Below are 57,671 nucleotides of genomic sequence, written 5' to 3'. Positions count from 1 at the left end.
ACGTTCGCTATCTAACGCTTCAAAGTCGAATAACTCACGGTCTGCCAGCTGCGATGGCGAAACATTCTGCAAGGCGCCAAAAATACTGTGTAGACGCTTTGGATGTGCTTTATCCCACTCACGCAACATGTCATTTAACATGGCACGTTGCAGATTTTCCTGAGAACCGCACAAGTTACACGGAATAATCGGGAACTGACGCATTTCAGCATATTTAATGATGTCTTTTTCTTCCACATAAGCCAGTGGGCGAATCAAGATGTTCTTTTTATCTGACGATAACAATTTAGGAGGCATCGCCTTTAAGCTGCCGCCATGGAATAAATTTAAGAAGAAAGTCGCCAAGATATCATCACGATGATGCCCCAATGCTACTTTGGTCGCGCCAATTTCTTGCGCAAAGCCGTATAAAGAGCCACGGCGTAAGCGTGAACAAACTGCACAGTAGGTTTTGCCTTCAGGCGTTAAACGTTTGGTGATGCTGTAGGTGTCTTTTTCTAAGATATAGTAGGGAATATTATTCTCTTCTAAATAACGTGGTAACACGTCCTCAGGGAAACCGGGTTGCTTCTGGTCCAAATTCACAGCCACCACATCAAAATTGATCGGTGCAATGCGTTTAAACTGCAACATAATATCGAGCAAGGTATAACTGTCCTTACCACCGGAAATGCAGACCATCACTTTATCGCCTTCTTCGATCATTTTAAAATCGCGAATGGCATGACCTACCTGACGGCGTAACTTTTTCAACAGACGATAATACGCAGAGCTAGTGGGTAGTTCTGGTTTAAAATTAAATCCCTGATTGGACTCAACTGGCGAGAACATAGACGAGTTAAACCTTAAAAAAAATACCGCGCAATTTTATCCGATTCACAGCCATCTCGCACCTAAAGAATGTAAATTCTCATGAATTGTCATTGCTGTCATATTCATGTATTGAAATCGGTTTAACTTTGAACGATTGCGTTCATATTTTAGCTGAACTGCTTATGTTTTGGACTTTTCCACATTTTTCCACAAAAGCTGGGGATAACTTTGTGGATTCTAATCGACTTGACAGGGTGTTCCCCCCACTCTTTAAGGCTTCTATTTAAATTGATTATTTTTTAATCAATTTATTTACCATTAAATTTCAATAACTTAACCCAGTCAAGCAATCCTCATTAAAAATAAATTAATTATTTTTTTGATTACTTGCTCAACAATTTGACTTGATTTTTACAAAGACATGGATTTTTTAAACTTAAAATAGTTTCAGACGGTTCTTTTTTTGCTAAACTCATTTCTAGTCACTGAAATCGATTTTTTTACGATTAATAATAGATAATGAAAAATAAGCTGCTTTTGAGTCGTTTTTACGTTTTGGGGTGTATGACGATTTCGTTCATGGCACTAGATTGTCACGCGGGTCAAACTATCTACCAATTGAAAGATTCCAACGGCACGACCTTGTTAACCAATAAACAAAGTCGTTATAGCAACTTAAAAGTCGAAAAGAAAACCTATTATCCAGACAGTAATATCCACAGTTATAGTAACTGGGGGGCTTCTGAATCTTCCGTGTTGCCCAGTTATAGTCGTAACAAAAATGCTTTTGACCACATTATTCGCCAAGCGGCTCAAACTCACGGCATTTCTGAAGGCTTAATTAAAGCGGTTATGCATACCGAATCAGGCTTTAATGTCAACGCACGCTCACCTGTTGGAGCTCAGGGTCTTATGCAACTCATGCCTGCGACAGCACGGCGCTTTAATGTTTCTAATGCATATGATCCACAGCAGAATATAAATGCAGGTGCCAAGTATTTGGCTTGGCTGATGAAACGCTTTAACGGCAACACCAGTCTTGCGCTTGCAGGCTACAATGCTGGCGAAGGCAATGTACAAAAGTACGGCGGTATTCCACCCTTCCGTGAAACTCAAGACTATGTTCGCCGGGTGAGTAGCCGCTATAGCAATCTATATGCGGGCGGGATCAACATCTCTGCAGGCTCAAATAACACACTAGCCAATGCTCAAGTCATTGCCCAATCTGCACATTACGATACAGACTCCTCCCCAAGCACGCAACTCAGTGTGAGTCGTAGCGCACCTTCACGCCAAATTATCCTCGCAGCTGATGGCAGTTTTACTGATGCGCCGGGTTCCTATGCCACAGGCAATGCAACCGCCTCTGCCCGCATTCAAATTTCAGAATAATTTTTATAGCAGTTTTATTATTTTTTCTTGAATTTTGAAGAGTTTCACCTCATATTGAGATCAATGATTTTCGATTTATAAATCAGATTATTTTTTTATTATAAGAGGATTTTCTCAATGATGCGGATTGGTTTGTTCTTGCTAACCAACCTCGCGGTACTGGTTGTAGCTGGCATTATCTTGTCACTCTTCGGTGTCGGTAGTTACCATGGCGCGGGTGGCTTAAATCTAGGTAACCTACTGGTTATCTGTTTTGTCTTTGGTATGGTTGGCTCAATGATTTCTCTATTCATGTCAAAATGGATGGCGAAAAAAACAACTGGTACAGAGTTAATTGACCCAAATGCCCCGCGCAACCAAGCTGAAGCATGGTTGTTACAAGAAGTCGCTCAATTGGCGCAACGTTCTGGTATTAAAATGCCAGAAGTCGGTATTTTCCCGTCTTACCAATCTAATGCTTTTGCTACAGGTTGGAACAAGAACGATGCATTAGTTGCCGTTTCTACCGGCTTACTTGAGCGTATGAATAAAGACGAGCTTCGTGCAGTCTTGGCTCACGAAATTGGTCACGTGGCCAATGGTGACATGGTGACTTTGGCGCTCGTTCAAGGTGTCGTGAACGCCTTTGTGATGTTCTTTGCACGTGTCGCAGGTGATTTCATTGACCGTAATGTCTTTGGTCGTGAAGACGGAGAAGCTCCAGGTTTAGCTTATTTTGCCATTACCATCGTGCTGGATATTGTCTTTGGTATTTTAGCTTCTGCAATCGTAATGTGGTTCTCCCGCTACCGCGAATATCGTGCAGATGAAGCAGGTGCACGTCTTGCAGGCAAACAAGCAATGATTTCTGCCTTGTTGCGTTTACAAGCCGAGTCACAACTTCCAGATGCGATGCCTAAAGAAATGAAAGCGTTTGCGATCGCGGCAGGTCAAGAGCAAGGCTTTAGTTTAGCTGCTTTGTTCCAAACCCACCCAACGATTGAACAACGTGTTGCTGCTTTACAACAGCTCGATTGTCCATAAACAATTCGTTCACTAGATTTGAAAAAGCCTCCGCATGGAGGCTTTTTTGTGACTCGGCATAAGAACATTTTTATTTAATCGTCACTTCGATACAGCGTAATAAACTGCCATTTGGGTCAACAATACAAAACTGGCGGATCTCATCAAAATCCTGAATATCGGTCATACGAGCGCTTTCCCACAACGACCAATTCACTTTAGACCAGTATTCATAATAGGGTTGAATTTCCGCTACGCGAATACAGGCACTATGCCATGAACTATTTGGGTCTAAATGCGGATGATGGAAAAACTCCAGTGTCATCTCGCCCAAACGCATAATCATCCACTCGGGGGACTGATACACCAGATCAAAGCCCAAGCTTTGATAAAATGAAGCAGTGCACGCCAACTCAATCGCTGGCAAATTTGCCGTAATCTGACCTTCAAATTTCATCAGTGGCTATCCTAAGTTTAGTCCCTGTAACCAATGCCACATCACACTGCCACCCCACCACAATAAGCCCATAAAACACACCAAAAAGATCAGGCCAAATAAATCGGGGATGTGTAGCCAAAGCCATGCCACTACTGGATTTCGCCAAAATGCGGATTGTTGCTGTTTCTTTTCCAATTTTTCATGAAGAAAAGGATGAGTCACATGATGCTCTGAATGGATTTGGTATTCTTCCCGAATATGGTCATGAACCACATCCAGTGCTTTACGACTCGGACGTATAAAAATATCAAACAGTGTCCCTAGAACAGGGATAAAACCGACGACGGCATCAATCATAGCCAGCTTCAATACTGGACTCAATTTCTCTTGCGGTACACCAATTTGCTTGGCTTTATAAATGGCATAACACGTTAGGGCAAAACCAGCGATATCCCCAGCAATCGGAACAGTACTCAATGCGGCATCGGCACCGACTCCCTGCTTGGTGAATGGGATACGCACCACAGAATCCATCATATTGGCATATTTGGCCAAATCACGCTCTAAACGAATGACATATTGCTGGCTCATTTTTTTTTGTTCTAAGGGTTCAGGCATGGTGTTACTGACCTCCATCATTTCAACCACATTAACATCATAAAACCACTGAATTATGCTGGTTTTTATGACTTTTTTCTGTGCTAACTTTGTGTTGAAACAATTACTTATTAGCTTAAGACAAGGTCAGAATTTGCGACGCAATCAGCAGGTATACCACCACGCCTGACGCATCACAAATTGAGGTGACCAAAGGTGCGGATGCACTGGCTGGGTCGAGTTTCATGCGGTTTAAGATAAACGGCAGACTCATACCAATCAAACAACCCATCAACACAATGCCCATCATACTCAGTGCCAATACTACGGCGACCAGAATGTCCCCACGGAAATAGCCCAAAATGGAGACTGCCGTTGCCATGGTTCCGCCTAGACACAGCGCAACCAGACCTTCACGTCCGAGCAAATAAAACCAGTCTTTAAAATGTACGTCGCCAGTTGCCAGTGCACGTACCATTAAAGTGGCGGACTGTGACCCCGCATTTCCCCCACTTCCCACCAGTAAAGGAAGGAAAAATACCAAAACGATATGTGCCGCAATCAAGTCTTCAAAGTGGGCAATTCCTAACCCTGAAAGTAAACTTCCAAAGACCAGAAACACCAGCCAAAATACCCGTTTCTTATACAGTAAGAAGATTGGAGCTGTTTTAATACTCATCTGCGGACTGGCCGCAACCGCACTACTTTTTAGAATATCTTCTGTGGTTTCTTGTTGTACCACATCCATTGCATCGTCATAAGTCACAATCCCCAATAGACGCTGCTGCTCATCGACAATGGGCAAAGCCATAAAATCATAATGGGCCAGTTTCTGTGCAATACTTTCCTGGTCCTCACTGACTAAACCCGTGATGACATGGCTGGTCATAACCTGTCCAATCAATTGCTCAGGCGGAGACTGGATAATTTGCCGCAGCGAAATCACCCCGTGTAAATAACGCGAGGCATCGGTCACATAGATGAGATATAAAGTTTCACTTTCCGCTGCATGCTGCCGTATATGTTGAATCGCCTGTTGCATGGTCATTTCGGCATGTACCGTAATGACCTCGGTACTCATAATTGCACCTGCAGACTCGGCTGGATAATCCATCAAGGTCTTCAGTTGAGCTTGAACATGCGCATCTAGCTGCGGAAAAATCTGACCTTGAACGTCCTGCGCTAAGCTTTGAAATAAATCGGTGCGGTCATCCGAATGCATATGAGCCAGTAGCTTCAGCAACAAAGCCTGAGGCAATTTCGCTGCTAGTTGTTGCTGCTCGGTTAATGCTAAAAACTCAAAGACATAACTGGCTTGTGGTAATTGTTCCAATAGCCGAATTTGGTCATTTATAGGCAGGGCCATTAAAATATCAGCCAAATCCGCAGTGCTGTACTGTTTCAGACTTTGGATAAAAGCATGGTTATCGGGCTGATTTAATTGCTCTTCGAAATCTTGCTGTGAAAAGGACGGATTTGGCATACACCACTCAAATATTGTTCTTCTTTATCTGTGCGAGTATAGCAAGGATCTTTAAATGTCAGGACCTTTCGGCCTACATGGCTTAAAGATTCGCTTTGCCGATTCGCTGCACACGAATGTTTCAGATTCGATCTTAGACTTCGTCCTGAGGTGTTCGTCCATGAAACACACGGCGAACCAAGACATACATTAAAGGAATAAATAGCAATACCAACACCGTGCCAAAAATCACGCCACCGAGTACACTCACCCCAATTTCCTGACGACTTGCCGCCCCTGCACCAAAGGCAAAGACCAGAGGTGTGACGCCCGCGCCAAAAGCCAAAGACGTCATTAAAATCGGGCGTAGACGTAAGCTTGCTCCTTCCAAGGCAGCTTCAATTGCAGTCTGGCCTTTTTGCTGAGCCAATGAAGCAAATTCCACAATTAAAATCGCATTTTTACAGGACAGACCAATTGTGGTCAGCAAGGCAATTTGGAAGTAAATATCATTCGGAAAACCCGTCAGATAACTGAACAAAATATTGCCACCAATACCGAGTGGAATCGCACTCATGACTGCCGTTGGAATACTCCAACTTTCATAAAGTGCAGCAAGGCATAAAAAGATAAAGCCTATGGAGACCAAATACAGCAGCAATGCTTGGTTATTGGAATGGTTTTCCTCGAAAGATAATCCGCTCCATGCCAGATCAATACCATCATGCCCTCGTACCATATCTTGTACGTCTTGCATGGCTTGTCCAGAACTGACATTTTGTGCTGTATCCGCCTCCATTTCTAACGCGGTATAGCCCATAAAGCGATTCACTACCTCAGGGCCTCCACTCCAAGACACTTGAGCAAAATTTGTAAAAGGAATCATTTGGTTCAGATCATTACGTACGGTCCACGCTTGAAGATCATCAGGTTTTGAACGAAACTCGGCATCCGCTTGCATAATTACCCGCTTAATCCGACCACGGTCAATAAAGTCATTGATATAACTTCCGCCCCAAGCACTGGATAAAGTGCTATTAATGGCGGTCTGGCTGAGTCCATTCGCCAAAGCTTGCTTTTGGTTCACATCCACTTTGAGTTCAGCTTTATCTGGGTTATAACGTTTATCTAAATTGCTAAAACTAGAGTACTGCTTGGATGCGTCCTGCAAAGTTTTGAACTGTGCTTCTAAATAGGCACGACCTTCGCCATTGATATCACGTATCCAAAACTCCATGCCATCGGTTTGCCCTAAGCCACTGACTGAAGACGGCATATTTACATTAATTTGTGCATTTCGATGCGATCTAAAATGAGCAATCGCCCGTTCTCGAATCGCTTGTGCGGAGTTCTCTTTCCCCTTACGTTCATCCCAATGTTTCAGCGCAATAAAACCTTGACCTAAATTTTGTCCCGTCCCCGAGAAATTACGACCATAACGGATCATCACCAAATTGATATTGGCCTGTTCTTGGTCTAAAAAGTATTGGCGAATTTCTTCTCCAACCACACGGCTTTGACTCAGTGGTGCGCCATCGGCCAGTTTAAACTGCACACTTAAAATACCCTGATCTTCACTGGGAATAAAACTGGTCGGTAATGCTCGATAAAACAGCGCAAAGACAGCAATTAACCCCACAAAAACCACCAGCATGATTTTACTGTGCTGAATGGTCTGGCTACTCAGCTTTAAATAACGCTGTTTTAGCTGATCTAACTTCAGATTAAACCAAGTTGCCCATCGTGCCGATTTATCATTGGGTTTTAAAATTAAGGCACATAGTGCAGGTGTCAGAATCAGTGCAACCAGCAGCGATAGCGCCATGGCAGCAACTAAGGTCATTGAAAACTGACGGTAGATCACTCCTGTCGAACCACCGAAAAATGCCATGGGAATAAACACTGCGGTTAACACCAACGTAATCCCAATCAATGCCCCACTGATTTCCTGCATCGATGCAATTGAGGCTTGTTGAGCACTCATCTGCTGTTCATGCATCAGCCGCTCAACATTTTCCACCACCACAATCGCATCATCCACCAGAAGCCCGATGGCTAAGACCAATGCAAATAGGGTTAAGGTGTTGATACTCATCCCGAGTACATACAGAATGGCGAGCGTGCCTAAAATTACAACAGGTACTGTAATGGTCGGAATCAGTGTCGCGCGCCAGTTTTGCAAAAAGACAAACATGACCACAATCACCAAAAGCACTGCTTCAAACAGTGTTTTGACCACTTCCTTAATCGACTCTTGCACAAAAGGCGTGTTATCACGTGGATAAACAATTTGATAGCCTTCAGGCAGTTTAGAAGATAAACGGGCAACCTCTTGCTTAATCAATGCAGACGTCGCTAAGGCATTAGCCCCTGAAGAAAGTGAAATGCCCATCCCCGCTGAAGGAAAACCATTAATGGTATTAAATGACTGGTAATTTTCCGCACCCAATTCCACCCGTGCGACGTCTTTTAAATAAATAAAACTGCCATCGCGGGTCGATTTGACAATGATGTTCTCAAATTCTTCAACGGTTTTTAAACGTGTACCGGAGGTGACTTTGGCATTTAAATATTGATCTGACAGGCTGGGTAACTCGCCAATTGCTCCTGCGGCCACTTGAGTGTTTTGCGCTTCAACCGCCGCACGAATATCACTCGGCATCAGTCCATATTGACGCAGTTTATGCGGATTCAGCCATAAGCGCATGGCATACTGCGCACCAAAAACATCAACCTCGCCAACCCCATCAATACGGGCTAAATCTTGCTCCAAATGCGTCATCATATAATCAGAGAGTGCAATATTGCTGCTTTTGCCTGTTTGGTCATATAGGCCAATCACCATATGCGTATCGCCAAGCGATTTATAGACATTGACCCCTTGACGCTGCACATCTTCTGGTAAGCGGTTAATCACCCCATTGATGGCATTTTGAACTTGAACCTGAGCGGTATCTGGGTCAGTTCCATTTTCAAAACTAATGCTGATTCGACTACGGCCATTCGAGTCACTGCTCGAACTAAAATACAGTAAATGATCAATCCCTTTAATTTGCTGTTCTAAAACCTGAGTAACGCTCTCCTCCACCGTCTCTGCCGACGCGCCTGTATATGTTGCACTCACCGTAATTCGCGGAGGTGCAATATCGGGGTAGCGCTCTACAGGCAACTGAAAGGTGGCAAATAAACCAAATGCCATCACGATAATCGCCAGCACACCAGCAAAAATTGGACGATGAATAAAAAATTTAGACAGCATGGGTCTGCGGTACTCTTGGGTCTGAGGCTAGATCTAGAAACTGGTATCACTTTATGCTTGATCTTCTATGACGAATCATTAAAAAACAAGACTTAACAACATGAAATAGAACATTAGAGCTAAATATGAAGAAACTATGAAGAAAGCTTTTTGACCAATTGATGACATCCTGTAATTTTTCGCAATTTGTCATTAATCTGAGATATTAAAATTGAACACTGAGTCCGCAACACCACAATAAAATGTTGAGGAACACATGTTAAAAAGAACATTATTGAGTTTTATTTTTTTAAGTTTATTGGGCTGTCATCATGATGAGAAAGACAATGCAGCATCCCAGCCACCATCAAACAACACCGAATACATTGAGCCTGCATTGCTTATTATTGGACATCGCGGCGCCAGCGCGCTACGCCCTGAACATACCTTAGCCGCTTACCAAAAAGCAATTGATGATGGTGCAGATTTTATTGAGCCTGATTTGGTGCCAACTCTAGACGGTTATTTAATCGCTCGCCATGAAAATGAAATCGGAGGAACCACCAATGTCAGCAGCTTGCCGCAGTTTGCAGAACGGAAGACCAGTAAAGTCGTTGATGGCGTGACTTACACAGGTTGGTTTACTGAAGACTTTACTTTAAACGAGCTGAAGCAACTGAAGGCACGAGAACGTATTCCAGAGATTCGTCCAGCAAATGCCCAATATAATGATCAATTTGATCTGCCCACTTTAGATGAAATTATTGAACTCGTAGATGCGCACTATAAAAAGACAGGAAAAATTGTGGGCCTGTATATCGAAACCAAACATCCCAGCTATTTCCAAGGTCTCAATTTGGCCATGGAGCAACGCCTATTAACCACGCTGGCCAAACACAGCTATAGTCGTGACATTGCACCAGTCTATATCCAGTCATTTGAAGTCAGCAACTTAAAACAGATGCGTCAACAGTTAGATCAATTAAAATCGATTCAACATGCCAAAATTATTCAACTCTATGGCGGTAACTCCGAACAACCTGCCGATGCTGTGCTTGCCAAATCAACACTCCGCTATAGTGATATGGCAACACCTCAAGGACTGAAAGACGTCGCAAGTTATGCACATGGTGTTGGGCCAAGTAAAACCTATATCGTGCCCAATACTCAGCCGGCGACCCCGACCAGTTTTGTAAACGATGCACACGCAGTGGGCTTAAAAGTACATCCTTATACCCTACGCCCAGAAAATAATTTCTTAGCAGACTATTTAGACTGTAGCGCGATAGCCGCTGAAAAGTGCGAAAAAGGCGCGCTGGCAGAGTTTGAAATTTTCTTTAAAGCTGGAGTGGATGGTATCTTTACCGATGACCCTGCTTTGGGACGTCAAGCAGCGGATGCTTTTTTGAAAAAAATAGAATAAGTCACACAAAGAAAACCAAACAACTGAGCATCTCGTTTACTTTCAACCAATATCCATCCTTTAACTATAGAGATTAAAAAGTAGGCTTTTTTAATCTCTTTCTCCTTATTTTAGGTGTACATAGATTAAGCACTTTTTGAATACTATAATTAAGTGACTTTTAATATAGATCATGTATTGTGGCTGAAATTTTAAAATGGTTGATGGTATGAGCCAATATTCCCCACTCAAAGGCAAGTCAGGTTTTAAGCGTATTTTTAATGCAACTCATTATTCCATTTCAGGTTTCAAGGCCGCATTTGCACACGAAGCTGCTTTTCGCCAAATCCTGTTGATTAACCTGATTCTGATTCCAACAAGCTTTTTCTGTGATGTCAGTCGCTTAGAACAAGCCCTCATGGTAGCAGTGTGCTTACTTGCAATTATTGTTGAATTGTTCAATTCAGCCATTGAGGCGATTGTGGATCGTATTTCACTAGAGCGCCATGAGCTTTCAAAAAATGCCAAAGACATGGGTAGTGCTGCACAGTTTGTTTCTTTAAGTATTATCTTTATTGTTTGGCTACTGATTCTGATGCCTTAACCTCTTTGTTCAATATTTCACGTTCAATCTGTTCAAAAAGCTCAAAATTAATTCATAAAAAAACCCTGCTTTCGCAGGGTTTTTTTATGAATCAGTTCAGTGCTTAGTGAGCAGCGAATTGGTTCATTGTGTTTTTAGCATCATCGTGCGCTTTAAGAGCGTTGTCACCAGAGAAGATTTCTTTGTGATCATCACCGATGTCAGAACCCGCCATTGCTTGGTGTTTAACACAAGCGATACCACCACGGATTTCTTTACGTTGTACGCCAGCAACATAAGCCAACATACCTTCAGAACCGAAGTAACCTTGTGCAAGCTCATGAGTAGAAAGAGCAGCAGTGTGGTAAGTCGGAAGTGTGATCAAGTGATGGAACACACCCGCTTCACGAGCAGCATCTGCTTGGAATGTACGGATCTTAGCGTCTGCATCAGCAGCTAATTCAGTAGCATCGTACTCAGCGCTCATTAATTTAGCACGGTCGTAAGCAGAAACGTCTTTACCTTCAGCAACCCAACGGTCGTAAGCTTGTTGACGGAAGTTCAACGTCCAGTTGAATGATGGAGAGTTGTTGTAAACAAGTTTCGCATTTGGAACTGTTTCTTTAACACGGTTAACCATGTGCGCGATTTCGTCAACGTTTGGAGTCGCAGTTTCGATCCAAAGAAGGTCAGCACCATTTTGAAGGCTAGATACACAGTCAAGAACAACACGGTCAATTTGTGTGTCTGGACGGAATTGGTATAAACCAGAAGCCAAACGTTTTGGACGGTGAAGTTTACCATCACGCTTGATTAAGATTTCGTCTTCTTGAGCATCAGCAATGTCAATTTCAACAGTGTCTAGGAAACCGATGTATTGAGAAGCGATGTCGCCTGGCTCTTTAACCACTGGGATTTTTTGAGTCAAGTCAGCGCCTTCAGAGTCAGTACGCGCAACGATGATACCGTCGTCAAGACCCATTTCTAAGAATGCATAACGTAATGCATGGATTTTAGAGATGAAGTCTTCGTGAGGAACAGTTACTTTACCAGCTTGGTGACCACATTGTTTCGCGTCAGATACTTGGTTTTCGATTTGTAGTGCACAAGCACCCGCTTCGATCATTTTCTTAGCAAGTAAGTAAGTCGCTTCTTCGTTACCGAAGCCAGCATCGATGTCTGCAATAATTGGCACAACGTGAGTTTGGAAACCGTCGATTTGTGCAGTGATTTCAGCAGCTTTAGCAGTATCGCCTGCTTCGTTTGCTTTTTTAAGCGCACGGAAAAGGTCGTTTAATTCTTTCGCATCAGCTTGGCGTAAGAACGTGTAGATTTCTTCGATCAACGCAGGTACTGAAGTTTTTTCATGCATAGATTGGTCAGGAAGTGGACCAAATTCTGAACGAAGCGCAGCAACCATCCAACCAGAAAGGTAGATGTAACGACGTTCAGTCGTACCGAAGTATTTTTTGTTCGCAATCATTTTTTGTTGTGCGATGAAACCGTGCCAGCAACCCAAAGACTGAGTGTATTTGCTAGAGTCAGCATCATAAGCAGCCATATCACGACGCATAATTGCAGCTGTGTATTTAGCGATATCTAAACCAGTTTTGAAACGGTTTTGGATTTGCATACGCGCAGCATCTTCAGGACTGATGTCTGCCCAAGTGCTACCGAATTTTGCTTTTAATTCGCGGATTGCATCAATCGCTGTTTGATATGTAGTCATGATATTTCCTGTAATAATATTAGGATTTTCTTCAACGAAAAGCTAAAATCAGACCCTCAAGCTTTTGCTTAGATTTAGAGCGCTTCGTTGCGATGAATACAGATTAGATTGACAGAAAAAATTAATCCAATATTCTGCATTAATTTTCAGTATTTATTTAAAAAATACATAGATAAAAGTCTAATTATATTTCGACAAATTAAAACCAAGTATTTGTTATTATTAAACTTAAACAAAATAAGAAAACCGTAAAAAATACATACTTTGTCGAATATTTCTTCATTAGACTTAAGTCTCGGCCGTTGAAAAAAAGAGTCCCAACCGAAAATCAATACTTAATGTGACCGAAATGACAAAAGTTCAATATTCAGCAAAAAGAGTATTTATCACGCTTTTATTCCATCAATAACAGGCCAGCTTAAGCCATTTTCTAAGCAATAATCTGAGCCTCAATTTACGCATATTGAGACATTGCTTAGGACTAATATGCTCTCCGTTTTTAAGCATAAAAACCCATTTTCTGAGAAAATGAAGGGGGTATTCTTTGTACAACCCAATGCTTTTTTTTTTCGTCAGTTTATTACACAAGCCCGATGGCTTATGGCATAATGCAAACAATTTCATGATTTTATTCTCGGTATTTATTTTATGAATCTGGAGCGGGTTGATCTAAACCTCTTAATTTACTTGGACGTACTTTTACGCGAAAAAAATGTAACCCGAGCAGCTGAACAATTGGGTGTCACCCAACCAGCAATGAGTAATATTCTACGTCGTCTTCGTAACTTATTTAATGATCCCCTGCTAATTCGCTCTTCTGAAGGTATGACACCGACCGAACGGGCTTTAGAGTTACAACCCCGCATACGTGACGCTCTTTCTGATCTCTCCATGATTTTGGAACCTCGTACCGAGTTCCGTCCTTACACTTCAAACCGTGTTTTCCGTATTATGACTTCGGACTATGCCGAAGCAACCTTAGTTCCCCGCCTCGTTAAAGCATTACGTTCTGAAGCACCCAATGTGGTTTTAGACTTCTTAACCCCAAGTGATGTGTCATATCGTGATATGGAACAAGGTAAAGTTGATCTAGCCATTAACCGATTCAATGAAATTCCACAAAGCTTCCACCAAGTTTTGGTCTGGCGTGACAGTTTTTCATGTTTGCTCAATGGTAAACACCCTGCTGCCAGCAACTTAAACCTAAAAAGTTACCTCGATGCACAGCATATTTGGGTCTCTAAAACAGGTATGGGCGTTGGTTTCGGCGTTAACCCTGAAAAACAAGCAGGTCTAGGTTGGATTGATCAAGCTTTAGAACGGATTGGCCAAAAACGTAAAATTTCGGTCTTCACCCGACATTATCAAATGCCTGCACTATTGGCTTCAAATGTAGATTTGATCGCGACTTTACCGACCCGTATTGCACGCTTACAAGCCAAAAGTCAAAACCTCCTGATTAAAGACCCACCTTTTTATATTCCAGAACTTGAGTTGAAAATGGCATGGTGTCCACTGTTACATCACCATCCTGCACATCGCTGGCTCAGACAGCTGATTTTGTATGTGGCACGTCAAATGATTGAGGAAGAAAATCGAGAGTTTTTAGGCAATAACTCGCAATTCTCACATTATTAAGCATTCAAGCTCTAAATAATTCATTTTCATACCAATAACTCAGGTATGATAGAAGACAGTAAGTGATTACTGTCTTTATTTTTTTGTGTTAAAAATATTCATAATAACGATGAATCACAGGTGGATTCCGTGAGCCTTTTTCAAAACATAGTTATCATTCTAGTCCTGATTGCTGGGGCGGGTTTCTTGTCTCTGACAGAAATTGCACTGGCAGGAGCACGTAAGGTCAAGCTGAAAATCTTGGCTGAGTCGGGCGATGATCGCGCACAGAAAGTTTTGAATTTACAAGAAAATTCTGCTGACTTCTTTGCCGCTTCACAAATTGGCTTAAACGCAGTGGCAATATTGGGCGGTATTTTAGGTGAAGGGGCTTTTCGTCCTTACTTCATGAGCTTTGTTGCTCGTTTTTATACTGGTCCTTGGTCTGAAACCATTAGCTTTGCTCTATCTTTCACTTTAGTCACCTCGCTATTTATTTTGTTTGCCGACCTCATGCCGAAACGTTTGGCCATGATTGCCCCAGAGAAAATCTCTATTGCTGTGATTAACCCCATTCAGGTGTTTATTAAGGTCTGCAAACCTTTGGCTTGGATTATTAATGCTCTTGCCAACTTGTTATTCCGCCTGTTTAAAGTGAATACCACCCGTGATGACAACATTACCTTTGATGACATTTCTGCAGTGATGGATGCGGGTGCGCAAGCAGGCGTCCTGCAAAAGCAAGAACATCACTTCATTGAGAACGTATTTGAACTTGAAGAGCGGAACGTACCTTCAAGTATGACCACGCGTGAAAACGTGGTGTATTTTACTTTAAATGAATCCGAAGCCAGCATCCGTCAAAAATTGGCCGAATATCCTTATTCAAAATTCTTGGTGTGTAGTGAAAATATTGACGATGTAATTGGCTATGTCGATGCCAAAGACATTCTGGTCCGTATTCTGAATAATCAATCTTTACTCCAACTCAATGAAAGTACCATCCGTAATGTTCTCACCATTCCAGACACATTGACCTTGTCTGAGTTATTAGACCGTTTCCGCTCCACCAAAGAAAAGTTTGCTGTTGTGATTAACGAATATGCTTTGGTCGTGGGCGTCATCACCCTGTCAGACATTATGATTACGGTCATGGGCGACTGGGTTACTCCAATTGAAGCCGAACAACAGATCATTAAACGTGATAATAATTCATGGCTGATTGATGGCAGCACGCCGATTGAAGACATGAAGCATGCACTGGCCATTGATGAAATGCCAGATGAAGAAAATTATGAAACCTTGGCTGGTTTTATGATGTACCGTCTACGCAAAATTCCACGCCCTGCCGATACCGTAGAATACGCAGGCTTTAAATTTGAAGTGGTTGATGTCGATCATTTTAAGATTGACCAACTTTTAGTGACGCGCTTACTTGAAGAAACACTACAGCCTGCAACCCAAACAGTCGAGGAATAGAAACATCGCCTTGAATTAAAACCTTGCAACTGCAAGGTTTTTTTTGCTTCAGATTTAACCATATGAAGTTATACAAAATAAGTATCTTAACCATACTTTACAGATATATATTATTTATTAGAAAAATAGAATGAAAAATCACATATGTTTAAGAGCATTTAAAAATCATGCTGAATTGCATACTATCGCTGTCACTTGATGAATAAACAGACTTAACACGTTCAAAGGATTGATCCATGCTGACCATTTTAGGTTTAGGCATGATTATGTGCTTCATGTACTTAATCATGTCCAAACGACTGAGCGCTCTTGTTGCTTTAACTTTAATCCCTATCATTTTTGCATTACTTACTTATGTTTTAAGTCTCTTTGTTGACAACCTTGCTGGATTTGATATTGCTGAACTTGGCAATATGATGATGGAAGGCATTAAAAAGCTCGCTCCTACGGGCGTAATGCTCCTTTTCGCAATCCTTTATTTTGCAATTATGATCGATACGGGTCTATTCGACCCTTCTGTGAAGTGGATTTTAAAGCAGGTTAAAGGCGATCCTTTAAAAGTGACCCTTGGCACCATTACGCTGACTTTAATTGTTTCCCTGGATGGTGACGGTTCAACCACTTATATGATCTGTGTTGCCGCAATGCTACCGCTGTATAAGCGTATTGGTATGAGCCCTTTAATTATGGCTTGTCTAATGATGCTTGCGAGCGGAATCATGAACCTAACGCCATGGGGTGGACCAACAGCACGTGCTGCAACGGCATTGCATGTCGATCCAAACGATGTCTTTGTTCCGATGATTTTACCAATGCTCGTTGCAATTGGGTGGTTATACTTCCTCGGCTTTATGTATGGCCGTATGGAGCGTAAACGCATTGGTATTGTGGAATTAGATATTAGCCATGGTGACAGTATTCAGATTTCGCAAGAACCTGAAGCCAACCGTGCCCACTTAAGATGGTTTAACGCTCTACTAACTTTGGTCTTGATGGTCTGCTTAGTAATGGGCATTTTACCTGCGGCGATTCTGTTCATGGTTGCCCTGTGTATTGCCTTGGTGGTGAACTATCCAGATCTAGACATGCAAAAGCGTTTGGTTGGTAACCACTCTGCTAGTGCCTTAGCTGTAGTCGGGATTATCTTTGCGGCAGGTATTTTTACCGGTATTTTATCGGGTACAGGTATGGTTGAAGCCATGTCTCAAGAACTGGTTGCCATTATTCCAGAAAGTATGGGGCCGTATTTAGCACCTATCACGGCTGTGATTAGTATGCCACTGACCTTCTTCATGTCGAATGATGCCTTCTACTTTGGTGTACTGCCTGTACTCTCTGAAGCCGCTGGACACTATGGTATCACTCCTGTGGAAATGGCTCGTGCATCGATTGTTGGTCAACCTGTACACTTACTGTCCCCATTGGTTCCATCGACTTACTTACTCTGTGGATTGGCTGGAATTAACTTTGGTGAACACCAAGAATTTACCATCAGGTGGGCGGTGATTACTTGTTTAGTGATGCTGGTTACAGCGATGATCTTTGGTATTTTCCCACTTTACTCAACACTGGGTTAATCAAATACTCATACTGAGTTATAACGAACCTTAAGCTCAACAACCGATAAATACCCGATGTGATACATCGGGTATTTTCATTTATAATGCCTTGATATAACAATATAATAGAGTCAAGCTTATGTCTTTTTCATTGCCTGCTATTTTGGCGTGTACTTTCTTTTATTCTGCGCTTTATCTGATTTACTATTATTTTTCCCAATACAGCCACACACTTCTGATCGTAAGTGCGATTGTTTTGCTGATTTTAGCATGGCGGATTACACCTTATGCTTATGAACGTGGGCAACGCAGCTTTAACGATACTCTGTCTTTTGGACAATATTTCTGGAATCCACTCATTACATGGTGGCGACTGTTCATTTGGCCCATCAGCTTATTACTGTCTTGGATTTTCCATAGCTAATATAGCCCCATAAAAAAAGCACCCGAAGGTGCTTTGATACTGCGATCTTAACGACCATACAATTCTAGCAATTTATCTAAAGTTGCTTGATAGTGAATGGTAATATCTTCAGATAAAATTTTATATGCACTGTCAAACTGAACCATTGGCCAGCCTTCTTTCCAAAATGGGAAGATGTTGTGCAAATCATGAGTCACGGTCGCATCTTCCCGTACAATTGCTTGTGCAACTTGTGACAAGACTTGTGCTGTTTCCGCACCATCAATCGCCATGTATTCAATCCCACGTACTTTTAAAATACGGATGCGGTCTTTCTTATAGCGAATTTTTTTGGCTTGACCTTCATTCAGGCCCAACGCCAAAGCTACAGCTTCAACAAACTTACTTTCAAAAGATTGGTTCAAAGCCACAATCGCAAGTTTATGAGCTTCTTGACGACCCGCTTTACCACCCTTAAGAATCTCTTCTTTTGCCTCTGTATCAAGCTCATCGTCTTTCATAGACTGCAAAATGTCTAAAATTTCGATATCACTTAAAGATTCAGGAGAATGATCAGTCATGAACTGCCCTTAGACAAAAAAATTGAATCCGACATTTTCGCATAATTCAGAGCGAAAAAGCGAAATTGTTGTGCTTTTCTCTGTGAATATTCTGTTTCACGTATTTTTTTGAGCCATCCCCCTTCCAAATCTACTATAGTAAAGGCTATTTTTCTCATACGCTCTTTTTTGACGATGCAATCCAAACAAGTTCAACTGTTACTGCAACAATTAGAGACCCGCTACCCTGCCGCATTTAAACGTAATTACTTGCTTTATAGTCAAATCAAAACACGCGGTATTTTAGATGACCAACGTGAAATTATTCCGTGGGTTTTGGCGGTGATGATTTTTATTCCAATCAGCTTAATTCTGAAAGATTTTTACTTAACTCACTTGGAGAATCTCGATCCGCTCCAAAGTCACAGTTATGCCATTATCAGTATTTTATTGGTGCTGATGTGGATCTTACCTTTTGTCATTAAACAAATTAAACATTCATCAAACTCCTTGTATCAACTGCAACGCCATGCGCCCATCAAACTCGCTGCCGTGATTCTTTTAAGTGGACTAAATCTGATGTTCATTGAAAGCAGTTTGCTGATGTGGATCTTGTTTTATTTTGGTGTGAACTTTGGTTTTGTGCGCTTCTATAAAGAAAATTTATTTCGAGACCACAGCCAATCGGTTGAACATCATCAGTTACAACAACTCAGACGCGTTTGTTTTTGGGCCTATAAGCAAACGGTCAAATCACGACTCCAATTACGCTTTAGTTCCCATCAATCTGAAGATTATCAGGCACGGAAAACCCAGCTGGGGCATGAAGCAGATTTGTATGTGCAACTTCTGAAGTATGAGCATGCTTACTGTAAGCAGATTAAGCACATCGATCTCGACAGTTATATCGATGAGAAATTATAAAAAAACCGAGCAATGATGCTCGGTTTTTTCTAAGGCCATTTTAATTTTATGCCGTTTGCTTTAACGCACTGACTGGCGATAATGTCGGGTCTAATATCACTTGATGCGAGCGAGTTTCATCAACGATGTATTCTTTGTGCTTAATGCTATCCACAAAAATCCAATCCGCTTGCACCTGCTCTGCGGTAAAACGGACTTTCAAATAACCACGCTGATTTAAATTGCAATAATTCAGCTCATCAATCAAGGTTGTAAAAGCAAACTCAAACTCTTTGAGTTGTTGCATTGAAATAGACAAATACTTTTCCATACCTGGCGAGGAAACTGAACTTGTCGCTAACTCCACACCCACAAACTGCCCTGTTAAATCGTGTAAGTCCGATGCCCATGCATTATGGGTATCACCAGCCAAGACCATGACTTTTTTATTTAAATACTGCAGTGTGCCGTACAGCGTCTCCCTTTCAACCGCATAACCATCCCATGCATCTAAATTGTAAGGAACCACAGTTTTAATACGAGACAACTGCTCTACTGTTAAAGATGGATCATGATTTAAGTAACGAAGTTTTATTTCTACCAATTCTTTAATGAGTTGATTCACCTGCGCCAAAACCTCTGGAGTTACCGCGCCGCTACTGATTGCACTGAGCACTTGTAACATCTCGGCTGGAACAAGCATTTTGCTCATCAACACCTGCTGACCCAAAACTTGCCATGTGGCTTTAGAGCTCGCAAGTTGCTGTGTTAACCATGCGCGTTGATTCAACCCCAGTAACGTTCGATTTGGATCTTGCATATCTGTAGTAAAGCGCACAGCATCCAAACTCGATGCGGTTAAATAATCCGCATAATCTAGCTGTTTACTCCGCGCTAGAATACGCGTATCCAACATATTCAACTGCACTAAATTACCAAAGTTAAACTGGCGATAAATATTCAAATGATCTTTTTCAGAAAGCGGACGGATTGGCATCCACTCAAAATAGGCCGCCAGTGCCGCAAGTTTACGTTCAAGGAAATCGCCTTCAGTATCTGACTGATGATTTTCAGCACCCTTTTCCCATGTATCATTTGCGAGTTCATGGTCATCCCAAATCACAATAAAAGGATGACGTTGATGCGCAGCCTGCAAATCTGCATCTAGTCGGTATAAGGCATAACGTTTGCGATAGTCATCTAAGCGAATAATTTCTGTATTATTATCATCCGCCAGTGCGCGCCCCATCGCTACAGCCTCTTCTGTTGCATATCCGCCCATGCCATATTCGTAAATGTAATCCCCCAAATGAATGACGACATCGACATCTTGTTTGGCCATTTCTTTATAAACATGGAAATAACCCGCTGGATAATTTGAACATGAGCATACGGCAAACTGTACCGACTGTACTTGCGTTGCCAAAGTTTTGGTTTGCCCTGTGATTGAATACTTCGACGCCGATTTAAAACGGTAGAAATACACTTGCCCAGCAGCAAGTCCCGTCACATCCACTTTCACAGTAAAATCTTGTGCAGCTGTAATCAGCACCTTTCCTGTTGCTGTAATGTGTTTAAAGTCCGCATCTTTTGCCACCTCCCACTGCACTTCTAAACGCGCACTGCTATCCGATGGTGTTACGCGTGTCCAAATGATGACTTGAGTTTGTAAAGGATCACCACTGGCAACCCCATGCAAAAATTGCACTTGCGTGTTGGGCTGTGTGTTTGAGTCGGCATCATCACCACAAGCGGTCAGTGAAATAGGTAAAGATAAAGCACCAAATCCTGCCAAAGTTTTTTGAATAAGTTCTCGGCGGTTCATTTTTTTTGTCATGTGGATTGCCTAAAGACGATATGGACTTGAAATTTATGCGAAAAAGATGACACCCATATCTCAAGTCGATGATATTTTTATGAAGCCTGAACAAGTGCAGCACAGATAATTTTGCTATTTTTTAAACATAAACCGCTGAATTGATTGAAAAGAAAGCAAATAATCACAAATAGACTTGCCAACTTTTATTTCGTCCTCTATTATTGCGCTCATGCCCGAGTGGTGAAATCGGTAGACACAGGGGATTTAAAATCCCCCGCCCACAAAGCGTGCCAGTTCGAGTCTGGCCTCGGGCACCATTCTTAAGCTAATTAAGATGGTGCAATAAAAAAATCCAGCAATATGCTGGTTTTTTTATGTCTATAATTTATGCCTCGAAGCACATAACAATCACAATATGAAAAAGAATACCCTCATTATCATCCTGAGCCTAGTTTTTTCAAACGTCAGCCATGCAAACCCCACCTCGCAGCAAACAGATAGCGATACGTTTTATGACTTGTTTGCAGGCACGATTATTGAAAAAGACCACCAACTTTATTTACATGCGTGTAAATCAGTAGATGCTCATTTTAAATTAAGCTTTAATCACACTAAAGATGAGCAACATATTCGTGAGCTCATGAAAAAGCATCCAAAATTTTGGCTGAATCTCAGTGCAAATGCTGAAATGGTCGAAGGCGAATACGTGATGACAGTCGATGCGATTGGAGATGAACATTTGAACCAAAGTTGTCATCTCACCGATCTTTTAGATGAACTGTAACAGCAATCTCAGCTTCTAAAGCAAAAACTAACTGCGCTTGAAATGAGAAAGTGAATCACCACTCTCTGTTCACCACCAATTCTTCCATTTCAATATCCATAAACCCAGCACCTTGTACCACCATCATCATCGCTTCAGCAATAAAATCGGCAGCAGAGTCATCTAACGATGAGTCTAGATCTTCAAAATGCGGCTTCATTTCATTAATTTCAGCCACTGTGGCATTGGCATATTGATAAATATCACCCTCAGATTTTGCTTTTACAATTTTTTTAGCAAAAGTCTCAACATGCTGCTTCACTTCAGCAACAAGAATATCGGGATAATATTCATCATCAAACATAGGGAGAAGTAAATCTGCAAACATACAGGCACTCAAAATGAGAAACTTAAAAAACGAGTCTGTATAACATAAACCAAACAAATCACCAAATAAAAAAGCAGTATCTGAAGATGCTGCCAGTCTAACAATCTGATATAGATCAAATTTTCAAATTAAATCATTAGCCCAGCATTCCGCCGCCCCATTAAGCTAGATTCATCGCTTGCCAAACTTTGATCGCATCACTCATGGCTTTGACATCATGGGCGCGCACCATACACGCGCCTTGTTGAATACTCAGCAAATGTCCCGCTACAGAACCCACGTCCCGCTGGCCTGCATCTGCCCCACCTAAGGCTTCTCCGATAAAGCGCTTCCGTGACAATGCGGACAAGATGGGATACCCGAGCTGATTCAGCTGATGGAATTCGTTTAAAAGCTTAAGGTTCTGCTTTGCATTTTTAGCAAAGCCAAAACCCGGATCAATCATGATATTTTCAGCTTTGACACCTGCCTTGAGTGCATCCGCCACACGCTGGGAAAGCTCAGCCATCACATCTAAAATGACATTATCATATTGATCTAAACTATTCATGGTGGTTGGTTCACCACGCATATGCATGATGATCACTGGAATATTCAGTTCAGCTGCCGTCTCTAAGGCATTCGGACGTGTTAATGCTCTCACATCATTCCAGATATTTGCGCCTGCTGCGACCGCTGCTTGAATCACTTCAGGTTGAGAGGTATCAATCGAAATGACTACATCAAGTTCAGCCAAAGCTTCCACCACTGGAACGACACGACGAATCTCTTCCTCAACCTCAACTACAGATGCACCTGGACGTGTCGATTCACCACCAACATCGATGACTGTCGCCCCATCCGCAATCATTTGCTTAGCATGAGCAATCGCTTGTGCTTTGCCATTATGTTTACCGCCATCACTGAACGAATCCGGCGTCACATTTAAAATACCCATCACATGCGGTACCGACAGATCGAGTGATAACTCACCACAACGTAGGATTTTCTTCGGCAAAGCCATCAATTGCATGTGATATTCTCCAGTTTAGCTTGCGTTATCATAACGCTTTGCCCACTTTTAAGTGCTTATTTTTCTTCATCAGCAGTGGAAAATCGCGCAATAAAAAACCACCTGAAGGTGGTTTTTTATTTTAACTTTTTAAAATTAAGTTGCAGATGGTAATGGTGGTGGTGTACTTGGACCATCCGTAGGAGTTACATCCATCACAGGATTTTCTGCAACATATACTTTTGGTGGTTGTGGCTCACGACCTTCCATAATGTCACGAATTTGCTCGCGATCAATCGTTTCCCACTCCATCAAAGCTTTTACCATCGCATGCGCGATAGCTTTATTGTTTTCCAAGATATTGCGTGCTACATGGTATTGCTCATCGATGATACGACGAACTTCAGCATCTACTTGTTGCTGCGTTGCTTCAGAAATCGTACGACTACCAATGCTGCCCATAAATGATTGCTGAGAATCATCTTCATACACCATTACACCCAGTTTGTCAGACATACCGTACTTGGTCACCATCGCACGTGCCATTTTAGTCGCACGTTCAAAGTCGTTTGAAGCACCTGTCGACATTTGGTTGATAAAGATTTCTTCAGCAATACGACCACCAAACAAAATTGAAAGTTCATTCAACATTTTGTCTTTATAGTGGCTGGTTTGGTCATGTTCAGGCAACTGCCAAGTTACACCCAGCGCCCAACCACGCGGCATAATAGTCACTTTATGTACAGGGTCTGTACCCGGTAGAATTTCAGCCACAATCGCATGACCAGCTTCATGGTACGCGGTTGCACGACGTTCTTCTTCCCGAATCACCATCGACTTACGTTCAGGGCCCATGTACAACTTGTCTTTTGCATCTTCAAAATCATGCATATCGACAGTGTTCTTGTTACGACGTGCAGCAAATAATGCAGCTTCGTTCACAAGGTTCGCCAATTGTGCACCAGAGAAGCCCGGTGTACCACGTGCAAGCACTTGTACATCAACACCAGTCACTGAAGGCAATTTCTTCATGTGAACATTTAAGATTTGCTCACGACCTTTAATGTCTGGTAAGCCAACCATTACTTGACGGTCAAAACGACCCGGACGGAGTAAAGCTTTATCCAGTACATCGGCACGGTTTGTCGCAGCAATGACGATAATGCCTTCATTACCTTCAAAGCCATCCATTTCGACCAACATTTGGTTCAAGGTTTGCTCACGCTCATCGTGACCACCACCCGTACCTGAACCACGATGACGACCCACAGCATCAATCTCATCAATAAAGATGATACACGGCGCATGACGTTTCGCTTGTTCAAACATGTCACGGACACGAGACGCACCCACACCCACGAACATTTCAACAAAGTCAGAACCAGAAATACTAAAGAATGGTACTTTCGCTTCGCCTGCAATTGCTTTTGCAAGTAAAGTTTTACCTGTACCCGGTGGACCCACCATTAACACGCCTTTAGGAATCGTTGCACCTAAGCGTTTAAATTTTGAAGGGTCTTTTAAGAAATCAACAATCTCTACAACTTCTTGCTTTGCTTCATCACAGCCAGCGACGTCGGTAAAAGTCACTTTAATTTGGTCTTCTGCCAACATTTTTGCTTTTGACTTACCAAAACTCATTGGACCGTTTTTACCACCTGCTCCGCCACCCATGTTGCGCATAAAGAACATGAATAACAAAATGATTAAAAGTACAGGGAAGCTTGCGATCAAAAGTTGCATCAATAAACCTTGACGCGCAGGTGCAGTACCTTCAACGACAACGTTATTTTTAATCAGATTAGGCATAAGCTCTGGGTCTTGAACCGCAGGACGAATACTTTCAAACTCTGAACCGTTTGATTTTTGGCCATGAATTCGTTCGCCATCAATTGTCACTTGCTTAATTTGACCAGCATTCACCGCAGCAACAAACTCTGAATAATTCATCGCTGTCGGCTTTTCATTGCTACTGACATTACTGAAAATAAGGATCAGTACGCCCAGTATCACTAGCCACAATATGGCATTCTTGAAGAGATCGCTCAAAGCTTTATTCCCATATCAATCTAATTTGATCATGCCCTATCGGGTGACCTTAAAGTTTCTGCTGAAGATCAGCTTCGCAAAATAATAAAAAGGTACAAAATGCACAATTTTTAACGACTTGGCAAGTAAACTTTATTTAAAAGCCTTCTTACGGCCTTGCCCAACTAAGAATACTTCCTTAGATCGGGCACGTGATGCAGCAGGTTTTACTGTCTTTAACACATCAAAGTTGTCGACTACTTGCTTACGGAACTCGTCAAAGCCTGTACCTTGGAATACCTTTACAACAAATTGACCATTTGGACCGAGCACTTTCGTAGCAAAATCGATGGCCAATTCACAGAGGTAAATCTGGCGAGGTTGATCTACAGCCTTGTTACCTGAAGTATTGGGGGCCATATCTGAAATTACAACGTCTACTTTACGTCCATCTAAAATATTTAACAATTTATCGAATACTTCTTGCTCACGGAAGTCACCTTGCAAGAAGGTTACATCTGGGAGTGCATCCATTTCCAAAATGTCAGATGCAACCACCAATCCTCGATCACCGACCAGCTTTCCTGCAATTTGTGACCAACTTCCAGGTGCAGCACCCAAGTCAACCACGGTCATGCCCGGACGAATGATGTTATATTTTTCTTGAATTTCAAGTAACTTATAAGCTGCACGTGCTCGATAACCTTCTTTTTGCGCTTTTTTCACAAAATGATCATCAAGGTGCTCTCTCATCCACGCACGGCTACTTTTGGATAACTTTTGGTTGGTAATGCGTGTTGCCATATCTCTCTAAAACATTAAAATTTCTTAAACTTAATTGTACGTTAAATTCTCTAGGCTTGCAGTATACATCTGTATCCAAATCTTGGGTTTTAGTTGTTTTTTTCTATTATCTAAATCGATTATTTCCACAGAATATAAAGCGTTTAATTTCGCAGTTTGTTATACTAAGCCGTTTTTAAAATTAGGTTATCTTTATGGCGACTTTATCCATTCAGGAACGCAAGCGTTTGCGTCAAATCGGTCATGCTTTAAACCCTGTGGTAATGCTTGGCGGTTCAGGTCTGACTGAAAATGTCGTTGAAGAAATTTTACGTGCTTTAAACGACCACGAATTGATTAAAGTCAAAATCGCGGGTGAAGACCGTGAAGAGCGCGCTGCAATCATTGCAGAAATTGCCTCAACTACAGGTGCAGAAATTGTACAGACCATTGGTAAAATTGCGTTGCTTTACAAAAAAGCGGCGAAACAAAATGCCAAATTGTCTAATTTAGTTCGTTTCGCTCACGCAGCAAAATAATTGTAGTTTTTTATGGCAAGTTACGAACTCAGTGCATTTGATCGTCGCTTTCAAGCTATTTCGCTTGTTGGTGCGATTGAACAACAAAGCCCATATGCTCTCAATATCGGCTTTTGGTTACGCGATCCCAATTTGTACATGCACTGGCCCGAAGTCGTGAATGCAAATCCTCGTCAAGACTTTTTATGGGAAAACACCTGTTTTGAAGTCTTTATCGGGGTAAAAGGCGAAGATTATTATCGCGAGATCAATCTCTCCCCTTCGCAAGCTTGGCAGGCCTATCAGTTTGAGGAATATCGTTATCCTGAAGATATGCCGCCACAGGTCGCTTACGATATTGAACTCAATCAATTGAAGCGTACTCACTATGGTTTAAATGTCAGCATTGATCTGACTGAATTTATGCTGCAACACAAACTGAAATGGGCTGACCTATATCTGGGTTTATCCGCGGTGTTGAATACCTCACAAGGTCAACAGTTCTATGCCATGCAGCATAGTGGCCAACAAGCTGACTTTCACAATAAACGTGATTGGTTGCATCAGTTTTAATCCAGACAAACAAACCAGATCAATAAAAAAGTGAGGCTATGACCTCACTTTTTTATGCACTTAATCTTGAGTCTCGTACAGCTAGATTATTTGTTTGAAACTTTATTCCACGCATCTAAGGTGTGTTCTTTTGAACGTTTAAACGTTTCAGTCAACTGATCTTTATGTTTTACTGAAATTTCGCTGACATCACCTTTTAACTCTTTACCTAGTTTGGTCAAGTCATCTAAAACAGCAGTAAACTCAGTTTTAACAAACTCTTTTAGTTCAGTTAAGTCTTTTTGAGAGTTCGATAACTGCCCTTTAATGGTTTCTAAGCGCAGTAAAAGATCTTGTTTAAACTGGCGGAGTTGCTCTTGCACACTGGCATTCAACTGCTTCGCTTCAGCTTCAAGCTTTTCTTTGCTTTCAACTACCGCTTCAGTGACCTGCTCTGTTGCTTCTTTCGCCACTTGCTCAAGCTTTTCAGTGCTTTCTGCAACAACTTCTTTCAACGCTGGCTTTGGTTTGGTCACTTTGTCTTGTTCAGTCATGATGTTATTCCTGTTGTTATATACACAGCGACAGCTTAGCGTGATTCGATAAAATTTAGATTTTGATTTGTTAGACAATTATTTGTTGTTACATTTTTCTTTACAAAACTTAGAAACAGTATCCGCTACAAAATAAAAGCACTTTATCTTGTTAATTCCATCTTATTGGCATGGACTTTGTTAGTGAAGTTGCGTATAGTGCCATGTTAAGTTCAAGCGAGCAGACATAGGGAGGGTAGGTTTTTAGATAGCCTTCCTTTTTTTTCGTCTACTCGCTTTTTTACAGCCTAAATTTCAGGAGCTTTGGTTTGAGCACCCCAGCAATTTTAGCCCTTGCCGATGGTACGATCTTTAAAGGAACGTCTATTGGTGCATCGGGTAGTACGACTGGTGAAGTCGTTTTCAACACTGCCATGACTGGCTATCAAGAAATTTTGACTGACCCGAGTTATGCACAGCAACTTGTGACTTTAACTTACCCTCATATCGGTAACACAGGTTGTAATGATGAAGACGCTGAGTCAGGTCGAATTCATAAAGTGTGGGCCAACGGATTAATCATTCGTGACCTACCTTTATTGCATAGCAACTTCCGATCAACGCAATCTTTAGGCGAATACTTAAAAGAACATAATGTTGTCGCAATTGCAGATATTGATACGCGTAAATTAACCCGTATTTTGCGTGACAAAGGTGCGCAAAATGGTTGCATCCTTGCTGGTGAAAATATTACTGAAGAGCAGGCTTTAGAAAAAGCACGCGCATTCGGTGGTTTAAATGGTTTAGACCTAGCGAAAGAATGCTGTGACCCAACTGGTTTCGAATGGACAGAAGGTTCTTGGGTATTAGGCAAAGGCTTCACACAACCTGAACTTAAATTCCATGTTGTTGCATACGACTACGGTGTCAAAACCAACATCTTACGTATGCTTGCAGACCGCGGTTGTAAACTCACTGTCGTGCCTGCACAAACTCCTGCTGCTGACGTGCTTGCATTGAATCCAGATGGCGTGTTCTTATCGAACGGCCCTGGCGATCCAGCTGCATGTGACTACGCAATTGAAGCTGTAAAAACAATTGTAGAAGACGCTCGCAACCTACCCGTCTTTGGTATTTGCTTGGGTCACCAAATTCTTGCACTTGCCTCAGGTGCAAAAACGGTGAAAATGCCGCATGGCCACCACGGTGCTAACCACCCTGTTCAAAACATGGAAACAGGCACAGTGATGATTACTTCTCAAAACCACGGCTTCGCAGTGGATGCAGAAACACTTCCTGCAAACTTGAAAGCTACGCACAAGTCTTTGTTCGATCAAACTCTTCAAGGGATTCATCGTACAGACAAACCAGCGTTCAGCTTCCAAGGTCACCCTGAAGCAAGCCCTGGTCCGCATGACTGCGCACCATTGTTCGATCATTTCATCGAACTTATCGAAGCATCTAAGAAGTAATTAAGGAAGCGATCATGGCTAAACGTACAGACATTAAAAGTATCTTAATTATTGGTGCAGGTCCGATTGTCATCGGACAGGCATGTGAGTTTGACTACTCAGGTGCGCAAGCGTGTAAGGCTCTTCGTGAAGAAGGCTACCGTGTTATTTTGGTGAACTCTAACCCAGCCACCATTATGACCGACCCTGCGATGGCAGACGCAACATATATCGAGCCAATCACTTGGCAGACTGTTGCACAAATCATTGAAAAAGAGCGTCCAGATGCTGTCCTTCCTACAATGGGTGGTCAAACAGCATTGAACTGTGCACTTGCACTTGATGCCAACGGTATTTTAGAAAAATACAATGTTGAATTGATCGGTGCGACCAAAGAAGCAATTGAAAAAGCTGAAGACCGTAAACTGTTTGATGAAGCAATGCGTAAAATTGGTCTTGAATGTCCAAAAGCTGCGATTGCTGAAAACATGGAAGAAGCTTTAGAGATTCAAGCACGCTTCGGCTTCCCTGTGATTATCCGTCCGTCATTCACGATGGGTGGTTCAGGTGGCGGTATCGCTTATAACAAAGAAGAATTCCTTGAAATCTGTGAACGCGGTTTCGATCTTTCTCCAACCAAACAATTATTGATTGATGAATCTTTAATTGGTTGGAAAGAATACGAGATGGAAGTTGTTCGTGACAAAAACGACAACTGTATTATCGTTTGTGCGATCGAAAACTTTGACCCAATGGGCGTGCACACAGGTGACTCAATCACTGTTGCTCCTGCGCAAACATTGACAGACAAAGAATATCAATTGATGCGTAATGCATCTTTAGCAGTTCTTCGTGAAATTGGTGTGGAAACAGGTGGTTCTAACGTTCAGTTCGGTATCTGTCCAGATACTGGCCGTATGGTGATCATCGAGATGAACCCACGTGTATCGCGTTCATCTGCCCTTGCATCAAAAGCAACTGGTTTCCCAATTGCAAAAATCGCTGCGAAACTAGCAGTTGGTTATACCCTTGATGAATTAAAAAATGACATCACGGGTGGAACAACTCCTGCTTCGTTCGAACCTGCAATTGACTACGTGGTAACAAAAATTCCACGTTTCAACTTTGAAAAATTCCCACAAGCAGACGCAACACTGACCACACAGATGAAGTCTGTGGGTGAAGTGATGGCGATTGGTCGTAACTTCCAAGAGTCTGTAAACAAAGCGCTTCGTGGTCTTGAAGTTGGTGCGTGTGGTTTTGATGAAAAAATCGCTGTAGGTACTGAAGGCGCGAAAGAAAAGATCTTGGTTGAACTTAAAGTTCCGGGTCCAGAGCGTATTTGGTATGTAGCCGATGCATTCCGTCATGGTTTCACCTTAGAAGACGTGTTCCAAGCGACGAAAATCGATAAATGGTTCTTGATCCAAATCGAAGACATCATCAAAACTGAAAATGAAATCAAAACTTTAGGTTTTGGTGATCTAAACGCAGACAACATCCGTTCGTTCAAGCGTAAAGGTTTATCTGACCTTCGCATCGCGAACTTGATGGGTATTTCACAAAAACAATTCCGTAAGCACCGTTGGAACTTAGGCGTGACTCCAGTTTACAAACGTGTGGATACCTGTGCGGCAGAATTCGAATCTGACACTGCCTACATGTATTCAACATACGATGATGAATGTGAATCAAACCCATCTGATAAAGATAAGATCATGGTGATCGGTGGTGGTCCTAACCGTATTGGTCAAGGTATCGAATTCGATTACTGCTGTGTACACGCGGCGCTTGCAATGCGTGAAGATGGCTACGAAACCATCATGGTGAACTGTAACCCTGAAACTGTTTCAACGGATTACGACACTTCTGATCGTTTGTACTTCGAACCAATCACTTTGGAAGATGTACTTGAAATCGTACGTACTGAAAAGCCAAAAGGCATTATCGTTCAGTACGGTGGTCAGACTCCGCTTAAATTGGCTCGTGCTTTAGAAGAAGCAGGTGCCCCAATTATCGGTACATCACCAGATGCGATTGACCGTGCGGAAGACCGTGAACGTTTCCAACAAATGATTCAACGTCTTCAACTTCGTCAACCCAACAACAGCATTGTAAAATCTGCTGAAGAAGGTATGGCTGAAGCATCTAAAGTCGGCTACCCACTTGTGGTACGTCCTTCTTATGTACTCGGTGGTCGTGCGATGGAAATCGTATACAACGACGACGAACTTAAACGCTACTTACGTGATGCGGTTCAAGCATCAAATGAAGCGCCTGTTCTTCTTGACCGTTTCTTAGATGATGCGATCGAAGTTGACGTGGACTGTGTATCTGACGGTAAAGACGTTGTGATTGGCGGTATTATGCAGCACATTGAACAAGCAGGGATTCACTCAGGTGACTCAGCATGTTCGATTCCTCCATACTCGCTATCAGTTGAAATTCAAGACGAAATGCGTCGTCAAACCGTTGCTATGGCGAAAGAGCTTGGCGTTGTTGGTTTGATGAACGTACAGTTTGCTGTGAAAGGCGAAGACGTTTACATCCTAGAAGTGAACCCACGTGCGTCTCGTACTGTGCCATTCGTTTCTAAATGTATCGGTGAGTCTTTAGCGAAAGTTGCTGCGCGTTGTATGGCGGGTCAATCTTTAGAATCTCAAGGATTCACTAAAGAAATCATCCCGACTCACTTCTCTGTAAAAGAAGCAGTGTTCCCGTTCAACAAATTCCCGGGTGTTGACCCTATTCTTGGCCCTGAGATGAAATCTACAGGCGAAGTCATGGGTGTAGGTAAAACATTTGGTGAAGCATTCTACAAAGCTGTGTTAGGCTCGAATGAACGCGTACCGGGTCTTCCTACAGAAGGCGAAGTGAAGCATGCATTTATCTCTGTGCGTGATTCAGACAAACCTCGTGCTGTTGGTATTGCGAAGCAACTGGTAGGCTTTGGCTTCAAAGTACTTGCGACTGGCGGTACTTATGAGTTCATTAAAGCTGCAGGTATTGAGTGTGAACGTGTAAATAAAGTCACTGAAGGCCGTCCTAATATCGTGGACCGCTTGAAAAATGGCGAAGTTCACCTCATTATCAATACAACTGAAGGCAAACAAGCTCAACAAGATTCGTTCTCGATTCGTCGTTCAGCACTTCAAGCGAAAGTGTATAACACTACGACCTTGAACGGTGCTGATGCTGTATGCCAAGCATTTGCGATTCAATTGCCAATGGATGTATACCGTTTGCAAGATTTACAAACTGTAGGTTAATTCGTTTACCGAGAAGTCCCGTCACCTCTCGGTGGCGGGCTTTTTTCATTTATAAACCTATATTTTTTACACTCACAGACTTGAGGGACAACAATGCAACGTTATCCTATGACTCCCCAAGGCAAATTAGCCTTAGAGAAAGAATTACATCAATTAAAAAGTATTGAACGTCCACGTATTATTGCGGCAATTGCTGAAGCACGTGAGCACGGGGATTTAAAAGAAAATGCGGAATACCATGCTGCGCGTGAGCAACAAGGTTTCTGTGAAGGTCGTGTTCAAGACATCGAAGGTAAATTGGGTGCGGCTCAAGTTATCGATGTCAAAGAACTTGAACAGAATGGTCGCGTGGTTTTTGGGGTGACAGTCACTATCGAAAACTTAGACACCGAAGAACAAAAGACCTATATGATCGTTGGTGATGACGAAGCTGATTTTAAAATCAATAAAATTTCAGTGAACTCTCCTATCGCGCGTGGCCTTTTGGGCAAAAGCGAAGGCGATGAAGCAAAAATTCAAACCCCTCAGGGTGAAGTTGAATACGAAATTGTAAAAGTTGCATATATCTAAGGTTCTTTGATATTTACGGCTGTAGAAACCCCTCGATTGAGGGGTTTTTTGTTTTTGTATTTTCCCAAATACCTCTCCCTAGCCCTCTTCTTATGCAGGTGGGAAATTTCACTCCAAGAATGAGATAGATTTAAGCAATCCATTCCCCCTCTCTTTTTCAAAGCAAGACTTTTATTTGTTATAATTTCTCACACTCTCCAACGCTGTCTTTTTATGTCTGAACCCCTGATTAATTCTCCTGTCAAACACTGGTGTGAGTTTGAGTTCATCTCTAAAACGGTGAAGAATCCGAATATTCACATTAAAGGGAATTACTCTTACTACTCAGCGTATTGGGATCAAGGTTTTGAACGTTGTGTTGTGCGTTATTTACATGATAAACCCTCGACCATAGACAAACCAATTGATCAGCTCTATATCGGTAACTTCGTTTGTTTTGGCGCAGAATGCGTCATTATGATGGGTGGTAACCAACTGCATCGTACTGACTGGATTTCGGCCTTTCCTTTTGATACGCGTAGTTTTGTGCCCGCAGGTAATACTATCATTGGCGATGGCTGCTGGATTGGCTCTCGTGCCATGATTATGCAGGGTGTGGAGTTAGGTGAAGGCGCAGTGGTCGCAACAGGTGCTGTCGTGACCAAAGATGTTCCACCCTATGCCGTTGTGGGTGGTGTACCTGCCAAGATTATTAAGTATCGCTTTCCCGAAGCAGATATAGAAAAACTGCTTACACTGAAGCTCTATGACTTAGATGAAAAGCAGTTTTTAAAAATGCGTGAGCAGTTACAGACAGATGATGTTACTCAACTCATTGAACACCTGAATTAAACGTCTGTTGTAAGATAGCATCTCATTCTTCTTGTTATACCCTCACCCGAAAAGAATCGATCATTTTAAAAGAATCTTGTTGTATTTCTTGCCAATGCGGAAGCAATTCTGCATGAAAATAGATCGTTATATAGCTCGTATTGAATCCATAATTTGGTACGTGATAACTTAATTCACAACTTGTATTTTCACTTTGAAAGTAATGGCAATTAATGATGACACCCACTCCTTTCCCCTCAATTTCTTGCCAAAAAACCCTTTGAGAAACCCGCCCAATTCCTCTAACATCTATTTGATAAAGCCCAAGATTTAGGTTAAATACTTTTTTTTCATTGATCTCTTTTGCGCTCATCTCTTCATGTGTTGCTATATCTCTTAGGTAGAGTTTTAAACTAGCAATTGAATCAAAAAAGCCTTTGTTCTCTTGTTCTTCTAGCCATATAGTCCGCTGATTGAGTGCTACTGTGATGTTATTTACATTTTTTGAATCCAACTGAAATCCATCTGATGGCTCCATTTCAGGCCATTTGACGTCAAAACTAGCATTTTGAATCTGATCATCGCATCCTTTGATATTATGCTGTTCTCTAACATTCTTACCCCAATAGTTCACATCTTGGTATTCAACTCTTGCAAAAAATAGATAATTTCGATCGATCTTCATTTGTTGATTACCAAATCTCCCACACTCATAAGGCTGATCTTTTATACTTGGAATATCACTAGGTTCTAAAATTATGGCAATAAAGATCACAATACTAATAATTACTGGTGACAATAATAGTAAGACTAAAAAATCTACGACTGTAAGTGGTTTTCTGAGAAAATTTAAAATCATGAGTTGCCTTAGTTGGTAAATATTTAGCTACCTAATGCTTAACATCTAATAAGTTACTAAAATATATTGTTGTATATTCTATTATTATCATTAAAATTCAACTACTTATTCTTCTTTAAATATAACCATTCAAAAAATTTAAGATAGCTTAACAAACATTTCAACATTCTCTAAATTTGTTCGTTGCCAATTCAGTTGATTCGTATCTGTCATCGTATTGATAAAGTAGTAAGCCATTCATAAATATAAGCTATTTTTCAAACAAAGCCTATGTTTCTTAAACGCTACATTTACATTCAACTTTAGTGTTAAATTGATTATTATTCACACGCTTTTGTGCTAATTTAGAAGTGAGAAATTAGCATTTCATATGCAAATATCCATATGAATTTACTAGGTTTTATTCTTTAAAAAATACAGCTAATATCAAGGTATAAGCTGTATTTAACCCGTAATACATTAGAACAGAAATCTGCACGTATAATCAGTTGATAATAAGGAGAAACAACCATGGCATACCAAAACATTTTAGTCCCTGTAGACGGTTCAGAAACATCATATGCAGCCGTTGCGCAAGCGGCTGAACTTGCTAAAGCATTTGGCGGAAAAATCACAGTCGTTCAAGTACTTGCACTTGACCCTTACATTGCGGCTGAATACATTTCTGCAACTCAAACCAATGACTTAATTGAACGTGCGCGTACTTCAGTTTTGAAAACGCTAGAGGAAGCTGCGGCTAAATTTAGCGATCTGGGCATTCCAGTTGAAGCAAAACTACTTGAAGGTCAGGTGGTGCACCGTGAAATTATCAAAGAAGCAGAAACATCTAAAGCAGACCTGATTGTCATTGGCTCTCATGGTCGTACAGGTTTAAAACGTTTATTCATAGGCAGTGTTGCACAAAGTGTTTTAGGTGAAGCGCACATTCCTGTTTTAGTTGTTCGCCAGTAATACATCGAGTGCTCTACTTCTACGGAGGTAGGGCATTTCTATTTTAAATATTCCATTGAAACTCTTTCATTTTCACTTTGTCCCCAATCACTAAAATACCTTCCGCCATAAGTAACTGTGCTTGAATGTTCTGTCCCTGATCATTCAGTTTACTTAGGCTAATTTTCCCTTGGGAGTTGATTACCCGATACCAAGGTAAACTACTATCTGCATCCATATGTTTCAGCACATAACCCACTAAACGCGAATGTTTGGGAATGCCTGCTAAACGTGCAATTTGTCCATAACTGGCTACCCGCCCATAAGGAATCTGAGCGATCACCTGAAAAATCATCGGGGCTAGTTCTTTGACTATCGATTCTGCCATTTCAAATGTGCCCTATTCTAAGTATTCCATAATGACATCATTATCTGATTCAAATAAGCCCTCTCATCCATTCTAAAAAACCCCAATACAGGGGCTTTTTGGTTGAGTAAATCACTAAAAATTATCAGGACTTTCCAGACGTTTCACTTCCTGAACTCGCTCAGGGTTATGCACCGCGGCAATGCCGTCATCTGCTTTAACATCAATCAATGCTTCAGGTTGATAGACTATAATGGTTTCATAGCCCTGTGCATCTTCACCAATAATGTACTTGAAGCCTTTACGGTTCATTTTATTACACAGACGTTGATACCAGCCTTTAAAACCCGTCTTTTCTTCATTCGGGTTGTAGTAAAACGCATTCATTACAGCAGGTAATCCTAGACCGCAGACCATACCTGAGAGCAACACGGCAATAAAGGTATAACCAATCAAAATACTGCTGTATTCACTTAGCTCAGGCACGTTGGCTACCGCTAAGATCAGTGCTAAGGAGATCCCTCCACGCACTCCACCCCATGACAAAATCGCCAAACTTCCGTTATAACTTTTCTTACGGAAAGAGGGAAAAAAAGCAAAAGATAAATAGTTCGCTGCAAAACGTGAAGCATGCAGAATAATGAAAGCGATGATGCCACCAAAAATCAGACTAAAGCTGAGATCTAAAATAAACAGTTCCAAACCAATTAAGGTGAATAAGAACGAGTTAATAATCCCTTCAACCGTATGCCAAAAATGGTTCACTTCACGTATTTCGCGCTCTTGTAAAATTTCTTTCCATTTGTTCCCTACAATCAAACCACCGATGACGCAAGCAATCGGCGCTGAAGCGTGGGCAAACAGTGCAACCAAGTACGAACCGCAGGCCAAGAGTGCTGTGGTTAAAATGAGCGACTCCATTTCGTGCTTACCACGCAGTAGTCGCAAGATCCCTAAACCAAAGGCCCAACCAATAATGACGGCGACAAAAATTTCATAGAGTAAGGTCTGCAACACGCCCATGACGGTAAAGTTTTCACCTTGTAAGACGTTTAATAGCGTCATGAATAACGCAATACACATGGCATCATTAAACAGTGATTCGCCTTCGAGCTTGACCATTAAGTGATGCGGTGCGCGTACAGAACTGAGCACGCCTTTGATCCCAATCGGGTCCGTTGCACCCAATGCAGCCCCCAACAGCAAAAGCACCAATAAATCGACATGTTGTCCAATAATGAACTGATAACCGTAGAGCACCACCCCAAAGAACACGGCGCACAGTACCAACGCAATACTGGCTAAAATGCTGATCGGCTTCCAATAACTACGTAAATCTGAGACTTTGAACTTCAGTGCCGACGAGGTCAAAATGAAGCAAATCACGCCATTGATTAAAAAGTCATAAAAATCAATGTGACGAACCGCTTCTTCAATGTTATGAATATTGATGGTAATAAACTGATTACCACTCAGCAGGCTCGCGCCCCACTGTAAAATAAAGACAAAAATGGCAGAAACGATGGGGACGCCAATGGCTTGGGGAAAACCTAAAATACGTTTATTGAAAATAGTCGTTGCAATGGATAATGCAAAAATAACGGTAAAAACTTGTAGAAAAAAATAATTTCCCATTGAACTTCCAAATTGGGCGGTTGGGGAGATGGCGGCTTTCAGTGCTTATCTATGGAATAAAAATTCACTTCATACACATTGATGCTCGAAATATTTTAATCATTTTTCACATCAACGCCCGAAAAAAATAATTTTTTTAACATTTCTCCTGATGATGAATTAACATAGGGCATATGCATGTTTTTTATGCGTGAACTTTCCCTTTGGCCAAGTTTGATCTCCTATGCAATTCACTTTTAAAACCATCTTTCGGATGTTCTTCGCACTGATTATTTTCCTCACGACCTTTGCGTTGTTTCTAACCTGCTTTGCGAAAACCAAAGAAATTTTACAAGCTGAGCAAACTTTCGCCGCAGCTCAAAGTTTTAAAATGAACTCTCGTCCCGATCAAACACTGGTTCTACTTTCAAACAATAAAGCTCCCGATGATCATATTTATTTGCATGTGGCCAATCAGGGTTATATCGCCAAACTCAGCTGTGATCATTATTTAACTGACATTTGTGTGGATGATTACAACGAACAACATACCCGCCAAATTCAGTCAATTGAACTACTCAAAGCAGGTCAGTTTAACTATATTCAGCAAGTCAGTTATCTCGATACACGCACACAAGATGTTAAAACATTGCGTTATACGCCTGAACAAATTCAACAGTTTTACCGTGCGGATATGAGCAACTTAAAGTATGTGGTGTTTGGGGTGTTGTTATTTGCCTGTATTGCGTTATATGTGAGTGTCCGTATTGCTCGAAACTTTAAGCAGTTCTTAAACCGATAGAAATGAATTGGTTAAAATAAAAAGAGGTGATTAATCACCTCTTTTTTTATGACTTAAATGGCTTGATTAAAAGTATCACAACTTTCAACTTGCCCCGACTTAAAGCCCGTGCCAAACCAAGTCATACGCTGCTGACTGGTTCCATGGGTAAAGCTATCAGGGACCACTTGCCCTGTTGCCCGCTTTTGTAGGTAATCATCACCAATCTTATGTGCCGCATCCATCGCCTCTTCAACATCGCCTTGCTCTAAGAACTGAGTTCGTTGATTGTTATGATGCGCCCATACTCCTGCTAAACAGTCAGCCTGTAACTCTTGGCGTACCGATAAAGCATTGCCTTGCGCTTTTGAGCCCTGTGCACGAGCTTTTTGCACTTGTTCAGAAATTCCTAAAATAGTTTGAATATGGTGTCCAACCTCATGTGCCACTACATAAGCCTGAGCAAAGTCACCCGCTTGATCTTGGCGAGTCAACTCCGTTTGGTTTTGCTCACCGCCAATACCCATTTGAGTCCGCATGTCTTTAAAGAAAGCGGTGTCGATATACACCTTCTGATCTGCTGGACAGTAAAACGGCCCCATTGCAGACTGAGCAGTACCACAACCCGAATTGATCACTCCTGAAAACATCACCAACTTCGGCGGAACATATTGTTGTCCCAATTGCTGTTGGAAAATTTGACTCCATGTGTCTTCAGTGTCGGCCAGTACCGTACCGACAAAGTCCATCGCTTCCTGCTGATCAGGCGTTGGGTTATCCAAACCTTGAGTTTCTGCCGCTCCAGTTTGTGCGGTCACTTGTTTAGTGGCTTGGTAGGCTTGCTGCGGATCGACACCTAGAAACTTCCATGCCACAAAGGCCACGATCAGCCCCAAAATACTGATGCCACCCGCCTTTACACCGCCACCACCGCGGCGATCCTCGACATTGCTACTGACTCGACGTCCCTTCCAACGCATAGCACTCTTCCTTCTTCTAATTCATGCTGACCCAATCCAGTTTATGCCTTTTTTGAACTTGGCCAAACTTTTTTAATCAAGCTCACAATAGCCAATACAATCAAACCAGCCACAAAACCGATCACTAAATTAATCAGTGTTGGGGTTAATGCTCCAATGATACTGCCCACAGTTGGAATATGTTCAGCATAATCCACTGAACCTTCAGTGAAATGATGCAATAAAGGCACGCCGTGGGAAATAATACCGCCACCCACTAAAAACATCGCGATAGTGCCCACGATGGTTAAGGTCTTCATCAGCTTTGGTGCAAAAGCCAATAAACCACGACCAATACTTTGCTTAAATGAAGAGACTTGCTGAGTTAGATACAGCCCTAAATCATCAATTTTGACAATCATCGCCACAAAACCATATACACCGACGGTCATTAAAATGGCAATTACAGACAACACCATAACTTTGGTTGAAAAAGTTGCAGCAGCCACAGTCCCCAGTGAAATCACCACAATTTCTGCCGACAAAATAAAGTCGGTACGAATCGCCCCTTTGACTTTATCTTTTTCAAAAGTCGCCATATCAGTTTCAATCGCAGTTAATTCTTGGCTGGCTTCTTCTTCGGTTTTGGCTTTTTTGTGATGCAAACTATGTAGGACTTTTTCTACCCCTTCATAGCATAGAAATAAACCACCAATCATTAACAGTGGCGTGATCAGCCACGGTGCAACCACACTAATCAACAGCGCCGCAGGGACTAAAATTAATTTATTAACAAAAGAGCCTTTTGCCACAGCCCAAACCACAGGCAGCTCACGGTCAGTACGAACCCCACTGACCTGTTGGGCATTCAGTGCTAAGTCATCGCCCAAAACACCCGCCGTTTTTTTTGCCGCCATTTTACTCATGACCGCAACGTCATCTAATATCGTGGCAATATCATCTAGTAATATTAATAAGCTACTCGCCATTTATTTTTATCCATCTTGAGAATTCTGACATTTTAATCTGTGATCTAAGCTTTTGAATATTTGTTTTTTGAAATTTAACTGATTTTATAATTTTTTCACTGCAGTTTTTTTAAGACTGACATTGAAAAAGATTATGCCGTACAATGTCTGCATTCTTTGAAAATAGCATGTCGCTACGACGACTTTGGAAATAGATAATGAGTAATCAAGACAACCGTCCTGTTATTTTGACAGGCGACCGTCCAACGGGACAACTTCATTTAGGGCACTTTGTCGGATCTTTACGTTCACGTGTGGGTTTGCAGGATTCACACCATCAGCATTTATTATTGGCCGATGCACAAGCCTTTACTGACAATGCAGATAATTTCGAAAAAGTTCGCCGCAATATTCTTGAAGTTGCCACAGATTACTTAGCTGTCGGAATCGACCCAACCAAAACCACCATTTGCGTGCAGTCGAGCTTACCCGCGCTAAATGAACTCACAATGTTGTATCTCAACTTTGTGACCGTGTCTCGTTTAGAACGTAACCCAACTATCAAGTCTGAAATTCAGATGCGTGGTTTTGAACGTGATATTCCAGCTGGTTTCTTATGCTACCCAGTTGCGCAAGCGGCAGATATCACCGCATTTAAAGCAACGGTTGTACCTGTGGGTGAAGACCAAATTCCAATGATCGAACAGACCAATGAAATCGTACGCCGCTTAAACCGTCAGATTGGTCAGGAATTACTGCCTGAGTGTAAGGCTCTGCTTTCCAATATGAGCCGTTTACCCGGCTTTGATGGTAAAGCCAAAATGTCGAAATCTTTGGGCAATACTATTGTGTTGGATGCAACAGATAAAGACATTAAAAAAGCTGTTAATGCGATGTACACCGACCCGAACCACCTGCGTGTTGAAGACCCCGGTCAGGTAGAAGGTAATATCGTATTTACATATTTAGATGCGTTTGATCCAAATAAAGAAGAAGTTGAAGAACTGAAAGCACATTACCGCCGTGGTGGTTTGGGCGATGGTACGGTGAAAAAACGTCTTGAAGGCGTATTGAAAGAGCTGATCACGCCTATTCGTGAACGTCGTATGGAACTTGCGAAAGATCCTGATTACATCATGGATATTTTGAAGACAGGTACAGACAAATGTCGTGATATCACTCAGCAGACTCTAGATGAAGTTAAATCGGGTTTAGGGGTGTTTCATTTCTAAACCCACCTTAAACTAAAGCGCATATTTAAGCCTTTCTCACTGAGAAAGGCTTTTTTAATCGCGAAATAAACACGAATAAGCCACATGCATCTCAAAAACTGACATTTAGTGTCGTTTGTTAACCTAAATTTACAGTACTTAACGTGAATACTCATGAAATAAGAACGCGCAGACCTTATGATAACTTCATAGCTTAGATTAACCCTGAGATATAACATTTCTCCTTTTTACCGAAACTGTGTAACAACAGATTCGTGTTCTACGCAGTGAATACCCCAATCATTGCGTATTTTTTTGCCTAAAATTTATCAAATCACAATTAAACTGCTCTCTCTTTATGTGCCATCAAATTTAGACATTCTGTTTTTTGAATGCTATGCTAAAGCCCAATTTCAATACAATTCTTTTTAAAAATTTACACTTAACTGATAACAGCATAAAAATAGAGAACCTTTAGAATGTGGGAATTATTTACTCACCCATCCAATTTAATTTTTAGTATTTGCCTCAGTCTGATGTTTTTATTGGGACTGCTCGAATTGATTTTATTGGTATTAGGCGGCGGCTCACAAGGCCTACTTGACCAATTCTTACCTAATGACCTTGGCAACACTAAAGACGTCGACATTGCACTAGATGCCAATCAAGGTTGGCTCAATGCCCTGCTGGATTGGTTGTTTATCGGCCGTGTCCCCCTCTTGGTTTGGCTGATTATCTTCCTCACCCTGTATAGCTTAAGTGGCTTTATTCTACAGTCCATTCTTCAAACTTGGACCGGGAGCTATTGGAGTGCATGGATCATGGCACCTCTTTGCCTCGTACTTTCGATGCCTATGATTCGTTACAGCGCCATGCTGATTGCTAAAATTTTACCACAAGATGAAACCACAGCAATTTACAGTGAAGAGCTGATTGGACGAACAGCACTGATTATTTTAGGTGAGGCTAAAGTCAACTCACCGGCTCAAGCACGAGTTCAAGATCAGTTCGGGCAAACGCATTATGTACTGGTTGAACCTGAAACAGACCTTCATTTTTCTCAAGGTCAAGAAGTGATTTTGACTCAAAAAACCAAGATTGGCTTTAAGGCCATTTCACTTTAATTCTTTCATTTTGTACTTATAACTTTAAATAAAATCGGGATCCTTATGCTCAGCAACAATTTCTATAACATTCTTATTCTTGCAGGGATTATCTTTGCAGCTCTGGTCATTATCGGCATTATTATTGCCCGTCTGTACCGTCGTTCCAGTAAAGAAATCTCTTTCGTACGTACAGGTTTTGGCGGCGAAAAAGTCATTTTAGGTGGAGGTGCAATTGTACTGCCTGTATTACATGAAATTATTCCTGTCAACATGAACACGCTACGTTTAGAGGTTCGCCGTGCTGATGATCAAGCGCTCATTACCCGTGACCGTATGCGCGTCGATGTCATGGCGGAGTTCTATGTCCGTGTGAAGCCACTAGCAGAATCAATTGCAGTGGCCGCGCAGACTTTGGGACAAAAAACCATGTCTCCAAATGAGTTGAAGAACCTTGTAGAAGGTAAATTTGTCGATTCCTTGCGTGCTGTAGCAGCTGAAATGGCGATGGAAGAGTTACATGAAAAGCGCGTGGACTTCGTACAAAAAGTACAACAAGTGGTGTCTGAAGACTTACATAAAAATGGTCTAGAGCTTGAAACGGTGTCATTAACAGGTTTAGACCAAACAGGTTTCAAATACTTTAACCCTCAAAATGCATTCGATGCCGAAGGTTTAACCAAACTGACTGAAACGATTGAAGACCGTCGTCGCAAACGTAATCACATCGAGCAAGACGCTGACCTTGCCATTAAGACTAAAAACCTAGAAGCAGAACAAGCTCGTCTACAAATCATCCGCGAAGAAGAATACGCCAAACTACAACAAGAACGTGAAATTGCAATTCGCCGTGCAGAGCAATTGGCTGAAATTGCCTCTCAAGAGGCGGAGAAAAAACGTGAAGCAGAAGAAGCACGTATTGCAGCTGAACGTGAAGTTGAATTGAAGCGTATTGGTGCAGCACGTGATGTCGAAAGCCAAAATATTCAAAAATCACAAATTATTGAACAAGCACAGGTTGAACAAAAGAAAACCATCGAACTGGCTGAACAGTCACGTGCCATTGCAATTGCTGAAAAGTCACGTGAAGAGTCTGAAGCCAAAGCTTCAGCTGACCGCGCCCGCGCTGAAGCGGTGAAAGCTGAAGAAGAAGTGATTACAGTACGTGAAACCCAGCGTGCGGAGCGTCAAAAAGCAGTTGAATTGGTTGCAGCGAAACAAGCTGCTGAAAAAGACGCAATTGCGATTACCGTTGCCGCTGAAGCAGGTAAACAAGCCGCTGCCGATGATGCCGAAGCAGTTCGTATTGCAGCGGAAGCTCAAGCCGAACAAGCTCGCTTAAAGGCCAAAGGTGAAGCGGATGCCAAAATACTGTTGGCTCAAGCAATGGAAAAACAATACCAAGTCGATGCAGATGGTACACGTGCCGTGAATGAGGCCAACAACGTCTTATCTCCTGAGCAAGTTGAAATGCAAATTCGCCTAGCATTGTTAAAATACTTACCTGAAATCATTCGTGAAAGTGTTAAGCCGATGGAAAACATTGATGACATCAAAATTCTACAGGTTAACGGTTTAGGTAATGTCGGCTCAGCCACAACTGGAGGTGATGGTGCGGAATCTTCACAAGTTGCTTTGTCTGATCAAGTGGTGAATAGTGCGCTACGCTATCGTACCCAAGCACCATTAATTGATAGCTTGATGAATGAACTGGGAATTCAAGGCGGCGACATCAATGGTTTAACCCAAAGCTTAAAACCGCAAAGCAAAGCTCAATAGTAGTTAGACTTACAAGCAAAAAACGCGACGATCTGTCGCGTTTTTTATCATCTACTTTAATATTCAACTTTCAATAAAATACACATTTAAGCTGTTAAAACGATAGACCCTCTAATTCACTCAGCATAGTAAGCCTATCATCTATTATAAAAATTTAAGTTATTTTAGCTTGGTAATCGATTAGCCTACCATCAGAAAAGTCCAAAAGTAATGTAAACATCCTAGACTCTACAATTGAGTGAAAACATTCTAAACCATATGGCTACAACCTTTTTTACAAATAAACTGAGTTGAACCATTTAGTGCAAACGCACCCAAAAGAAACGGATCAATTGCCCACGATCATAAGGAAAATTTGAAAGGTACTCATATCCAACTTTATTTCGTTTGTTGATTTTAATTTCAATACCATACCCAAATGAAATACTGAGTGCATCCAAATCTGAACTATCAAACTCCCCTGTCCCCAATTTATGGCTCAAACCATCCGAGTTGTAGGCCGAGTAGTTAAATACGCGAATATATTCATTCTCATAAAAATCATTATTGATCAATGTATAATCGTTTTCTTCTTCATTATGTTGTGCAGCTAACTGCTGATAATAGTGGAAAATATCATCACTCAAAGACTCAGCTAAGTAGACGTCTTCATTTTCAGCATAAGCACTATTCATTGCTAGCCCGAACAAGAATAAGCAGCGACAAAACAATAAATGAATAGGCTTCAACATCTGCAATACTATGTCTTCAAAAGAATTATTTTAATTATGAATATAGCATAGTCCGCTATAGAAACAGTGTACACTAAATATTTATCGATTCTCAGATTATTAGGTGCATAGTAAATCTTGCTCTAATTTAACCATTTTGTCTTTTGTTCAATATGGCTTTTTCTATGTGGCTGAATATAATTTTCAACTGGGATTAAGTTACTCTAAACCCTTATATTATTTTTTATATTAGAGCAAACCAATATGCTCTCCACAAAAAAGCCGCATGTGCAATTAAGACATACGGCTTTTTCTTTTAAAATATAAAAGGCTTAAACTAAACCTTTATCCTTTAAAAGTTGGAACATGGTTGAACCGAGTTCTGCTGGGCTACGCGTATAGGCCATCCCCGCTTTTTCAAATGCTGCAAACTTTTCTTCAGCAGTACCTTTACCACCAGAAATAATTGCTCCCGCATGTCCCATACGCTTGCCTTTCGGTGCTGTTACACCTGCAATATAACCCACCACAGGTTTAGTCACATGCGATTGAATATATTCAGCTGCTTCTTCTTCAGCCGTACCACCAATCTCACCAATCATGATTATCGCTTCAGTTTGCGGATCTTCTTGGAACAGTTTCAAACAATCAATTTGGTTCATGCCCGGAATTGGATCACCACCAATACCAATACAGGTTGATTGTCCTAAGCCCAGTTTCGTCGTTTGAGCAACCGCCTCATAAGTCAACGTACCTGAACGCGAGATAATACCAATTTTACCCGGTTGGTGAATATGACCCGGCATAATCCCAATCTTACATTCACCCGGAGTAATAATACCCGGACAGTTTGGACCAATCAGACGCGTACCATTACCATTGGTTTCAAGATAACGCTTAGCTTTGAGCATGTCTAAAGTTGGCACACCTTCTGTGATGACTACAATCAGTCCAACACCTGAGTCCACTGCTTCAATAATTGAATCTAATACAAACGGAGCTGGTACATAAATCACAGTCGCATCTGCGCCTGTACCAGCAACTGCATCTTTCATGGTGTTAAATACAGGTAAATCTAGGTGGGTTGTGCCACCTTTACCAGGAGTTACCCCGCCAACGACTTTAGTTCCATAATCTAGTGCTTGTGCTGAGTGGAATGTGCCGTTTTTACCTGTAAAACCTTGTACCAATACTTTGGTGTCTTTATTAATTAATACGCTCATATTGATACTCCTTACGCTTTTACTGCAGCAACAATTTTTTCTGCGGCATCCGACAAGCCATTTGCAGAAATAAGTTTTAAACCTGATTCATCAAGTAATTTGGCACCCAATTCAGCATTGTTCCCTTCTAAACGAACAACCACAGGTACGGTCACATTTACTTCTTGAACCGCTGCAATAATTGCTTCAGCAATCATGTCACAACGTACAATTCCACCGAAGATATTAATCAACACCCCTTGTACAGAGGTATCTGCCAGAATAATTTTAAACGCTTCAATCACACGGTCTTTGGTTGCACCACCACCGACATCAAGGAAGTTCGCAGGTTGGCCGCCATAGAGTTTAATAATATCCATGGTTGCCATCGCAAGGCCTGCACCATTGACCATACAGCCAATGTTGCCTTCAAGCGCGACGTAGTTGAGGTCAAATTCAGATGCTTTCAACTCCCGTTCATTTTCCTGTGACTTATCGCGCAGCGCAGCAATTTCAGGTAAACGATACAGCGCGTTTGAGTCGATCCCCACTTTGGCATCGACACATAGGATGTCACCATTTTCACGCACAGATAGCGGGTTAATCTCAAATAAAGCAAAGTCATTCTCAATGAACGCCTGATACGCAGCAGACATCACTTTCACAAATTGATTCACTTGACCATCTTTAAGGTTCAACTTAAATGCAACTTCACGCGCTTGAAATGGCAATAAGCCAACCAAAGGATCGACTTCAACTTTAATAATTTTTTCAGGGGTTTCTTCTGCAACCTTTTCAATTTCGACGCCACCTTCGGTCGAAGCCATAAAGGTCACACGACGGCTTGAGCGGTCAACCACTGCACCTAAATACAGTTCACGCTCTACAGGATAAACATCTTCCGCGACAAGTACGCTATTTACAGGTTGGCCATGGCTATCGGTTTGATAGGTAACAAGGTTGGTCCCGATGATGCTTTTTGCATATTCAGCAGCTTCCGTTGCAGACTTTACAACTTTTACGCCACCCGCCTTACCACGACCACCCGCATGAACTTGAGCTTTCATGACAGCAAATTTCCCGCCTATTTGTTCAAAGGCTTTTACTGCTTCTTCTGGAGTGGTGGCAAGTACACCCTCTTGGACAGGCATACCATATTTTTTTAATAGCGCTTTAGCTTGATATTCATGTAAATTCATCGACTAACCTTTTTATTACTGCTTATTTACTTTTTGTTGCACCGAAACTGTTTACTATCACAGTAACCATTTTGGATTTTTAAAACTTCTTATCTTTATTTTTAGATGATTCTTCATGAGAAGACAACACCTGAAACAAAAAAGAGCGACCGTAGTCGCTCTTTTCGTTGTCTTATTTGCGTTTACGCTGGATTGCGTGAATCGCTCGACCATCCACTGCAAGTGCAGCTTCATGAACCACTTCTGAGAATGTTGGGTGACCGAAAGTCATCAACTGTAGATCTTCAACAGAAGATACAAACTCAAGTGCAATCATACCTTGGTGTACGATATCAGACGCAGCAGGCCCAATCACGTGCATACCCAGTAAACGATCTGTTTTTGCATCAGCAACAAACTTCACGAAACCAGCATTTTCACCCGCAGCCATTGCACGGCCGTTTGCAGCAAAACCGAATTGACCCGTTTTAACTTCATGTCCTTTCTCGATCGCTTGCTGTTCTGTTAAACCGACCCACGCCGCTTCTGGGTGTGTGTAAATCACAGAAATGATGGTGTCATAGTTAACTTGAGCTGCATGACCGTGAATACGCTCAACAGCCATTACGCCTTCTTCCATTGCTTTATGTGCAAGCATTGGACCACGTACTAAGTCACCAATTGCATATACACCTTCAACAGAAGTCGCACACCAATCATTCACATCAACTAAACCACGTTCAGTAAGTTTGATGCCGCAATCATCAGCCAATAGACCTTCAGCGTATGCACGACGACCTACACAAACGATCAACTTATCAAACGCTTGAGTTTTTTCTTCGCCGCCTTGAGTATATTTAACAGTGACTTCAGAACCATTAACTTCTGTGCCAGCAACTTTAGCGCCAACACGGATATCAAGACCTTGCTTAGTCAACAGTTTTTGGTAGTCTTTTGCCAAAGCTTTATCAGCCATTGGTAAGAATGCATCCATTGCTTCAAATACAACAACTTCAGCACCTAGACGACGCCATACTGAACCAAGCTCAAGACCGATTACACCCGCACCAATGACACCTAAACGCTTAGGTACTTCTTGGAATTCTAGTGCGCCAGTTGAGTCAACAATGATGTTCTGATCAACTGGTGCTGATGGAATGTTAATTGGCACAGAACCCGTTGCAAGAATCACATATTTAGGCTCTAAAACTTGAGTTTCACCTTCGTGAGATACAAATTCTACTTTTTTACCTGCAAGTAATTTACCTGTACCTTTTAACCACTCAATACCGTTACCTTTTAAAAGGCCATCAATACCCATGGTCAGTTGGTCAACAATTTTGTCTTTACGTGCAAGGAGTTTAGACAAATCAAAGTTCACTTCACCTGTTGTAATACCGTGATCAGCTAAGTGATGCACTGTATCTTCATAACGGTGAGAAGAATCAAGCAATGCTTTAGACGGAATACAACCCACGTTTAAGCACGTCCCACCTAATGATGGTTTGCCTTTGTGAATACGTTTTTCGATACAAGCAACTTTAAAACCAAGCTGCGCTGCACGAATTGCTGCTTCGTAGCCACCTGGGCCACCGCCAATTACAACAAGATCAAATTGTTGAGACATTTTTATCTCCAAAAATGGGCTTAGAGGATCGCTCTAAGCCCATGTTTTATTCTTTAGAATTAAAGGTCAAGGATCAATTTAGCTGGTTCTTCTAACAATTCTTTGATTGTTACCAAGAAACCAACTGCTTCTTTACCATCAATTAAACGGTGGTCATAAGAAAGCGCTAAATACATCATCGGTAAGATTTCTACTTGACCGTTTACAGCCATTGGACGCTCTTGGATTTTATGCATACCCAAAATCGCAGTTTGTGGTGTATTCAAAATCGGAGTCGACAACAATGAACCGAAAGTACCACCGTTAGTAATGGTGAATGTACCGCCAGTCATGTCTTCGATGCCCAATTTGCCATCACGTGCTTTGTAAGCAAAGTCACGGATACCATTTTCAACTTCAGCATAGTTCATGCGGTCTGTATCACGAAGCACAGGTACAACTAGACCACGCTCAGAAGATACTGCTACACCGATGTCATAGTAACCGTGGTAAACAATGTCATCACCGTCAATTGAAGCATTAACTGCTGGGTAGCGTTTAAGCGCTTCAGTTGCCGCTTTAACAAAGAAAGACATAAAACCAAGACGCGCACCATGACGCTTCTCAAATGCGTCTTTGTATTGTGCACGCATTTCCATGATTGGCTTCATGTTCACTTCGTTAAACGTCGTCAACATTGCAGTTTCTTGAGTTGCAGCAAGCAGACGCTCAGCAACACGCTTACGAAGACGTGTCATTGGAACACGCTTCTCAACACGCTCACCCACAGCAACACTTAATGGTGCTGCAGCTGGAGCTGCTGGTTTAGTTTGGTGATTTGCTACATCTTCTTTTGTGATGCGACCACCACGACCTGTACCCGCAACATCAGCAGCTGGAATGCCAGACTCAGTCAATGCTTTACGCACAGCAGGCGCTTGATCAGCAACTTGAGCACGTTCAACGACTGGTGCAGCACCCGCTTCAGTTTGAGTAACTGCTTGTTCTACTTTCGCTTCAGACTGAACTGCTTCAGTTTGCGCAGCGCCAGATACAGCACCTTCTTCAAACTGTGCAATCACTTCATTTGAAAGAACAGTGTCACCTTCACCTTTAATGATCGATGCAATTGTACCGTCAGCAGGAGCAACAACTTCTAAAACAACTTTATCTGTTTCAATATCACAGATCACTTCATCACGTGATACTGCTTCACCTGGTTGTTTGTGCCAAGTTGCGATTGTTCCATCCGCAACTGACTCAGGGAATACCGGTGCTTTAATTTCGGTTGCCATTACTAAGAATCTCCTGTTATTCAGCTACGATCGCTAAAGCGTCATTTACGAGCTGAGCTTGTTGTTTTGCATGCAAATATGGTGAACCACAAGCCGGTGCAGCAGAAGCTTCACGACCTGCATAACTGATACGTACTGGTTTAGCCGACTTCATTACATCATCATATAGACGAGGAGCAATAAATAACCAAGCGCCTTGGTTCTTCGGCTCTTCTTGCGTCCAAACAATGTCTTTCACATTTGGATATTGAGCAAGAACTTCAGCAATACGTTGTTCAGGGTATGGATACAATTGTTCAATACGAACGATTGCAGTGTTATTCAACTCTTGCTCACGACGTTTCTCAAGCAAGTCATAGTAAACCTTACCACCACACAGAACCAGACGGGTTACATCTGACTTGTTGATGTTATCGATTTCATCAATCACAGTTTGGAATGTACCATTTGCAAGTTCACTTAAAGTAGACGTTGCAAGCTTGTGACGAAGTAAAGACTTCGGTGACATGATGATCATTGGCTTACGAATTGGGCGAATCGCTTGACGACGTAAAGCATGGAAAATCTGTGCAGGTGTAGTCGGTGTCATCACTTGCATGTTGTCTTCAGCACATAGCTGTAAGAAACGCTCTAAACGTGCAGATGAGTGCTCTGGCCCTTGACCCTCAAAACCATGAGGAAGAAGTAGCGTTAAACCACACACACGCTCCCACTTGGTTTCACCTGATGCGATGAACTGATCGATCACCACCTGTGCACAGTTTGCGAAGTCACCAAATTGTGCTTCCCAAATGATCAAACTCTTAGGCAGAGTCGTTGCATATCCATACTCAAAACCTAACACTGCCATTTCAGACAACAATGAGTCATAAATAGCAGTACGTGGTTGATTTTCTTTGATATGGCAAAGTGGAATGTACGTTGAACCATCCACTTGGTTATGCAGTTTTGCATGACGGTGTGAGAAGGTACCACGACCAACGTCTTCACCAGTCAAACGAACCAAATAGCCATCATCTAAAATAGATGCATAAGCCAAAGTTTCTGCAGCACCCCAGTTCAATGGAATTTCGCCAGTTTGCATTTTTAAGCGATCATCAATCACTTTTGCAACTTGACGCTGCATCACAAAACCTTCAGGAAGCTCGCGCATTTTGCGACCAAGCTCTTTTAAGCGATCTTCAGAACATGTGGTATCCCATACGTCTGTATAGTCATGCCCTAAGTACGGTGCCCAATCTACAAACATTTTTGTATTTGGTTCAAGTACCAATGCATTTGCAACGTGCTTACCTGCTTCTAAATCAGCACGGTAGTCTTCAACCATTTGATCCGCTTTAGCACGGTCTAATACGCTTTCTTGAACCAATTGGTCTGCATACAGCGCACGCGTTGTCGTTTTCTTATTGATGACTTGATACATCATTGGCTGAGTTGCAGCTGGCTCATCCGCTTCGTTGTGACCACGGCGGCGGTAACAGAACATGTCAATGACAACGTCTTTACGGAAAGTATGACGGAAGTCATGTGCCAATTGCGCAACAAACAATACTGATTCAGGATCATCACCGTTCACATGGAAAATCGGTGCTTGGATCATTTTCGCGATGTCCGTACAGTATTCTGTAGAACGCGCATCACGTGGATCAGACGTTGTGAAACCTACTTGGTTATTCACCACAATGTGAACCGTACCACCCACTGTATAGCCACGTGTTTGTGACATTTGGAAGGTTTCTTGGTTAACACCTTGACCTGCAAATGCAGCATCACCATGAACAATTACTGGCAATACGTCATCACCACCAATGTCTTTACGACGAACTTGACGTGCACGTACTGAGCCTTCAACCACAGGGCCAACGATTTCTAAGTGTGATGGGTTAAACGCCAATGCCAAGTGAACTTCACCACCTGGAGTCATTACGTTTGAAGAGAAACCTTGGTGGTACTTAACGTCACCAGAACCTTTTTTATGTAAGCTCTTACCTTCGAACTCACCAAATAGGTCTGCTGGGTTTTTACCCATGATGTTTACAAGAAGGTTCAAACGACCACGGTGTGGCATACCAATGACCACTTCTTTACAACCTACAGAACCTGCACGCTGAATTAAAGCATCAACCATTGGAATGAAAGATTCACCACCTTCCACGCCGAAACGTTTTGCACCAACGTATTTATTACCTAGGAATTTTTCTAGGCCTTCAGCCGCAGTTAAACGCTCTAATACGTGTTTTTTCTGTTCTGCAGTGAAGTTGAATTGACCACGTGCACCTTCAAGGCGTTGTTGAATCCAACGTTTTTCTTTGGTATCAACAATGTGCATGTATTCTGCACCAATTGAAGCACAGTACGTTGCTTCCATGGCTTGAACCATTTCACCTAGAGTTGCTTCGTCTTTACCAATCAAAAGATTACCTGTATTGAATACAGTGTCAAAATCAGATTGGGTTAAGCCATGTGCAGCAAGGTCAAGATCTGGCACGATTTCACGTTTTGCCAAACCTAAAGGATCAAGCTTCGCTTTTTGGTGACCGCGGTTACGGTACGCTGCAATCAGTTGTAGTACGCCAATTTGACGACGTTCATGTTCTGTACTAACAGAACTTTGTACCACTGCTTGAACACGACTTGAATTACGACCTAGTAATAAGAATTGCTCACGTACATTGCTGTGTGGTTGATCACCTTTCGGGTATTTATCGAAGTATGCACGCCAGTCAGCTTCTACTGAGTCTGGTGCAGCCAAGTACTGCTCATAAAGTTCTTCAATATACGCTGCACTATCAGCGGAAAGTTCAGTGTCAAGACGCAATGCGTCAGCAACTTCTTGCATTTGTGGACCCATTTCCTATTGCAAAAACATTTCAGGATGCTTTTTAAGCGAACCCATGATTAGTAATGTCAAATTGGTAACATGACATTAGTCCCCATAAGGCGGATGCCATGAGGCGTTATCACTACATTAGAATTACCCAATGTGACAATGAATCATAACGCCCTCAGCGGCATCATCACTCATTCATACCCGGCCAAAACCGAGCAATTTTTTGCAAATCGACTTAGAGAAAATAAGGCGATGCATTATTTTTTCTAAAGCGACTAACCCTTCATTTATACTCGCTCTAATGCGGCTTAAATGTTGAATTAATGTACATATTTAGCGCACATTTTTTAAATATAAACGTGCAAAAATTTTAACATACTCCCCATATTTCAATTGATTTTTTTGACACATACCTTTCATAAATTGGCGAAATACACATATCAAAATTTCATCTAATATATGGTGCTTTAAATAAAACCGAGTTTCAACGTAGACCAAAGTCTACTCCAAAAAACACATACGAAAAGAGAGCATCATCTTTCAATATGCCCTCCCCATCAACAACATCCATATTAACATCTTCATAACTTTTTTTGCAGACTCATACTTGCACTTATTTATGACATTTGTTTTAAATCGCCGCGCTTTTCACCAATCTGGTGCAATTTCCACAAAAACCACCTATCACAAACAAAAATAGTGCCAACCTCACGCTTTCACTCAACTTTATTTTTTACAGCAAAAATCTAGCTATAAAATAAAAAAGCACACCCCCAAGGTGTGCTTTTTCTAACTGATAAATCAGCCTAGAGATTAACCCGCAGCATCTAAAAGCATATTACGGATGTGACCGATTGCTTTAGTTGGGTTCAAACCTTTAGGACACACTGATACACAGTTCATGATGCCTTTACAACGGAATAGCGAGAATGGGTCGTCTAGACGAGCCAAACGCTCTTGAGTTGCTGTATCACGAGAGTCAATGATAAAACGGTATGCATTCAACAATGCTGAAGGACCCAAGAACTTGTCTGGGTTCCACCAGAATGATGGGCATGAAGTTGAACAACATGCACAAAGAATACATTCATATAAACCATCTAAGTGTTCACGCTCTTCAGGAGACTGTAAACGCTCTTTTGGTGGCGCAGGTTGGTTGTTGATCAAGAATGGATGAATTTTGTTGTACTGATCGTAGAACTGGTTCATATCCACAACTAAATCTTTAACCACTGGCAAACCAGGTAAAGGACGAACTGTAATCACTTCTGGTAAGTCGTTTAGGTTCCAAAGACACGCTAAACCATTTTTACCATTGATGTTCACACCATCCGAACCACAAATACCTTCACGGCATGAACGGCGGAATGTTAATGATTCATCCTGTACTTTCAATGCAAGAAGCGCATCAAGCAACATACGGTGCTTATCAGTCAATTCTAACTTGAAAGTTTGCATATACGGCGCTGCATCCTTATCAGGATCGTAGCGGTAGATATTAAATGTACGAGTACCTCTACTCATCTTACTTCTCCCAATTAGAATGTACGTGGTTTAGGTGGAATTGCAGCAACTGACAATGGCTTGTAACGCACTGGCTTGTACTCAAGACGGTTATCGCTAGAGAACCATAATGTGTGCTTCATCCACTCATCATCACGACGACCATATGGGTAAGTTGGGTGATCTGGCGACTCTTCAAAGTCTACAACCGTATGCGCACCACGGCACTCTTTACGAGCTGCTGCTGAAATCAATGTCGCTTTAGCTACTTCATACAAGTTTTCAACTTCTAAAGCTTCTACACGCGCGGTGTTAAATACTTTAGATTTGTCTTTCAAGTGAATGTTACGTACACGTGGTTCAATCGCAAGAATCTGCTTCACACCTTCTTCAAGAAGTGCAGTTGTACGGAATACACCAGCATGGTCTTGAACGATGTCACGAATTGCATCTGCAACTTCTTGAGCATTTTCACCTGTAGATGAGTCATCTAACTTACGGATACGTGCAACAGTTTGCTCAAGTACAGTCGTAGGAAGTGGTTGGTATTCATCACCGTGATGTTTAGTCACGTAGTCGATGATGTGCTCACCCGCAGCTTTACCAAATACCACCAAGTCAAGTAATGAGTTCGTACCTAAACGGTTTGCACCATGTACAGACACGCAAGAACATTCACCAATTGCATAGAAGCCTTTAACAGGTTTCGTAAAGTTACGATCGCCCGCATTAGTCGAATAGATATCGCTATCTTTGTCATAATGTGCTGCAAATGCTTCAGTTTCAGAACCTTCAGGCACAACCACTTGACCGTGGATATTCGTTGGAATACCACCCATTTGGTAGTGAATTGTTGGTACAACTGGAATTGGCTCTTTCGTGATGTCAACGTTCGCGAATTTCTTACCAATCTCGAATACAGATGGAAGACGCTTCATGATCGTTTCAGCACCTAAGTGCGTCATATCAAGCAAGATGTAGTCTTTCTTCGGACCACAACCACGACCTTCTTTAATTTCTTGGTCCATAGAACGTGATACGAAGTCACGTGGCGCCAAGTCTTTTAAAGTTGGTGCATAGCGTTCCATGAACGGCTCACCTGCATCGTTACGAAGGATTGCACCTTCACCACGACAACCTTCAGTTAACAATACACCTGCGCCAGCAACACCCGTTGGGTGGAACTGCCAGAATTCCATATCTTGCAATGGAATACCTGCACGCGCAGCCATACCAAGGCCGTCACCAGTGTTGATATAAGCATTGGTTGATGCACGGTAAACACGACCCGCACCGCCTGTAGCAAACAATGTCGCTTTGGCTTGGAATACTGCAATTTTACCCGTTTCTTGGTCAATTGCTGTTACACCAAGAACATCACCTGCTTCGTTACGAATCAGGTCAAGCGCGATCCATTCAACAAAAAATTGCGTACCCATTTTCACGTTGCTTTGATAAAGCGTGTGAAGAAGTGCGTGACCTGTACGATCAGCAGCAGCACATGCACGTGGAACCGCTTTTTCACCGTAGTTTGCAGAGTGACCACCGAATGGACGTTGGTAAATCGTACCATCTGCGTTACGGTCAAATGGCATACCCATATGTTCAAGTTCATAAACAACTTGAGGCGCTTCACGCGTCATATATTCGATTGCGTCTTGGTCGCCTAACCAGTCAGAACCTTTAACAGTGTCGTAGAAGTGGTAGTGCCAGTTATCTTCTTGCATATTACCAAGAGATGCACCAATACCACCCTGCGCTGCAACTGTGTGCGAACGAGTTGGGAATACTTTAGTTAAAACAGCAACTTTCAAACCAGCTTGAGCAAGTTGGTAAGACGCGCGCATACCTGAACCACCACCACCAACGATGACAGCATCGAAAGTTTCGTGTGGAATATTTGTGTAATCTTCTTTAGGGGTTATAGCGCCCATGATCTATTCCTATCAATTCGCCCAAAAAATCTGGATTGCCCAGATCGCATATGCAAATACAGCAATAATTACTGCTGAAGTCAGTACAAGGCGTAAACCTGAAGCTGAAGGACCCATTTGACGAGTAGTCACATAGTCAGTGAATACCTGCCACATACCAATCCAAGCATGTGCAACAAGAGATAAGACGGCCAATAAAGATAAAATCTTCATTGGAGCTGTCATCATAAAGCCGTACCACTGTTCATAGCTAAAACCGCCATTGCATAGGATCCAACCTAAAACAACAACTGTATAAACCGCTAATACGACAGCACTTACACGTTGGATAAACCAATCGCGAGAACCTGAACCCGTTAAACCAGTAGCACTTTTCATTAGATAACAATCCATACAAATGCCGCAACGATACCGATTGCAGACAAGATCAATGAAATAGTAGCTGCGATACGACCACTTTGCAGTTCTTCAGCAATACCGATATCTGCAAGTAAGTGCTTAACACCCGCAATAAAGTGGAAAATTAAGCCGGCTACAAATACCCATACGACAAAACGCACAATGAAGCTATTAAAAATAGCCTGAACTTGAGCAAATCCTTCAGGCGAAGACAATGACTTGTCTAAGATCCATAGAAGTACCGGTACGAGTAAAAATACGATGACACCTGATAGACGGTGTAAGATTGATGCAATAGCCACAGGGGATTTTAAGTTTACTTCTAAAACTTGACCCATGGACAAATTGACAGGTCTGTTGCTTTTCACAGCGGGCATCCTGTAAGTAAAAACTCCATCCGGAGTTTGTTGGAATTAATTCGAAGGAAAGCTGGCATTGTTCAGCAGCTACTTTAAAACTCTAAATTAAATAGCGTTTGAACTTAAAACGACACTGAATTATAAGACGTGAACTTTCAAAATACAAACAATGCCCTTGGCCTTTTTGCATAAAAATTCTTTAAATAAGAATCATTAACACATAGATAAATACCTTACGCTACAATACTTTAGCTTCAAATCTCAGCTATATGGTTGGTTTTTATAAAATAAACACCAAATTCAAGCGCTAAAATTTATACAAAAACGGGAAAATTCGACTTTAGACTAATGATGCACAAAAAAGTCTTGTTTTAAAAACTGGCTAATTTCACTGCTTTATTTTAATCATTTTTTTATTTATATATAAAATG

Annotated in this window: 49 protein-coding genes and 1 tRNA gene (1 of these 50 running past the window's edge); 22 read left to right on the top strand and 28 right to left on the bottom strand. The window is 41.8% G+C overall.

Annotated features, from left to right (window positions below):
* Window positions 1–831, bottom strand: partial view of a tRNA 2-thiocytidine(32) synthetase TtcA gene (ttcA, locus tag MF4640_RS02660; protein ID WP_004695645.1) — the 5' portion only. Its footprint begins 93 nt before the window's first position; the window shows 831 of its 924 coding nt (coding positions 1–831); the start codon lies at window positions 829–831; the stop codon falls past the left edge of the window.
* A 501-nt stretch (window positions 832–1,332) separates the two neighbouring features.
* Here ttcA and MF4640_RS02655 point away from each other — a divergent pair.
* On the top strand, window positions 1,333–2,205 hold the full coding sequence (locus MF4640_RS02655) for a lytic transglycosylase domain-containing protein (protein WP_004695644.1): 873 nt from the start codon (window positions 1,333–1,335) through the stop codon (window positions 2,203–2,205).
* A 117-nt stretch (window positions 2,206–2,322) separates the two neighbouring features.
* Window positions 2,323–3,228 (top strand): protease HtpX, encoded by a 906-nt coding sequence (gene htpX / locus MF4640_RS02650; protein ID WP_004695643.1) that lies wholly within the window; start codon window positions 2,323–2,325, stop codon window positions 3,226–3,228.
* 70 nt (window positions 3,229–3,298) lie between these two features.
* On the opposite strand, the gene MF4640_RS02645 is transcribed toward htpX, so the two are convergent.
* The 4 genes from MF4640_RS02645 to MF4640_RS02630 all read right to left on the bottom strand — a co-directional run bounded on the left by MF4640_RS02645 (window position 3,299) and on the right by MF4640_RS02630 (window position 8,964).
* Window positions 3,299–3,664: a bleomycin resistance protein gene (locus MF4640_RS02645; protein WP_078388607.1), complete on the bottom strand. Its 366-nt coding sequence runs from the start codon at window positions 3,662–3,664 to the stop codon at window positions 3,299–3,301.
* Between the two features lie 6 nt (window positions 3,665–3,670).
* Window positions 3,671–4,264, bottom strand: coding sequence for a DUF4112 domain-containing protein (locus MF4640_RS02640; RefSeq protein ID WP_078388632.1), 594 nt, complete (start codon window positions 4,262–4,264; stop codon window positions 3,671–3,673).
* A 115-nt stretch (window positions 4,265–4,379) separates the two neighbouring features.
* Entirely contained in the window at window positions 4,380–5,726 is a 1,347-nt protein-coding gene (gene mgtE / locus MF4640_RS02635; RefSeq protein ID WP_078388606.1) for a magnesium transporter, read from the bottom strand.
* A 133-nt stretch (window positions 5,727–5,859) separates the two neighbouring features.
* On the bottom strand, window positions 5,860–8,964 hold the full coding sequence (locus MF4640_RS02630) for a multidrug efflux RND transporter permease subunit (RefSeq protein WP_078388605.1): 3,105 nt from the start codon (window positions 8,962–8,964) through the stop codon (window positions 5,860–5,862).
* A 256-nt stretch (window positions 8,965–9,220) separates the two neighbouring features.
* Between MF4640_RS02630 and MF4640_RS02625 the strand changes: the two genes are divergently transcribed.
* On the top strand, window positions 9,221–10,366 hold the full coding sequence (locus MF4640_RS02625) for a glycerophosphodiester phosphodiesterase (protein ID WP_078388604.1): 1,146 nt from the start codon (window positions 9,221–9,223) through the stop codon (window positions 10,364–10,366).
* Window positions 10,367–10,574: 208 nt separating this feature from the next.
* A complete protein-coding gene (locus tag MF4640_RS02620; protein WP_078388631.1) occupies window positions 10,575–10,949 on the top strand; it encodes a diacylglycerol kinase in 375 nt (124 codons plus the stop codon).
* Between the two features lie 103 nt (window positions 10,950–11,052).
* On the opposite strand, the gene MF4640_RS02615 is transcribed toward MF4640_RS02620, so the two are convergent.
* The gene (locus MF4640_RS02615; protein WP_078388603.1) at window positions 11,053–12,657 is read right to left on the bottom strand and encodes an isocitrate lyase; all 1,605 of its coding nucleotides are present in this window, start codon (window positions 12,655–12,657) and stop codon (window positions 11,053–11,055) included.
* Between the two features lie 648 nt (window positions 12,658–13,305).
* On the opposite strand from MF4640_RS02615, the gene MF4640_RS02610 reads away from it, so the two are divergent.
* The 4 genes from MF4640_RS02610 to MF4640_RS02595 all read left to right on the top strand — a co-directional run bounded on the left by MF4640_RS02610 (window position 13,306) and on the right by MF4640_RS02595 (window position 17,736).
* On the top strand, window positions 13,306–14,295 hold the full coding sequence (locus tag MF4640_RS02610) for a LysR family transcriptional regulator (protein ID WP_004695623.1): 990 nt from the start codon (window positions 13,306–13,308) through the stop codon (window positions 14,293–14,295).
* A 129-nt stretch (window positions 14,296–14,424) separates the two neighbouring features.
* Window positions 14,425–15,753, top strand: coding sequence for a hemolysin family protein (locus MF4640_RS02605; RefSeq protein WP_004695622.1), 1,329 nt, complete (start codon window positions 14,425–14,427; stop codon window positions 15,751–15,753).
* A 236-nt stretch (window positions 15,754–15,989) separates the two neighbouring features.
* Window positions 15,990–17,330, top strand: coding sequence for a CitMHS family transporter (locus MF4640_RS02600; RefSeq protein WP_078388602.1), 1,341 nt, complete (start codon window positions 15,990–15,992; stop codon window positions 17,328–17,330).
* A 121-nt stretch (window positions 17,331–17,451) separates the two neighbouring features.
* Window positions 17,452–17,736 (top strand): hypothetical protein, encoded by a 285-nt coding sequence (locus tag MF4640_RS02595; protein ID WP_004695618.1) that lies wholly within the window; start codon window positions 17,452–17,454, stop codon window positions 17,734–17,736.
* A 47-nt stretch (window positions 17,737–17,783) separates the two neighbouring features.
* Here the strand turns inward: MF4640_RS02595 and MF4640_RS02590 are convergent, their stop codons facing one another.
* The gene (locus MF4640_RS02590; protein ID WP_078388601.1) at window positions 17,784–18,296 is read right to left on the bottom strand and encodes a hypothetical protein; all 513 of its coding nucleotides are present in this window, start codon (window positions 18,294–18,296) and stop codon (window positions 17,784–17,786) included.
* 174 nt (window positions 18,297–18,470) lie between these two features.
* Between MF4640_RS02590 and MF4640_RS02585 the strand changes: the two genes are divergently transcribed.
* On the top strand, window positions 18,471–19,199 hold the full coding sequence (locus MF4640_RS02585) for a hypothetical protein (protein ID WP_078388600.1): 729 nt from the start codon (window positions 18,471–18,473) through the stop codon (window positions 19,197–19,199).
* Between the two features lie 46 nt (window positions 19,200–19,245).
* Here the strand turns inward: MF4640_RS02585 and MF4640_RS02580 are convergent, their stop codons facing one another.
* The gene (locus tag MF4640_RS02580) at window positions 19,246–21,015 is read right to left on the bottom strand and encodes an alkaline phosphatase D family protein (RefSeq protein WP_078388599.1); all 1,770 of its coding nucleotides are present in this window, start codon (window positions 21,013–21,015) and stop codon (window positions 19,246–19,248) included.
* Window positions 21,016–21,228: 213 nt separating this feature from the next.
* On the opposite strand from MF4640_RS02580, the gene MF4640_RS02575 reads away from it, so the two are divergent.
* Both MF4640_RS02575 and MF4640_RS02570 read left to right on the top strand, forming a co-directional pair.
* A tRNA-Leu gene (locus tag MF4640_RS02575) sits at window positions 21,229–21,314 on the top strand.
* A 98-nt stretch (window positions 21,315–21,412) separates the two neighbouring features.
* Window positions 21,413–21,781, top strand: a complete 369-nt coding sequence (locus tag MF4640_RS02570; protein WP_078388598.1) for a hypothetical protein — start codon at window positions 21,413–21,415, stop codon at window positions 21,779–21,781.
* Between the two features lie 55 nt (window positions 21,782–21,836).
* On the opposite strand, the gene MF4640_RS02565 is transcribed toward MF4640_RS02570, so the two are convergent.
* The 4 genes from MF4640_RS02565 to rlmE form a co-directional block, all read right to left on the bottom strand.
* Window positions 21,837–22,148: a DUF5713 family protein gene (locus MF4640_RS02565; protein WP_004695611.1), complete on the bottom strand. Its 312-nt coding sequence runs from the start codon at window positions 22,146–22,148 to the stop codon at window positions 21,837–21,839.
* Between the two features lie 160 nt (window positions 22,149–22,308).
* On the bottom strand, window positions 22,309–23,160 hold the full coding sequence (folP, locus tag MF4640_RS02560; protein WP_078388597.1) for a dihydropteroate synthase: 852 nt from the start codon (window positions 23,158–23,160) through the stop codon (window positions 22,309–22,311).
* A 135-nt stretch (window positions 23,161–23,295) separates the two neighbouring features.
* Window positions 23,296–25,188, bottom strand: coding sequence for an ATP-dependent zinc metalloprotease FtsH (gene ftsH / locus MF4640_RS02555; RefSeq protein ID WP_078388596.1), 1,893 nt, complete (start codon window positions 25,186–25,188; stop codon window positions 23,296–23,298).
* 132 nt (window positions 25,189–25,320) lie between these two features.
* Window positions 25,321–25,971, bottom strand: a complete 651-nt coding sequence (gene rlmE, locus MF4640_RS02550; protein ID WP_004695608.1) for a 23S rRNA (uridine(2552)-2'-O)-methyltransferase RlmE — start codon at window positions 25,969–25,971, stop codon at window positions 25,321–25,323.
* 194 nt (window positions 25,972–26,165) lie between these two features.
* Between rlmE and yhbY the strand changes: the two genes are divergently transcribed.
* On the top strand, window positions 26,166–26,489 hold the full coding sequence (gene yhbY, locus MF4640_RS02545) for a ribosome assembly RNA-binding protein YhbY (RefSeq protein WP_004982701.1): 324 nt from the start codon (window positions 26,166–26,168) through the stop codon (window positions 26,487–26,489).
* A gap of 12 nt (window positions 26,490–26,501) precedes the next feature.
* Window positions 26,502–27,041 (top strand): DOMON-like domain-containing protein, encoded by a 540-nt coding sequence (locus MF4640_RS02540; RefSeq protein WP_004695605.1) that lies wholly within the window; start codon window positions 26,502–26,504, stop codon window positions 27,039–27,041.
* Between the two features lie 86 nt (window positions 27,042–27,127).
* On the opposite strand, the gene MF4640_RS02535 is transcribed toward MF4640_RS02540, so the two are convergent.
* Complete coding sequence (locus MF4640_RS02535) at window positions 27,128–27,574, bottom strand: hypothetical protein (protein ID WP_004982703.1); 447 nt, start codon at window positions 27,572–27,574, stop codon at window positions 27,128–27,130.
* Window positions 27,575–27,882: 308 nt separating this feature from the next.
* Between MF4640_RS02535 and carA the strand changes: the two genes are divergently transcribed.
* From carA to MF4640_RS02515, 4 genes are all read left to right on the top strand, one after another.
* Window positions 27,883–29,025, top strand: a complete 1,143-nt coding sequence (gene carA, locus MF4640_RS02530) for a glutamine-hydrolyzing carbamoyl-phosphate synthase small subunit (protein ID WP_004695603.1) — start codon at window positions 27,883–27,885, stop codon at window positions 29,023–29,025.
* Window positions 29,026–29,039: 14 nt separating this feature from the next.
* Entirely contained in the window at window positions 29,040–32,273 is a 3,234-nt protein-coding gene (gene carB / locus MF4640_RS02525) for a carbamoyl-phosphate synthase large subunit (RefSeq protein ID WP_005400426.1), read from the top strand.
* A 93-nt stretch (window positions 32,274–32,366) separates the two neighbouring features.
* Window positions 32,367–32,843, top strand: coding sequence for a transcription elongation factor GreA (gene greA / locus MF4640_RS02520; protein ID WP_005400425.1), 477 nt, complete (start codon window positions 32,367–32,369; stop codon window positions 32,841–32,843).
* 213 nt (window positions 32,844–33,056) lie between these two features.
* Complete coding sequence (locus tag MF4640_RS02515) at window positions 33,057–33,674, top strand: CatB-related O-acetyltransferase (RefSeq protein WP_078388595.1); 618 nt, start codon at window positions 33,057–33,059, stop codon at window positions 33,672–33,674.
* Window positions 33,675–33,708: 34 nt separating this feature from the next.
* On the opposite strand, the gene MF4640_RS02510 is transcribed toward MF4640_RS02515, so the two are convergent.
* A complete protein-coding gene (locus MF4640_RS02510; protein ID WP_078388594.1) occupies window positions 33,709–34,512 on the bottom strand; it encodes a hypothetical protein in 804 nt (267 codons plus the stop codon).
* A gap of 510 nt (window positions 34,513–35,022) precedes the next feature.
* Here MF4640_RS02510 and MF4640_RS02505 point away from each other — a divergent pair.
* Entirely contained in the window at window positions 35,023–35,463 is a 441-nt protein-coding gene (locus MF4640_RS02505; protein WP_078388593.1) for a universal stress protein, read from the top strand.
* A 43-nt stretch (window positions 35,464–35,506) separates the two neighbouring features.
* On the opposite strand, the gene MF4640_RS02500 is transcribed toward MF4640_RS02505, so the two are convergent.
* Complete coding sequence (locus tag MF4640_RS02500; RefSeq protein ID WP_005400422.1) at window positions 35,507–35,830, bottom strand: MGMT family protein; 324 nt, start codon at window positions 35,828–35,830, stop codon at window positions 35,507–35,509.
* Window positions 35,831–35,944: 114 nt separating this feature from the next.
* The gene (locus MF4640_RS02495) at window positions 35,945–37,444 is read right to left on the bottom strand and encodes a cation:proton antiporter (RefSeq protein ID WP_078388592.1); all 1,500 of its coding nucleotides are present in this window, start codon (window positions 37,442–37,444) and stop codon (window positions 35,945–35,947) included.
* Window positions 37,445–37,667: 223 nt separating this feature from the next.
* Here MF4640_RS02495 and MF4640_RS02490 point away from each other — a divergent pair, with 223 nt between their 5' ends.
* On the top strand, window positions 37,668–38,225 hold the full coding sequence (locus tag MF4640_RS02490; RefSeq protein WP_017397030.1) for a hypothetical protein: 558 nt from the start codon (window positions 37,668–37,670) through the stop codon (window positions 38,223–38,225).
* Between the two features lie 53 nt (window positions 38,226–38,278).
* Here the strand turns inward: MF4640_RS02490 and MF4640_RS02485 are convergent, their stop codons facing one another.
* Entirely contained in the window at window positions 38,279–39,184 is a 906-nt protein-coding gene (locus MF4640_RS02485; RefSeq protein WP_078388591.1) for a neutral zinc metallopeptidase, read from the bottom strand.
* 41 nt (window positions 39,185–39,225) lie between these two features.
* A complete protein-coding gene (locus MF4640_RS02480; protein ID WP_078388590.1) occupies window positions 39,226–40,152 on the bottom strand; it encodes a DUF808 domain-containing protein in 927 nt (308 codons plus the stop codon).
* A gap of 197 nt (window positions 40,153–40,349) precedes the next feature.
* Here MF4640_RS02480 and trpS point away from each other — a divergent pair, with 197 nt between their 5' ends.
* The 3 genes from trpS to MF4640_RS02465 all read left to right on the top strand — a co-directional run bounded on the left by trpS (window position 40,350) and on the right by MF4640_RS02465 (window position 44,224).
* Entirely contained in the window at window positions 40,350–41,363 is a 1,014-nt protein-coding gene (gene trpS, locus MF4640_RS02475) for a tryptophan--tRNA ligase (RefSeq protein WP_004695576.1), read from the top strand.
* A gap of 458 nt (window positions 41,364–41,821) precedes the next feature.
* The gene (locus MF4640_RS02470; protein ID WP_078388589.1) at window positions 41,822–42,466 is read left to right on the top strand and encodes a YqiJ family protein; all 645 of its coding nucleotides are present in this window, start codon (window positions 41,822–41,824) and stop codon (window positions 42,464–42,466) included.
* A 45-nt stretch (window positions 42,467–42,511) separates the two neighbouring features.
* Window positions 42,512–44,224, top strand: a complete 1,713-nt coding sequence (locus MF4640_RS02465) for a flotillin family protein (protein WP_078388588.1) — start codon at window positions 42,512–42,514, stop codon at window positions 44,222–44,224.
* Window positions 44,225–44,523: 299 nt separating this feature from the next.
* On the opposite strand, the gene MF4640_RS02460 is transcribed toward MF4640_RS02465, so the two are convergent.
* The 10 genes from MF4640_RS02460 to sdhC form a co-directional block, all read right to left on the bottom strand.
* Window positions 44,524–44,898, bottom strand: a complete 375-nt coding sequence (locus tag MF4640_RS02460; RefSeq protein WP_227518508.1) for a hypothetical protein — start codon at window positions 44,896–44,898, stop codon at window positions 44,524–44,526.
* A 368-nt stretch (window positions 44,899–45,266) separates the two neighbouring features.
* Window positions 45,267–46,157: a succinate--CoA ligase subunit alpha gene (gene sucD / locus MF4640_RS02455; protein ID WP_004982733.1), complete on the bottom strand. Its 891-nt coding sequence runs from the start codon at window positions 46,155–46,157 to the stop codon at window positions 45,267–45,269.
* Between the two features lie 11 nt (window positions 46,158–46,168).
* The gene (gene sucC, locus MF4640_RS02450; RefSeq protein ID WP_005400414.1) at window positions 46,169–47,335 is read right to left on the bottom strand and encodes an ADP-forming succinate--CoA ligase subunit beta; all 1,167 of its coding nucleotides are present in this window, start codon (window positions 47,333–47,335) and stop codon (window positions 46,169–46,171) included.
* A gap of 172 nt (window positions 47,336–47,507) precedes the next feature.
* Complete coding sequence (gene lpdA / locus MF4640_RS02445) at window positions 47,508–48,941, bottom strand: dihydrolipoyl dehydrogenase (RefSeq protein ID WP_078388586.1); 1,434 nt, start codon at window positions 48,939–48,941, stop codon at window positions 47,508–47,510.
* A 59-nt stretch (window positions 48,942–49,000) separates the two neighbouring features.
* Window positions 49,001–50,215 (bottom strand): 2-oxoglutarate dehydrogenase complex dihydrolipoyllysine-residue succinyltransferase, encoded by a 1,215-nt coding sequence (gene odhB / locus MF4640_RS02440; protein WP_062033969.1) that lies wholly within the window; start codon window positions 50,213–50,215, stop codon window positions 49,001–49,003.
* A gap of 16 nt (window positions 50,216–50,231) precedes the next feature.
* On the bottom strand, window positions 50,232–53,054 hold the full coding sequence (locus MF4640_RS02435; protein WP_078388630.1) for a 2-oxoglutarate dehydrogenase E1 component: 2,823 nt from the start codon (window positions 53,052–53,054) through the stop codon (window positions 50,232–50,234).
* An 804-nt stretch (window positions 53,055–53,858) separates the two neighbouring features.
* Window positions 53,859–54,569: a succinate dehydrogenase iron-sulfur subunit gene (locus tag MF4640_RS02430; protein ID WP_004982744.1), complete on the bottom strand. Its 711-nt coding sequence runs from the start codon at window positions 54,567–54,569 to the stop codon at window positions 53,859–53,861.
* Window positions 54,570–54,583: 14 nt separating this feature from the next.
* The gene (locus MF4640_RS02425; protein ID WP_078388585.1) at window positions 54,584–56,482 is read right to left on the bottom strand and encodes an FAD-binding protein; all 1,899 of its coding nucleotides are present in this window, start codon (window positions 56,480–56,482) and stop codon (window positions 54,584–54,586) included.
* A 12-nt stretch (window positions 56,483–56,494) separates the two neighbouring features.
* A complete protein-coding gene (gene sdhD / locus MF4640_RS02420; protein WP_004695554.1) occupies window positions 56,495–56,860 on the bottom strand; it encodes a succinate dehydrogenase, hydrophobic membrane anchor protein in 366 nt (121 codons plus the stop codon).
* On the bottom strand, window positions 56,860–57,258 hold the full coding sequence (sdhC, locus tag MF4640_RS02415; RefSeq protein ID WP_005400408.1) for a succinate dehydrogenase, cytochrome b556 subunit: 399 nt from the start codon (window positions 57,256–57,258) through the stop codon (window positions 56,860–56,862). Before sdhC ends, sdhD begins: the two co-directional genes overlap by 1 nt.
* Window positions 57,259–57,671 lie beyond the last annotated feature (413 nt).

It is taken from the genome of Acinetobacter sp. MF4640 (assembly GCF_002018895.1).
GTDB lineage: Bacteria > Pseudomonadota > Gammaproteobacteria > Pseudomonadales > Moraxellaceae > Acinetobacter > Acinetobacter johnsonii.
Note: the sequence above shows the minus strand (reverse complement) of the source record. Positions and strands in the feature narration are given on the sequence as shown.

Bases quoted from the DNA above. Each gene is read 5' to 3' on its own strand.
- MF4640_RS02655 (WP_004695644.1), top strand. From the start codon at position 1,333: ATGAAAAATAAGCTGCTTTTGAGTCGTTTTTACGTTTTGGGGTGTATG.
- htpX (WP_004695643.1), top strand. From the start codon at position 2,323: ATGATGCGGATTGGTTTGTTCTTGCTAACCAACCTCGCGGTACTGGTT.
- MF4640_RS02645 (WP_078388607.1), bottom strand. From the start codon at position 3,664: ATGAAATTTGAAGGTCAGATTACGGCAAATTTGCCAGCGATTGAGTTG.
- MF4640_RS02640 (WP_078388632.1), bottom strand. From the start codon at position 4,264: ATGCCTGAACCCTTAGAACAAAAAAAAATGAGCCAGCAATATGTCATT.
- mgtE (WP_078388606.1), bottom strand. From the start codon at position 5,726: ATGCCAAATCCGTCCTTTTCACAGCAAGATTTCGAAGAGCAATTAAAT.
- MF4640_RS02630 (WP_078388605.1), bottom strand. From the start codon at position 8,964: ATGCTGTCTAAATTTTTTATTCATCGTCCAATTTTTGCTGGTGTGCTG.
- MF4640_RS02625 (WP_078388604.1), top strand. From the start codon at position 9,221: ATGTTAAAAAGAACATTATTGAGTTTTATTTTTTTAAGTTTATTGGGC.
- MF4640_RS02620 (WP_078388631.1), top strand. From the start codon at position 10,575: ATGAGCCAATATTCCCCACTCAAAGGCAAGTCAGGTTTTAAGCGTATT.
- MF4640_RS02615 (WP_078388603.1), bottom strand. From the start codon at position 12,657: ATGACTACATATCAAACAGCGATTGATGCAATCCGCGAATTAAAAGCA.
- MF4640_RS02610 (WP_004695623.1), top strand. From the start codon at position 13,306: ATGAATCTGGAGCGGGTTGATCTAAACCTCTTAATTTACTTGGACGTA.
- MF4640_RS02600 (WP_078388602.1), top strand. From the start codon at position 15,990: ATGCTGACCATTTTAGGTTTAGGCATGATTATGTGCTTCATGTACTTA.
- MF4640_RS02595 (WP_004695618.1), top strand. From the start codon at position 17,452: ATGTCTTTTTCATTGCCTGCTATTTTGGCGTGTACTTTCTTTTATTCT.
- MF4640_RS02590 (WP_078388601.1), bottom strand. From the start codon at position 18,296: ATGACTGATCATTCTCCTGAATCTTTAAGTGATATCGAAATTTTAGAC.
- MF4640_RS02585 (WP_078388600.1), top strand. From the start codon at position 18,471: ATGCAATCCAAACAAGTTCAACTGTTACTGCAACAATTAGAGACCCGC.
- MF4640_RS02580 (WP_078388599.1), bottom strand. From the start codon at position 21,015: ATGACAAAAAAAATGAACCGCCGAGAACTTATTCAAAAAACTTTGGCA.
- MF4640_RS02570 (WP_078388598.1), top strand. From the start codon at position 21,413: ATGAAAAAGAATACCCTCATTATCATCCTGAGCCTAGTTTTTTCAAAC.
- MF4640_RS02565 (WP_004695611.1), bottom strand. From the start codon at position 22,148: ATGTTTGCAGATTTACTTCTCCCTATGTTTGATGATGAATATTATCCC.
- folP (WP_078388597.1), bottom strand. From the start codon at position 23,160: ATGCAATTGATGGCTTTGCCGAAGAAAATCCTACGTTGTGGTGAGTTA.
- rlmE (WP_004695608.1), bottom strand. From the start codon at position 25,971: ATGGCAACACGCATTACCAACCAAAAGTTATCCAAAAGTAGCCGTGCG.
- yhbY (WP_004982701.1), top strand. From the start codon at position 26,166: ATGGCGACTTTATCCATTCAGGAACGCAAGCGTTTGCGTCAAATCGGT.
- MF4640_RS02540 (WP_004695605.1), top strand. From the start codon at position 26,502: ATGGCAAGTTACGAACTCAGTGCATTTGATCGTCGCTTTCAAGCTATT.
- MF4640_RS02535 (WP_004982703.1), bottom strand. From the start codon at position 27,574: ATGACTGAACAAGACAAAGTGACCAAACCAAAGCCAGCGTTGAAAGAA.
- carB (WP_005400426.1), top strand. From the start codon at position 29,040: ATGGCTAAACGTACAGACATTAAAAGTATCTTAATTATTGGTGCAGGT.
- greA (WP_005400425.1), top strand. From the start codon at position 32,367: ATGCAACGTTATCCTATGACTCCCCAAGGCAAATTAGCCTTAGAGAAA.
- MF4640_RS02515 (WP_078388595.1), top strand. From the start codon at position 33,057: ATGTCTGAACCCCTGATTAATTCTCCTGTCAAACACTGGTGTGAGTTT.
- MF4640_RS02510 (WP_078388594.1), bottom strand. From the start codon at position 34,512: ATGATTTTAAATTTTCTCAGAAAACCACTTACAGTCGTAGATTTTTTA.
- MF4640_RS02505 (WP_078388593.1), top strand. From the start codon at position 35,023: ATGGCATACCAAAACATTTTAGTCCCTGTAGACGGTTCAGAAACATCA.
- MF4640_RS02500 (WP_005400422.1), bottom strand. From the start codon at position 35,830: ATGGCAGAATCGATAGTCAAAGAACTAGCCCCGATGATTTTTCAGGTG.
- MF4640_RS02495 (WP_078388592.1), bottom strand. From the start codon at position 37,444: ATGGGAAATTATTTTTTTCTACAAGTTTTTACCGTTATTTTTGCATTA.
- MF4640_RS02490 (WP_017397030.1), top strand. From the start codon at position 37,668: ATGCAATTCACTTTTAAAACCATCTTTCGGATGTTCTTCGCACTGATT.
- MF4640_RS02485 (WP_078388591.1), bottom strand. From the start codon at position 39,184: ATGCGTTGGAAGGGACGTCGAGTCAGTAGCAATGTCGAGGATCGCCGC.
- MF4640_RS02480 (WP_078388590.1), bottom strand. From the start codon at position 40,152: ATGGCGAGTAGCTTATTAATATTACTAGATGATATTGCCACGATATTA.
- trpS (WP_004695576.1), top strand. From the start codon at position 40,350: ATGAGTAATCAAGACAACCGTCCTGTTATTTTGACAGGCGACCGTCCA.
- MF4640_RS02470 (WP_078388589.1), top strand. From the start codon at position 41,822: ATGTGGGAATTATTTACTCACCCATCCAATTTAATTTTTAGTATTTGC.
- MF4640_RS02465 (WP_078388588.1), top strand. From the start codon at position 42,512: ATGCTCAGCAACAATTTCTATAACATTCTTATTCTTGCAGGGATTATC.
- MF4640_RS02460 (WP_227518508.1), bottom strand. From the start codon at position 44,898: ATGAATAGTGCTTATGCTGAAAATGAAGACGTCTACTTAGCTGAGTCT.
- sucD (WP_004982733.1), bottom strand. From the start codon at position 46,157: ATGAGCGTATTAATTAATAAAGACACCAAAGTATTGGTACAAGGTTTT.
- sucC (WP_005400414.1), bottom strand. From the start codon at position 47,335: ATGAATTTACATGAATATCAAGCTAAAGCGCTATTAAAAAAATATGGT.
- lpdA (WP_078388586.1), bottom strand. From the start codon at position 48,941: ATGTCTCAACAATTTGATCTTGTTGTAATTGGCGGTGGCCCAGGTGGC.
- odhB (WP_062033969.1), bottom strand. From the start codon at position 50,215: ATGGCAACCGAAATTAAAGCACCGGTATTCCCTGAGTCAGTTGCGGAT.
- MF4640_RS02435 (WP_078388630.1), bottom strand. From the start codon at position 53,054: ATGCAAGAAGTTGCTGACGCATTGCGTCTTGACACTGAACTTTCCGCT.
- MF4640_RS02430 (WP_004982744.1), bottom strand. From the start codon at position 54,569: ATGAGTAGAGGTACTCGTACATTTAATATCTACCGCTACGATCCTGAT.
- MF4640_RS02425 (WP_078388585.1), bottom strand. From the start codon at position 56,482: ATGGGCGCTATAACCCCTAAAGAAGATTACACAAATATTCCACACGAA.
- sdhD (WP_004695554.1), bottom strand. From the start codon at position 56,860: ATGAAAAGTGCTACTGGTTTAACGGGTTCAGGTTCTCGCGATTGGTTT.
- sdhC (WP_005400408.1), bottom strand. From the start codon at position 57,258: ATGCCCGCTGTGAAAAGCAACAGACCTGTCAATTTGTCCATGGGTCAA.